This is a genomic window from Levilactobacillus lanxiensis, from assembly GCF_016861655.1.
Classification (GTDB): Bacteria; Bacillota; Bacilli; order Lactobacillales; family Lactobacillaceae; genus Levilactobacillus; species Levilactobacillus lanxiensis.
This window is the reverse complement of sequence record NZ_BOLN01000002.1, coordinates 57672-115342: the sequence shown is the minus strand read 5'-3', so window position 1 is coordinate 115342 and position 57671 is coordinate 57672. Positions and strand designations below refer to the sequence as shown.

The 57671-nt window shown below is 51.3% G+C and carries 53 protein-coding genes (1 of these 53 only partly in view); 34 read left to right on the top strand and 19 right to left on the bottom strand.

All coding sequences use genetic code 11. The features are described 5' to 3' along the window. Both JUF22_RS02550 and JUF22_RS02545 read left to right on the top strand, forming a co-directional pair. Window positions 1-79 carry the final stretch of a hypothetical protein gene (locus tag JUF22_RS02550; protein ID WP_203642974.1) on the top strand. 758 nt of this gene lie to the left of the window's left edge, so the window shows 79 of its 837 coding nt (coding positions 759-837); the start codon falls outside the window, past its left edge; its stop codon occupies window positions 77-79. Between the two features lie 335 nt (window positions 80-414). Beyond that, a complete protein-coding gene (locus JUF22_RS02545) occupies window positions 415-1521 on the top strand; it encodes an isopeptide-forming domain-containing fimbrial protein (RefSeq protein WP_203642972.1) in 1107 nt (368 codons plus the stop codon). Between the two features lie 300 nt (window positions 1522-1821). On the opposite strand, the gene JUF22_RS02540 is transcribed toward JUF22_RS02545, so the two are convergent. Then, window positions 1822-2193, bottom strand: coding sequence for a helix-turn-helix domain-containing protein (locus tag JUF22_RS02540; protein WP_203642970.1), 372 nt, complete (start codon window positions 2191-2193; stop codon window positions 1822-1824). Between the two features lie 480 nt (window positions 2194-2673). On the opposite strand from JUF22_RS02540, the gene JUF22_RS02535 reads away from it, so the two are divergent. From JUF22_RS02535 to JUF22_RS02525, 3 genes are all read left to right on the top strand, one after another. Further along, entirely contained in the window at window positions 2674-3438 is a 765-nt protein-coding gene (locus JUF22_RS02535; protein ID WP_203642968.1) for a hypothetical protein, read from the top strand. Window positions 3439-3731: 293 nt separating this feature from the next. After that, window positions 3732-4511, top strand: a complete 780-nt coding sequence (locus JUF22_RS02530) for a hypothetical protein (protein ID WP_203642967.1) — start codon at window positions 3732-3734, stop codon at window positions 4509-4511. Between the two features lie 14 nt (window positions 4512-4525). Beyond that, complete coding sequence (locus tag JUF22_RS02525; protein ID WP_203642965.1) at window positions 4526-5770, top strand: hypothetical protein; 1245 nt, start codon at window positions 4526-4528, stop codon at window positions 5768-5770. Between the two features lie 50 nt (window positions 5771-5820). Here JUF22_RS02525 and JUF22_RS02520 read toward each other — a convergent pair whose 3' ends face one another. Together JUF22_RS02520 and JUF22_RS02515 are read right to left on the bottom strand one after the other, a co-directional pair. Further along, entirely contained in the window at window positions 5821-6720 is a 900-nt protein-coding gene (locus tag JUF22_RS02520) for a rolling circle replication-associated protein (RefSeq protein ID WP_203642963.1), read from the bottom strand. Window positions 6721-7325: 605 nt separating this feature from the next. Then, a complete protein-coding gene (locus JUF22_RS02515; protein WP_203639983.1) occupies window positions 7326-7835 on the bottom strand; it encodes a C40 family peptidase in 510 nt (169 codons plus the stop codon). A gap of 208 nt (window positions 7836-8043) precedes the next feature. Between JUF22_RS02515 and JUF22_RS02510 the strand changes: the two genes are divergently transcribed. From JUF22_RS02510 to JUF22_RS02500, 3 genes are all read left to right on the top strand, one after another. After that, window positions 8044-8517: a MerR family transcriptional regulator gene (locus JUF22_RS02510; RefSeq protein ID WP_203642961.1), complete on the top strand. Its 474-nt coding sequence runs from the start codon at window positions 8044-8046 to the stop codon at window positions 8515-8517. A 157-nt stretch (window positions 8518-8674) separates the two neighbouring features. Continuing rightward, window positions 8675-9211 carry a PadR family transcriptional regulator gene (locus tag JUF22_RS02505; protein WP_203642960.1) on the top strand — a complete coding sequence of 179 codons (537 nt, stop codon included), beginning with the start codon at window positions 8675-8677 and terminating at the stop codon, window positions 9209-9211. Between the two features lie 2 nt (window positions 9212-9213). Then, window positions 9214-10650 (top strand): MFS transporter, encoded by a 1437-nt coding sequence (locus JUF22_RS02500; RefSeq protein WP_203642959.1) that lies wholly within the window; start codon window positions 9214-9216, stop codon window positions 10648-10650. A gap of 319 nt (window positions 10651-10969) precedes the next feature. Here JUF22_RS02500 and JUF22_RS02495 read toward each other — a convergent pair whose 3' ends face one another. Then, complete coding sequence (locus JUF22_RS02495; RefSeq protein WP_203642958.1) at window positions 10970-11773, bottom strand: SDR family oxidoreductase; 804 nt, start codon at window positions 11771-11773, stop codon at window positions 10970-10972. A gap of 450 nt (window positions 11774-12223) precedes the next feature. Continuing rightward, on the bottom strand, window positions 12224-15040 hold the full coding sequence (locus JUF22_RS02490) for an MMPL family transporter (protein ID WP_203642957.1): 2817 nt from the start codon (window positions 15038-15040) through the stop codon (window positions 12224-12226). Between the two features lie 202 nt (window positions 15041-15242). Here JUF22_RS02490 and JUF22_RS02485 point away from each other — a divergent pair, with 202 nt between their 5' ends. The 3 genes from JUF22_RS02485 (at window position 15243) to JUF22_RS02475 (ending at window position 18529) form a co-directional block, all read left to right on the top strand. After that, window positions 15243-15473, top strand: a complete 231-nt coding sequence (locus tag JUF22_RS02485; RefSeq protein WP_203642956.1) for a hypothetical protein — start codon at window positions 15243-15245, stop codon at window positions 15471-15473. A 605-nt stretch (window positions 15474-16078) separates the two neighbouring features. Further along, window positions 16079-16840 (top strand): acetoin reductase, encoded by a 762-nt coding sequence (locus tag JUF22_RS02480; RefSeq protein ID WP_125765910.1) that lies wholly within the window; start codon window positions 16079-16081, stop codon window positions 16838-16840. Between the two features lie 711 nt (window positions 16841-17551). Then, window positions 17552-18529, top strand: a complete 978-nt coding sequence (locus JUF22_RS02475) for a linear amide C-N hydrolase (protein ID WP_203637532.1) — start codon at window positions 17552-17554, stop codon at window positions 18527-18529. On the opposite strand, the gene JUF22_RS02470 is transcribed toward JUF22_RS02475, so the two are convergent. Continuing rightward, the gene (locus JUF22_RS02470; protein WP_203642955.1) at window positions 18521-19507 is read right to left on the bottom strand and encodes a YdcF family protein; all 987 of its coding nucleotides are present in this window, start codon (window positions 19505-19507) and stop codon (window positions 18521-18523) included. The two genes, JUF22_RS02475 and JUF22_RS02470, sit on opposite strands and share 9 nt — an antisense overlap. Before the next feature lie 114 nt (window positions 19508-19621). Here JUF22_RS02470 and JUF22_RS02465 point away from each other — a divergent pair, with 114 nt between their 5' ends. Continuing rightward, window positions 19622-20248 carry a glycoside hydrolase family 73 protein gene (locus JUF22_RS02465; RefSeq protein ID WP_203642953.1) on the top strand — a complete coding sequence of 209 codons (627 nt, stop codon included), beginning with the start codon at window positions 19622-19624 and terminating at the stop codon, window positions 20246-20248. Window positions 20249-21015: 767 nt separating this feature from the next. Here JUF22_RS02465 and JUF22_RS02460 read toward each other — a convergent pair. Then, window positions 21016-22362: a serine hydrolase domain-containing protein gene (locus JUF22_RS02460; RefSeq protein ID WP_236000692.1), complete on the bottom strand. Its 1347-nt coding sequence runs from the start codon at window positions 22360-22362 to the stop codon at window positions 21016-21018. A 205-nt stretch (window positions 22363-22567) separates the two neighbouring features. Here JUF22_RS02460 and JUF22_RS02455 point away from each other — a divergent pair, with 205 nt between their 5' ends. The 4 genes from JUF22_RS02455 (at window position 22568) to JUF22_RS02440 (ending at window position 26261) form a co-directional block, all read left to right on the top strand. Beyond that, complete coding sequence (locus JUF22_RS02455) at window positions 22568-23347, top strand: TerC family protein (RefSeq protein WP_203642951.1); 780 nt, start codon at window positions 22568-22570, stop codon at window positions 23345-23347. Window positions 23348-23913: 566 nt separating this feature from the next. Next, window positions 23914-24540: a MucBP domain-containing protein gene (locus JUF22_RS02450; RefSeq protein ID WP_203642949.1), complete on the top strand. Its 627-nt coding sequence runs from the start codon at window positions 23914-23916 to the stop codon at window positions 24538-24540. A 23-nt stretch (window positions 24541-24563) separates the two neighbouring features. Beyond that, the gene (locus tag JUF22_RS02445) at window positions 24564-25427 is read left to right on the top strand and encodes an NAD(P)-dependent oxidoreductase (protein ID WP_203642947.1); all 864 of its coding nucleotides are present in this window, start codon (window positions 24564-24566) and stop codon (window positions 25425-25427) included. Between the two features lie 426 nt (window positions 25428-25853). Continuing rightward, entirely contained in the window at window positions 25854-26261 is a 408-nt protein-coding gene (locus tag JUF22_RS02440) for a hypothetical protein (protein ID WP_203642946.1), read from the top strand. Window positions 26262-26426: 165 nt separating this feature from the next. Here the strand turns inward: JUF22_RS02440 and JUF22_RS02435 are convergent, their stop codons facing one another. From JUF22_RS02435 to JUF22_RS02425, 3 genes are all read right to left on the bottom strand, one after another. Then, the gene (locus JUF22_RS02435) at window positions 26427-26708 is read right to left on the bottom strand and encodes a type II toxin-antitoxin system YafQ family toxin (protein WP_125765918.1); all 282 of its coding nucleotides are present in this window, start codon (window positions 26706-26708) and stop codon (window positions 26427-26429) included. Next, window positions 26701-26943: a type II toxin-antitoxin system RelB/DinJ family antitoxin gene (locus JUF22_RS02430; RefSeq protein ID WP_125765919.1), complete on the bottom strand. Its 243-nt coding sequence runs from the start codon at window positions 26941-26943 to the stop codon at window positions 26701-26703. Before JUF22_RS02430 ends, JUF22_RS02435 begins: the two co-directional genes overlap by 8 nt. Window positions 26944-27153: 210 nt before the next feature. Then, on the bottom strand, window positions 27154-27486 hold the full coding sequence (locus tag JUF22_RS02425; protein ID WP_203642945.1) for a winged helix-turn-helix transcriptional regulator: 333 nt from the start codon (window positions 27484-27486) through the stop codon (window positions 27154-27156). A gap of 142 nt (window positions 27487-27628) precedes the next feature. Between JUF22_RS02425 and JUF22_RS02420 the strand changes: the two genes are divergently transcribed. Next, window positions 27629-28567, top strand: a complete 939-nt coding sequence (locus tag JUF22_RS02420) for an NADP-dependent oxidoreductase (protein WP_203642944.1) — start codon at window positions 27629-27631, stop codon at window positions 28565-28567. Between the two features lie 231 nt (window positions 28568-28798). Here the strand turns inward: JUF22_RS02420 and JUF22_RS02415 are convergent, their stop codons facing one another. Genes JUF22_RS02415 through trpX form a run of 4 tightly spaced genes read right to left on the bottom strand, consistent with a single transcriptional unit; the run spans window position 28799 to window position 31898 of the window. Next, a complete protein-coding gene (locus JUF22_RS02415; RefSeq protein ID WP_203642943.1) occupies window positions 28799-29230 on the bottom strand; it encodes a GNAT family N-acetyltransferase in 432 nt (143 codons plus the stop codon). Window positions 29231-29243: 13 nt separating this feature from the next. Then, window positions 29244-30014, bottom strand: a complete 771-nt coding sequence (locus tag JUF22_RS02410; protein WP_203642936.1) for an ABC transporter ATP-binding protein — start codon at window positions 30012-30014, stop codon at window positions 29244-29246. Continuing rightward, the gene (locus JUF22_RS02405; RefSeq protein WP_203642928.1) at window positions 30007-30906 is read right to left on the bottom strand and encodes an ABC transporter permease; all 900 of its coding nucleotides are present in this window, start codon (window positions 30904-30906) and stop codon (window positions 30007-30009) included. Before JUF22_RS02405 ends, JUF22_RS02410 begins: the two co-directional genes overlap by 8 nt. Beyond that, entirely contained in the window at window positions 30903-31898 is a 996-nt protein-coding gene (trpX, locus tag JUF22_RS02400) for a tryptophan ABC transporter substrate-binding protein (protein ID WP_203637523.1), read from the bottom strand. The genes JUF22_RS02405 and trpX overlap by 4 nt, the downstream gene beginning before the upstream one ends. A 776-nt stretch (window positions 31899-32674) precedes the next feature. Between trpX and JUF22_RS02395 the strand changes: the two genes are divergently transcribed. The 6 genes from JUF22_RS02395 (at window position 32675) to JUF22_RS02370 (ending at window position 38956) form a co-directional block, all read left to right on the top strand. Continuing rightward, window positions 32675-33577: a DegV family protein gene (locus tag JUF22_RS02395; RefSeq protein ID WP_203642927.1), complete on the top strand. Its 903-nt coding sequence runs from the start codon at window positions 32675-32677 to the stop codon at window positions 33575-33577. 1143 nt (window positions 33578-34720) lie between these two features. Continuing rightward, on the top strand, window positions 34721-35689 hold the full coding sequence (locus JUF22_RS02390) for an ABC transporter substrate-binding protein (RefSeq protein ID WP_203642926.1): 969 nt from the start codon (window positions 34721-34723) through the stop codon (window positions 35687-35689). 17 nt (window positions 35690-35706) lie between these two features. Then, entirely contained in the window at window positions 35707-36678 is a 972-nt protein-coding gene (locus tag JUF22_RS02385) for an ABC transporter permease (RefSeq protein ID WP_203642925.1), read from the top strand. Then, window positions 36605-37378, top strand: coding sequence for an ABC transporter ATP-binding protein (locus JUF22_RS02380; protein ID WP_203642924.1), 774 nt, complete (start codon window positions 36605-36607; stop codon window positions 37376-37378). Before JUF22_RS02385 ends, JUF22_RS02380 begins: the two co-directional genes overlap by 74 nt. A gap of 925 nt (window positions 37379-38303) precedes the next feature. Then, on the top strand, window positions 38304-38657 hold the full coding sequence (locus JUF22_RS02375; protein ID WP_203642921.1) for a type II toxin-antitoxin system RelE/ParE family toxin: 354 nt from the start codon (window positions 38304-38306) through the stop codon (window positions 38655-38657). Further along, window positions 38654-38956: a helix-turn-helix transcriptional regulator gene (locus tag JUF22_RS02370; protein WP_203637517.1), complete on the top strand. Its 303-nt coding sequence runs from the start codon at window positions 38654-38656 to the stop codon at window positions 38954-38956. The genes JUF22_RS02375 and JUF22_RS02370 overlap by 4 nt, the downstream gene beginning before the upstream one ends. Window positions 38957-39030: 74 nt before the next feature. Here the strand turns inward: JUF22_RS02370 and JUF22_RS02365 are convergent, their stop codons facing one another. Together JUF22_RS02365 and JUF22_RS02360 are read right to left on the bottom strand one after the other, a co-directional pair. Beyond that, window positions 39031-39732: a CPBP family intramembrane glutamic endopeptidase gene (locus JUF22_RS02365; RefSeq protein WP_203642920.1), complete on the bottom strand. Its 702-nt coding sequence runs from the start codon at window positions 39730-39732 to the stop codon at window positions 39031-39033. A gap of 16 nt (window positions 39733-39748) precedes the next feature. Then, window positions 39749-40132, bottom strand: coding sequence for a VOC family protein (locus tag JUF22_RS02360; protein WP_125765931.1), 384 nt, complete (start codon window positions 40130-40132; stop codon window positions 39749-39751). A gap of 860 nt (window positions 40133-40992) precedes the next feature. Here JUF22_RS02360 and JUF22_RS02355 point away from each other — a divergent pair. Further along, the gene (locus JUF22_RS02355; protein WP_203642919.1) at window positions 40993-42546 is read left to right on the top strand and encodes an ABC-F family ATP-binding cassette domain-containing protein; all 1554 of its coding nucleotides are present in this window, start codon (window positions 40993-40995) and stop codon (window positions 42544-42546) included. Window positions 42547-42645: 99 nt separating this feature from the next. Then, window positions 42646-43242, top strand: a complete 597-nt coding sequence (locus JUF22_RS02350; RefSeq protein WP_203642918.1) for a L,D-transpeptidase — start codon at window positions 42646-42648, stop codon at window positions 43240-43242. A gap of 118 nt (window positions 43243-43360) precedes the next feature. On the opposite strand, the gene JUF22_RS02345 is transcribed toward JUF22_RS02350, so the two are convergent. From JUF22_RS02345 to JUF22_RS02335, 3 genes are all read right to left on the bottom strand, one after another. Further along, entirely contained in the window at window positions 43361-44272 is a 912-nt protein-coding gene (locus tag JUF22_RS02345; protein ID WP_125765934.1) for a proline-specific peptidase family protein, read from the bottom strand. Between the two features lie 695 nt (window positions 44273-44967). Then, on the bottom strand, window positions 44968-47412 hold the full coding sequence (locus tag JUF22_RS02340) for a Xaa-Pro dipeptidyl-peptidase (protein ID WP_203642917.1): 2445 nt from the start codon (window positions 47410-47412) through the stop codon (window positions 44968-44970). Window positions 47413-48065: 653 nt separating this feature from the next. Further along, window positions 48066-49460, bottom strand: coding sequence for an APC family permease (locus JUF22_RS02335; protein WP_203642915.1), 1395 nt, complete (start codon window positions 49458-49460; stop codon window positions 48066-48068). A 662-nt stretch (window positions 49461-50122) separates the two neighbouring features. Here JUF22_RS02335 and JUF22_RS02330 point away from each other — a divergent pair. The 9 genes from JUF22_RS02330 (at window position 50123) to JUF22_RS02290 (ending at window position 57295) form a co-directional block, all read left to right on the top strand. Next, window positions 50123-50545: a bis(5'-nucleosyl)-tetraphosphatase gene (locus JUF22_RS02330; protein WP_203642914.1), complete on the top strand. Its 423-nt coding sequence runs from the start codon at window positions 50123-50125 to the stop codon at window positions 50543-50545. Then, complete coding sequence (locus JUF22_RS02325; RefSeq protein ID WP_203642913.1) at window positions 50535-51110, top strand: guanylate kinase; 576 nt, start codon at window positions 50535-50537, stop codon at window positions 51108-51110. The genes JUF22_RS02330 and JUF22_RS02325 overlap by 11 nt, the downstream gene beginning before the upstream one ends. 682 nt (window positions 51111-51792) lie before the next feature. Continuing rightward, window positions 51793-52251 carry a Fur family transcriptional regulator gene (locus tag JUF22_RS02320; RefSeq protein WP_203637509.1) on the top strand — a complete coding sequence of 153 codons (459 nt, stop codon included), beginning with the start codon at window positions 51793-51795 and terminating at the stop codon, window positions 52249-52251. A gap of 74 nt (window positions 52252-52325) precedes the next feature. Next, the gene (locus JUF22_RS02315; RefSeq protein WP_203642912.1) at window positions 52326-52847 is read left to right on the top strand and encodes a hypothetical protein; all 522 of its coding nucleotides are present in this window, start codon (window positions 52326-52328) and stop codon (window positions 52845-52847) included. A gap of 20 nt (window positions 52848-52867) precedes the next feature. Next, window positions 52868-53836: a DUF6681 family protein gene (locus JUF22_RS02310; protein WP_203642911.1), complete on the top strand. Its 969-nt coding sequence runs from the start codon at window positions 52868-52870 to the stop codon at window positions 53834-53836. Window positions 53837-54389: 553 nt separating this feature from the next. Continuing rightward, the gene (locus JUF22_RS02305; RefSeq protein ID WP_125580705.1) at window positions 54390-55130 is read left to right on the top strand and encodes an amino acid ABC transporter ATP-binding protein; all 741 of its coding nucleotides are present in this window, start codon (window positions 54390-54392) and stop codon (window positions 55128-55130) included. Between the two features lie 20 nt (window positions 55131-55150). Further along, window positions 55151-55987 carry a transporter substrate-binding domain-containing protein gene (locus JUF22_RS02300; RefSeq protein WP_203642910.1) on the top strand — a complete coding sequence of 279 codons (837 nt, stop codon included), beginning with the start codon at window positions 55151-55153 and terminating at the stop codon, window positions 55985-55987. Then, window positions 55984-56622 carry an amino acid ABC transporter permease gene (locus tag JUF22_RS02295; protein ID WP_203637505.1) on the top strand — a complete coding sequence of 213 codons (639 nt, stop codon included), beginning with the start codon at window positions 55984-55986 and terminating at the stop codon, window positions 56620-56622. Before JUF22_RS02300 ends, JUF22_RS02295 begins: the two co-directional genes overlap by 4 nt. A 16-nt stretch (window positions 56623-56638) precedes the next feature. After that, a complete protein-coding gene (locus tag JUF22_RS02290; protein ID WP_125765887.1) occupies window positions 56639-57295 on the top strand; it encodes an amino acid ABC transporter permease in 657 nt (218 codons plus the stop codon). Window positions 57296-57671: the final 376 nt, after the last annotated feature.

Genomic DNA, 57671 nt, shown 5'->3' with positions numbered 1-57671 from the left:
ACTCCTTGGCATTCTGGGCCTCGGGGGTACGGCATTAGCACTGTGGTTGCGTCAACGTAAACATGTAAATAACGAATAGGGGTGAACCTTAACATGAAATTATCTAAGAAATTTAAGTATGCAACATTAACTTTAGTTGCCTTAACTACTATGGGAGTAACGCTAAGTAAGGGAATGACTGCTAAAGCTATCGATGGGCATCAAGAGGATTTTCCCACGGTCACTTTTTCACCGAAGATTAACACAGGTAGCAGTAATGGTACTAAGCACACGACAGTGATTACAAAGGTTTCCGGTGGTTCACCTGTGACAAGTGGTCTAGGCGGCGACCCACATTTTTATAGTCGAAGCAGTCCTACCGTATTTAAGTACACCTATATCGGGGAAGACCAGAATACTGGTAAAGCGGTAGACATGAAAGTAAAACTGTACGACCTATCTTCCCGAATTACCATGGTTGGTTACAAGAAAGATCACGGTATTTCCATTAACATGAATGGTGGGGGTAGAGCCGGACGTACCATGAAAGTGCAGTTGTCTTTCTATTATCACGGCACAAATACTCAGGTTAAGTGGAATGACGATTCCATTGGGGTAGCCTTTTCAGATTTGGAACCTGAGAAGCTTGCTGCTGATGGCGTTATTCAACAGTCTTTTGGCCAGTATGTTAAGAAGATTTCAGACGTTGATAGCTGGAATCCGTACAGTGACCTTACTGGTAAACAAACGTTCTTAAACAACCATGATGCCAATCAAGGATACTTCCACATGGATAAAGACAGTGGTACATGGGATTTTCCAACTAAGGCTTATCTGGATAATAAGGATAAGAAGACAGGCAAGACGTGGGGGTATAATCCAAGTTCAGGAATTGAAATAGAACGACCTCAAGTTCATCAATACATCCACAGCTTTTGGACTTATCCTGCTGCTACTAATCGCGACCTTCGTGCAGGTTTGCATTATACTGGGGCAATTGCGGTTTACAAGGCAGCTTCTGGTGCCAAGACCATCTCTTTCTTAGTTGGTGGTCACTCTCAGGGAAACGATGAATTCATTCTTTCTGATGCCAATATTAAGGTCAGCAACAAGAAAAAGAAATCTACCATCTCCAAGTCCATTACCTATAACGGCAAGACCTCTACGGCCAACACGTTGAAAGATAAGAATGACACCATGGTTTACAACGTGAACGCCACGGTCTCCGCAAAGAAGGGGGCTTACATCACAGATACCCTTCCTAAGCGGTTTACGGTAACCAAGATTTCCGCTGTCACGAACTTCTCGCATAATTCAGTGGCTGACGTTAATTCGACGCACAAGTTTAAGGCTACCTTGAACAATAACAAGCTAGACGGCAAGAACAAGAAGATTACTTTCCACATTACCGGTAACATGGGGACTTGGATGGACAAACACCCAAGTATGGTGGCCAGCTTAAAATGGCCCGTAGTCAACACCGCTTACGGGTACCCAAAGAGCACGGGTAAGCTCAAGTCCTCCGGATCACGACACTACTAATTATGCGGATGGTTTTGTAGTGTCGTGATCCGGGGGACCTGACGTTGAAGTGTGAGCAGGGGATGTCACCGTCAGATTTGACAGCGGTGAGAAGTTTGATGTTAATCAAGTTAAGTAGAAGAGCGCTGATTTGACCGTGGTGGTCACGGGGACTGGCTTATCACAATACTAGACAGAAAGGGACCTTGAACAGCCATCGTTGCCCAAGGTCCCTTGCAATTGGAATAATTAATGATACTAAATGAGCCACCTCCTCAAGTGAATGGGGAGGTGGTGGGTGTGTGACTAACTCAAAACGATTTACTCAGATGGATTGGTGGGATCAAATTTGCCATCTTTCAGACGCTCTTGATAACGTGCGCGTTGGAATTTAGCGTAGCCGTCGATAGCAGCGCGATAGTAATAGGGCAGGTCGTCAACCTTTATGGTCGTTAGGTCATCCTTGATAAATTTCGGTTCAGTCATGTCATCTGTTCGTCCCAGAGCATAATCGGCGGGGATTTTAAAGAAATCGACAATCTTCAGGAACTCCTCGGTCGAGATTTTTCGAGTCCCCTTCTCGATACGACTCATACTTGATTTGTCCAAGTTGAGCTCGGTAGCTAGTTGTCCTTGGGTGATACCCTTGGCCTCTCGTAGATCAGTGATTCTTTCTGGCAATGTTTTACTCATAGTGGTTCCTCCATTCTCTATTTTCACAATGAATCATACATAATTATCTATTTAAAATACGGTATTATGTTGAAATAGAGAATCTGTGTGTTGATTTTGCTATTTTAGAGAAGTAAAATTAAGCTTGTGAACTACGATTGCTGGAATCTGTGAGATGTGGCAATTGTCTGTGACGTTATTTTTTTAGAAAAGGTAGATGTAGTACCTGTATTGGTGAAGACATTACATAAAGATAGGTTTCTGTTTTTTTGAAGTGAACGCTGAGTATATCAATTGCCGCAGGTTCTTCTCCGTGGCTCTAGTTTAAAAGCGCCGGAACGGCGCTTTTAAACTAGAGTTAAGCGAAACGACCAATTAGTCATGACTAACCATGGAACTGACGACAGTATACGTCAGAGAGCTTAAAACGCAACTGTACTCAGTTGTTCACCGAGACTAATCGATGTCGAAATGATTTTCTAGAATTTGGAGGAATTTATTATGCAAAAGACTCAGTTGATCAAAGCCATTTCTGCTTTGTCCGTCGCTTTGTTTGTGGGCGGTGCTGTCACGACGGTCGACGCGTCAGCCAAGGCCGTTAAGACTACGGGCGCTCGGGTAACTAAGATTACGAAGAACACTCACTACAAGAAGACTGCTTTCAAGAAGGCTCATCCCAAGCAAGGGGTCACGCTTTATTCCAGTCGTTATCTGACTAAGCACGTAACTTCTAAGAATACTAAGACCTTTTATTCGACTGAAAGTGTTCGTGTCAAGAAGTCTACTGGCAAGACGGCCACTTACCGTTATGTCAAGAACGTCAAAGGCTCAGTTAAAGGTTGGATTTGGGCAGGCAATTTAAAGGGCAAGCAGGGGAAAGTGACCAAGGTATCTAACAAGACGGTCATTGCACCAACGACTAACACAAAAATTGCAAGTAAGACTACTTATACAAAGATTAAAGGTAGTAATACTCAGGATAGTTTTAATTTGACCTCAGACGCAGTTTCTAATACCAATTATCGGGGAATGAAGAATGTAGGCAAGCTTCGTGATGCTTTAAATAAGTTAGCAACTATTTTAGCAAAACATCCCCATGCTTGGGACAAGAATATTGGTTACGAGTATGCTTTCGATTCTTATTCGGCTGCGGGGCAATTGTATGGGCAGATGAAGTCTGGCGACGTTAACGGATCTGGGTATAATAGTATCATTAAGGAACGAATTAAAAGTGTTAATAAAACCATTAGCAAAGCTGAATGCTAATAAAAGCTAAGACTATCTAAAAATGCCAATTCTCTTTTGAGGGGTGGCATTTTTATTGTATTTCTAATTATAGACTAAACGACCCTATATACTATCTTGAGACCCTTTATACATTATTCCTGTTAATCCCCTCGAGGTTCTGTAGACCAAGAAGTAATTTCTGTATGCAAGAATAATAACGAGTACATAACTCATATAGAAAGAGGTTGAAAGGTATGGCAGATACATGTAGGCGGAAATTTACCACGTTAGCCGTAGTTGGCTTAGCGTCTTTTTCACTTGGGGGTACGCTGATGGCTACTAACGCGGTGCATATACCCACGATTGCTTATGCGGCCAGTGAGACGGCTAAGCAGACTTTAGCAGGGTATATAGCGAAGGGTAAAATTATCTTGGCCAATAAGGACGTTACTGGCATCGCACGGGATGTTATTGTAAGTGACCAGTCTATGGCTACTGACGCTTATAACTCGGGTGACCAGGAATCTTATAAACAGGCTAACAAAGTTCTTAGTGAGGATTATGGTGTCTACGATTCAAAAGGCAGTCTAGTGGGTAAAAAGGATGAAAGTACTAGTGAATCTGACGCAGATGACATGGGAGACAATGTTGCCACCGCTGAAGAACCGGGTATTGGTTCGTCTAATTCTAATTCAAGTAGTTCCGATCCAATCAAAGATACCCAAGATGCCCACGAATACGAAGAATCCACAGCCCAAGACGAAAACAGTGGTAGCCATTCCACTGATAGCAACACTGATTCCAATGGTAACTCAGGTTCTTCCACTGTAAATTCATCTTCTACTAAACCCAACAGTCATAGTACCAGTGAGTTTAGTAAGGAATCAGTGAATGCCCCGGGTAATGCTGGTTCAATCACAGGTTCCAGTAATACATCTCGTACGACACCCGATGCAAAGTCCCAATCCAAGAAGGGTAACCTACCTGGTACCGGAGAAGACAGCAATCAAACGGTCTTACTCGCTACCATTGGACTCCTTGGCATCCTGGGTCTCGGGGGTACGGCATTAGTATTATGGTTGCGTCAACGTACACATGTAAATAACGAATAGGGGTGAACCTTAACATGAAAATATCTAAGAGTTTCAAATATTCTTTGCTATCATTTATGGCATTAACAACATTAGGGGTAACTCTAAACACTTCTTCTACCATTGCTCATGCAGCTACGTGGCAAGCAGCTGGTGATACTACATGGTCTCCGCATTGGAACGATGGAGTTAAGTCTTCTTACAGCGTATCTGGTCAAGGTGCTTCTTTAGGTTCAGCTTCTTGGGGTAAAGATGGCATGCACGCCTGGGTACCTAAAAATGGGATGACAATTAAATACGAAAAGCTAGGTGTATACCCTGGAACTAAGAAACAAATTGACATGTGGGTAAAAGTAAAAAGTCATAGTGGTTCTTCTGGCATGGGGTATAAATCTGAGCATGGGGTGTCTTTTAACATGTTTAGCGGTGGTAGTGAAACTGCTAATGTTGAAATTTCATTCCATTACCATTCTGGCGGGGTAGTTAAGTGGGACAATGATGTTATTGGTTTAGCTTATACTGATTTGGAACCAGCTAAACTGGGTAACACAGATTCTAAGCCAATTTTGGCAACTTCGTTTGACCAATCTATCAAATCTAATACGCATCCATCTTCTTGGCACCCTTGGACAGATACTCATCCGCGGTATTCTTGGATTGATACCGATAAAGCAGAGAATGATTTATTTCAGGTTAAAAACGGGTTAGCATTTCCTAGTAATCTTCAGCCCTCTACCAGTAAAATTGGGGGTAAAGGCTGGGATCCATTGGCAAAAAGACCCAATGGTGGCTATGGTATGGTAGTACCAGAAAAGAAGGGTACTGATTATCCTAACCACCTTCATACTATTTGGGCCGATGTAGGTAGTCGAGACCTTAACCCAGATATTCATTACTCTGGGGCAATTGTCGAATACAAGGCCGATGGCGCAAAAACGATTGACCTAACTATCAAGGGGCATGGCTCTGGAAATAACGAGTATGTTTTCACAGGTGCGAAGTCTTTTCCAAAGCCAAAATCTACCATCTCCAAGTCCATTATCTACAACGGCAAGACCTCTACGGCCAACACGTTGAAAGATAAGGACGATACCATGGTTTACAACGTTAACGCCACGGTCTCAGCGAAGAAGGGGGCTTACATCACAGATACCCTCCCTAAGCGGTTCACGGTAACCAAGATTTCCGCCGTCACGAACTTTTCGCATAATTCAGTAGCTGACGTTAATTCGACTCACCAGTTCAAGGGCCTTGCTGATCTGCCAGTTGGGGCAACCTAACGCAAAAACAGACTGTCAAGGGTTCTGACAATCTGCTAGTGGACCGGCGCTTAGTGGCGCCGGGCGTTGTACTCCTCCGTAATGACTTTGTTATGGAAATCACCGGATTCGATGACGACCTCGCTGGCACTGGTCAGCTTGCCTAGGGGCGTTTTCTTAGCCTCATCGTAGGCCATGTACTGACTGGTCGGGGCCTTGATTCCGCGGGATGAGCTGTAAAAATTCATGCCAGACGGGTAGTACTGAAGCCGGCCCCGCTTGACCAGTTGTTTGTCGTGACCGTTCACAGTCTTAGTCACGATGGGGAGGTTGCCAGTAAAGTCGGCGACACGACTGAGGTCTTTCAGTGGGATATCCGTCAGGTAACTGGTGAGGTAACGGCCAATGTCGTCCACGTCCTGGAGCGCCTTGCTCTTAACGTAGCCGTGACCCCAGAGTTCGGCCAGGTCAGTGGGGTCGAGGTAGGGGATACCCTTGAACAGGCAATGGTAATGCCAGACAGCCCGGCCTGACTTCAGGCGTCCCTGGGGTTCCGCAATCTTGATGTAATCGAAGGTCGCAAACCGCCGGCGGAGACGCTTGATAAAGCGGTCGAAGTCCTGGCTAATCTGCTTGGGGTCGGTCACGTCCGCTGCGTACGTCAGGGTCACGAAGAATTCGTCTGGTTCGCCGGAGAAATTGTTGTTGATGAGGCGACGCAGGCGTTTGAGACTGGCCTTGAGTGACGCCAGATTCTGGGCGCGGTTGTCGTTACGCACGTACGCTTTGAGTTCACCGGTACTGAGCACCACGTACTTGGTCTTGTTCAGCCGGCGAATGGTCGCACAGGTATTGCGGTGCTGGCTGTACTGAATCTCGGTGATCTGCTGCATGCGGGTGACCTTGACCCGGGCATGCGCGGCGATGGCTTCGACGGGATGAATGGCACGAATCGTCTTGGACTCAGTCAAGGTAGCCACCTCCCCAAGTTAGGGCACCGGTGGAAAGTTTGATGTTAATCAAGTCTAATGGAACGGTTGTTAGGTGTTGCTTTGTTAAGTCTGACATTCGTAAGACCTCCAGATATGAATTAGTAGCTAATTTGCTGCTTCTTCTTTTTTCCGGAGGATACCTTTGTCTGATGCCAAGGGGGCAGTTGAAAGGGGAAGAGAGTCGTGGTTCACTTATCTAGGGGTAAAAATTAGCCCTCACGTGTTTTGACGTGAAGGCCGAGGAATTTAGGGAGGTGGAAAGGGCATATAGGTTGGCAGTGCGTGTTGAGGGATTCAATTTCTACTATAGAGTAGGGGGAAAGCTGTTAATAAAGAAAAATGGCCCATGCTTCATCCCAAATGGATGAGAGCATGAGCCGGGAGTAAATCAAGATGATTCACCCCGAATGGCTGATATCATCTCGTAAGTGTTATGCCTATTTAATGAAGGAAAAGCAAGCAACACGGGGCAACTTAAAAACAAAAAACACGTTACCGCCGGCCAATTGCCAACGCGTAACGTGTCGAATTTAATTCGTTCAGTTGAATTCATGAGGAGAGTACTGAACGTTAGGTTTTAGGAATTAATCAGCATCAGTTGCACTAGAAGTAGCGTTGTTGCTGTTATCAGCAGTCGTTACCCGAGCGTAACCAACAGCGTGCCACCATGGAGCATGAACGGCTTCGCGAACGACACCGCGGTTTTGGGCATCGATCATCTTACCCTTACCAATGTACATCCCAACGTGGGAGATAGAGTAGGCACTACCACCAAAGAAGACCAAATCACCCTTCTTGATGTTCTTGTAGCTGACGTGCTTGTAAGCATTGTATTGGGCTTGTGCAGTCCGTGGCAATGTTACGCTAGCACCCTTCTTGTAAATGTAACCCGTAAAGCCAGAGCAATCAAAGGCAGTTGGGCCAGTGGCACCGTAAACGTAACTAGCACCTAAGTGAGCCTTGGCAACCTTGTAGATAGACGTGAAGTCGCTCTTAGTAGCGGCTGAAGCAGACGTCGTAGAACCGGCGTTAAAAGCAAAGAATCCAACGAAAACCAATGCGCTTGCTGCAATTGTTTTAATAAATTTCTTCATCCTAATAAACACCCCTCATGAATTTTACAAGTACAAGGATACCAATGTAATATGACAAACATGTAACAAGCCAGTTGCAGGGCTGTTAAATGTCTTAAACAAAACATTACTTTTAACCAGAAAGTTGTAATTGGGGTGCGGAATTTGCTATTATCTAACATAATTGGTAACTTAGTTTACATAAGCGTCAAGGGGAGGAGAAGCACACATGGCACAATTTACGAACGAAGCCCGGCATTTCTTTGATGTTCGTCGGTTAGTTTTCCGTATCGGGGAGTTGGCTTCAATGACGGACGTTTCTGCCCGGCAGCTCCGGTACTGGGAGAAGAAGGAACTGATCAGCTCACAGGAACGTACGGATGGCCAGCAGGCCCGGGTCTACACGTTTAAGACCTTCATTCAGGTGTCACTGATTAAGTATTTCATGGACGAGGGGTTCACGTTAGCGGCGGCAGCCCAGAAGGCTGATGCCCGCCAAAACCGAATGGCGTACATTCACCATTTCATTTCAAGCGGACTACAGGGGTTCGCCAAGGTCGATGACCAACTGGCCATTAATCTCGGAGCCTTTGATGCCGAGCAAACGCTGATGGCTCTAGTGCCGGATGGCGATGGGCCCATCACTTACAAGCTCTTACCGAACGCGGAGGCCCAGCAGATGACGCGGGCCGAAGCCGAGTAGCGTGGTGTCACAATTTTGTAACAGTAAGCAGGTCCAGGGCGGATTGCCTTGGGCCTTTTTAGGTGGTTAAGCGCTTTGTGACAGATTTGTCATAAACCACCGTTGAATGTATCTGCCAGATATACTATACTTAGTCAGCGGAAAGGAAGCGACCCCTTTGTACGAATTATTTGTGCTCGGCCAACTCATGGACCAAGAGATGGCGGGGTATCAACTACGTCAGGCGCTCAAGTCAGTGGTGGGGCAGGAACAGACCGTCAGCTATGGCGTCCTGTACCCCTTACTCGAGCGGCTCAGCCAGGCGGGGGACATCACCCTGACCACGGTGGAAACCAGTCAGCGACCCAAGAAAGTGGCGACCCTCACCTCGCAGGGCCGCAGCCATTTTCAAACATTGATCCTGGCACCGGTGACCGTCAACAAGCAGTCTCAGCTGGTCTTTCAAATCAAGTGCAATTTTTTACATTTATTAAGTGTGACCGATCAACGGACCGTGTTACAGGATTTTCAAAGCTTTACGCAGTTTCAATTAGATAACCTGCGAGAAATGAACGACTACCTGACGACACGACCGCGAATGGTGCCGACCGACGTGGCCGATGCACTTCAGGTCAATCAGCTACAAAAAGGACGCGCCCAGGCCCAGGCCGACTGGATCACCGCCCGCCTCGCGCGTTTAGATAAGGGAGAATGAACATGCAACCGAAAAACTTTGCGGACGACCCGCAGATTCAAGCACACCGCTGGTGGATTCTCGTCGCGGTCTGCCTCTTTACCTTCATGTCGACGCTGGACGGCAGTATCGTCAACATTGCCTTACCCGTCGTGAGCAAGGACCTACACATCCCGATGAACCAGGCGGAGTGGGTGGTGTCCATCTACCTGATTGCCATCTGTGCGCTCCTGCTGATCTTTGGCAAGCTCGGCGATACCCGGGGCAAGATTCGCATTTTTAAAATGGGTTCCGTCCTGTTTATCCTGGGGTCACTGTTGTGTGGCTTCAGTGCCGGGCTGACCTTTCTGCTGGTGGCCCGCGCGATTCAAGCGATTGGCGCGGCCATGACCATGGCGACCAACAACGGCATCATCACCGAAGTCTTCCCGTTCAGTGAACGGGGCCGGGCACTCGGGATGATTGGCTCGTTCGTCGCGCTGGGCAGTATTGCGGGGCCCGGCATCGGTGGCCTGATTCTGGCGCACCTCCACTGGGGCTACATCTTCTGGATCAACGTGCCCGTCGGCATTATCGCCTGGTTCATCGGCCAACGCATCCTGCCCAAGGACGTGACCGTGACCCACACGCCCATTGATAAGGCGGGGGGAAGCTTATTCGCCTTCATCATGGTCAGCCTGTTTGCCGGCGTCTTTATCGGCCAGGAGATTGGCTTTGCTCAACCGCTGATTCTCGGCCTGTTCGCGGTCGCCATCGTGGCCATCGTGGTCTTTGTTCGACTCGAACTGCGGGTAGCCGACCCGATTCTGGCCTTGAAATTATTTACCAATAAGCGTTTCAGCATCAGTATCCTCTGTGCCTTCCTCATCTTCGTAGCCAACTTCTTCTTCAACGTGATTTCGCCGTTCTACCTGGAAAATGCCCGGGGATTGGCCGCCAACTACGCGGGGTACGCGCTGATGACGTTCCCCATCGTGCAGGTCGTCGTCGCGCCGATTGCCGGGGCCGTCTCGGATAAAATCGGCCCGGAGCTGTTAACGTTTATCGGTCTGGTTCTGATTTCCATCAGCCAGGTCGGGTACATGCTGGCGACTCTTCGGACACCGTTGTGGATCTTCATGTTCTTCATCGGTCTGGTGGGACTGGGTAACGGGATTTTCATGTCGCCCAACAACTCAATCGTCATGAGTTCTGTGCCGGTACAAAACCTGGGAATCGCCGGGGGCATCAACGCTTTAGCCAGAGAGCTCGGGATGATCATCGGTATCTCCATCGCCACGACCGTCCTGTTCTCAGCGATGGGCCACTACGCCGGTCACCACGTCACGGCCTACCTGCCAGCCCATCCGGAAATCTTTATCGATGGGATGCGCGTCGCCTTCATGGTCTCGCTGGCCATTTGTTTGGTGGCGACGGTCATCACCGGGGTTCGTCTCTTCCATCGTCCCGCCAAAGCTTAAACGTCCTAAACCATGACGTCTGCGGCCTCTGGGGACGCCGCCACCTGTGGGGAACGCTTGCGGCCTGAGGGGCGGTCCGCAAGCTCGGTTTGAAGCCGGGAAGGGCACCGTCTCCAAACACGTCCCATGCTGTAAGTCCGGGGAAAATCGCCCGGTCTAACACCATCGACACAGGTGGCTCTGTCCCCAGCTGCCCCCCGGCTCACGATTTGCGGTGGGTGTTTAAGTTTGGTGGTAGTGGGTTCGTTAACTAAATTGAACAAATAAATAGTCCGTTCGACAACTGTTTCTGGTAGTTGTCGAGCGGACTATTTTCATACTAAGCGTGAAGCAGTTTGTGTTTCTTCAAGAAGGCGGTCATGGTTTGTTGGCCCCAGATGTGGGTCACTTGCCGGGGGACCAGGTGCATTGAGACGCGCATGAATTTGGTAAAGCCGGCGTCGATTTGTGGTTTGTTTTTCTGCATGCCCTTGATGCCCGCGTTGACTAATTGTGTAGTGGTGGAGCTGGCAAATTTATCCAGGAAGGTCTTGTCGTATTGCTGGGTCAGGTTCGTGCCCGTCACCAGGGGTGGCAGGAGCTCAACGATGTGGATGTTGACGTGGTTGGCCTTGACCTGTTCGCGCAGGGCGTCCGTGTACATGTGAATCCCCGCCTTGGTTGCGGAGTAGATGGGTGAGTCGGCCGCGGACACCAGCGACAGCAGGGAACTGATGTTGACGAGCATGGCCTCAGGTTGCCGACTGAGCAGGGGGAGTAACGATTTCGTTACATAGATAATCCCGTTCAGATTAGTCGTGACCTCGGACGTGAGGTCGGTCAAAGCAATTTCTGGGTCAAATAAGTCATACTGCCGCATAATACCAGCGGAGTTGATGATCAGATTCAAATCGGGGTAGTCCCGTTCAAGTTGATTCGTTAGCGCCGTTACATCAGCTGTCTGACTAATATCGGCCCGAATGGCTTCTAGCCCAGGGTGCAGGGAGAGCACATTATCGATCTTAGCCTGGTTCCGCCCGACAACGATGACGCGATTGCCCATGTCCAAGAGCCGGAGCGCAAAGGCCAAGCCAATTCCAGAAGTCCCACCAGTAATCATAATTGTATTGTTTGTTAATTTCATATTTTTGCCAACCTTATTTGTTTTATTTTGTAAGATGAGTATAGATGAAGAAGTTACAAAAATCAAATAAAGTTACTTAACTTTAGAAATTGGTCACAGATTAGGTGGTGACATGGATCATTAATGGAAGTGTCTACGAACGGAACAGAGAGGAAGAATAGGCAGGAATCAACAACCTAAGTACTGGTTGGGATACAACGTTAGCCGGAGGAGGACAGAGATGGAGGTAGCTGTGTCGACGGTGTTAGCTGAGTGTTTTCTCAGCTTACAGCGTGGGACGTGTTTGGAGACCGGTGGGTTCTCGGGCTTCAAACCGAGCCGGAGGACCGTTTCTCAGGCCGCAGGCGTTCCCCACAGACGCCGGAATCTCTGGCAGCCGCAGGCGAATGATGATAGCCCAACCAAAAAAGCCACCGACCTGTTTGGGGTTGGTGGCTTGCATGTATCTAATTAATCTTTCTTCGAATCGTCAGGCGTTGTCGTTGGCTTGGCATCTGCCTTGCTAGACTTGGCTGACTTCATTGGCCGGTCCGCCCGCTTTTGCCGCTTCTTGCGGTGTGGCGCGTGGAACTCGTGTGGCTTCTGTGCTGGGAGAATCACGGACAACTTCCCGAAGGAGGATGCCATGATTGGCAGCGTCAGGTTGAAGATGATTGCCGTTAAGATGGTAATCAAGGTCACAGCGGTCAACGTTTGTGATTCAGCGACCAACAGGCCTAAGACCCCGGCAATGATGATGAACAGGGAGTGGCGCATGGTTTGGCCGACTTCGTTAATGCCTGGGAGTAACCAGTCAAGCAGTGGGGCGTCGTTTAGCCGGTAGCTCAAGGCTAACTGGGTCAATTCAACGACGGCCAATACGGTGACGGGCACGAAGGCTAACAGTGGCACTTGCCAGTTGAAATCGCCGTCGCCAGTCAACCACTTCATTAAGAGGTGGGTCAACTGGTAACTAGCAGCGGTCGAGGCCAGGAAGGTCAAGAACCAGTAAGTGGCTTGCAGGATGGACCGACTGAAGATGATCAGGAGTAATAACGTAATCCCGAAGACCAGGAGTAAGACCCGTGGTAAGTCGTGTTGGTACTGGTTTTGAATCGTGGCGGTCGTGGCTGGTTGGCCAGCGAAGGTCAACGTGGACCCTTCCATAATCGTGCCGCGTAATTGGGCGGTAGCGACTTGCTTCAGTTGGGTCAACGTCTTGGCCGTATCGTTGGCGTTTGGCGCGTTTTTCAAGGTAATGGTCAGGTAAGTGGCTTTGACCTTTTCATCGGTGAAGTTGGTCAAGGATTGTTGGAAGTCACCACTAGAGATTTGAGTAGGGGACAGGTACAAGGCCTTGGCTGCTTCGGATGATTGCAGGCCACTCAGGTACAGGTACATCTTGTTTAAGGACTTCTGCATGGTGATGACTTGCTTACGCGAATCATTCAGGCTGGTGTTGACGGCCTTGATGGTTTCGGCGTAGTTACTCATGTTGGAGTGAGCGGCACTGGCGTCCGTGTTGGTGGTGCTGACGTCACTGGACAGCGTGCTTAAGGTAGCAATCGCTGAGTTCAGTTGCGAGTTCACGGCGTTCAATTGGTTGATGTAGCGGGTAACCTTCTTGGACGTGCTGCTGGTGCTACTTGCGCTCGACTTGCTTTGGGCAGCTTGCAGGGAACTTTGCAGCGCGCTGCTGTCGCTGACTAAGCTAGTGGTTTGCGTTGAGAGTTGTTGCAGGCGTTTGATTTCAGCCTTCAACGTCTTCTGTTTCAGGTTGGCACTGTCTGATTTCAAATCGTTGCGGACAGTCCCGAGTTGACCAACCACGCCGGTCAATTCGTTGGTTAACGAGTTGAGTTGGGTTGACGCATAGTACTGCGTGATGGGTTGACCACCTGGTTGGGTAACGGACGTGACGCTGGCGACACCCGGTTGGGCCCGCAGCTTCTTCGTTAAGTTATCCAGCTGGAAGAGTTGGTTTTGGTTATCAAGACGTTTGTTCGTTTGAACATAGAGGGTCAATGGGGTTGCTTTCCCTTGACCAAAGTGGGCACTTAAGACCCGAGCACCCTGCACGGCTTGGTTATTTGGAATATCCGTTGAATTATCATAGTTGAGTTGGTTGCGGTAGCTGTAAGCAAATGGACCGACCAAGTAGAGGACGACCAAAATGGCAATCCATGGCTGCCAGAGGCCGAAACGGGCGAGGCTGTGCCATAACTTGTGATCCTTGAGCTTTGGCCGCGTCTTCTTTGGCCAGAAGAGGCTGGTTCCCAGCATACCGGCGAAGACGGGAATCAAGGTGACGCTGGCAATCCCGGTGATGGCAAAGCCAATCCCGAGGAGGCCGTACGCCCGAATGGTGGAGAAGTCAAAGAGCATGAGGCTACCAAAGGCCAATGTCAGGCTCAGGGTACTGATAAGAATCCGGTAACCCAGGTCCTGAATGACTTTGCTAGTGGCTTCTTGACTCTCCATGCCGTCATCCACGTGGTTGCGCAGTTCCCGGAAGAACCAGAAGCTGGTCAGCAAGGTGAAGAGGCTGATTCCCAGTAAGAGGAAGATCGGTGTGTACTCGGAGTACGCGAAATTCCAGTGATAAGCCAGGTTAGTCGCCAAACTAAGCGTTGAAATATAACTGATTAAAATGGCTAGGAACGTAATGATTGGGGCGATGATGGATGCGAATAAAATCCCCATGGCGACTAAGGCAATCAGTAACGTCATTAAAATCACGATTAACGTGAAGGACGAAATGTGCTCGTTCGCGGCGTCACTAACGATTTCCGGGCTGGTCACATACGTGTTGAGGCCGAGCGTAGAAATTTGACTGGTGAGTTGCCCAGTAATTTGACGAACTGTTCCTTGGTTGTGGCTGACCGCGAGTTGAACAACCTCGGTCGACTTATCCTTGGAATACAGTTGCGGTTTGCTGGTTGGCGTGTTGGTCATTGTGGTGATCTTTTGAATCCCATAATAACTTGACCGTTTTTGCAAATTGGCTACGGTCTTATTGACCGCTGCTAATTGCTTATTGGTGAGCGCGCCGCCCGGGTTGTTGAAAACCGCGTTGACGGTGTACGTCCCGTTTAAGTTGCGCCCCCAAGTATTTTGAATCTGGGTTGCTTTAACGGGTTGACTCGTATTCGCCAATTGTGGTTGACCATCATATTGAATAATGGTATTGACATTCGGCAAGGTGACAATGGCCGCAAAAACCACGATTAACCAGAATACGAGTGCAAAAATTCGGTTGTGGTGAAGCTTTCTAATCCGTTCTTGCATAAGTAGTCTGAGTCCTCTCTATGTATCCAATCTCCCGCCGTGCAAGCAGGGTATAATCCATACTCAATTTTACCATAATGACCGGGCTTCGGGCCTTTTTAAGACGGATTTAACAAAGTTTAAGAAACTCTTTAGTTGCTTTAAATTCTTAAAGGGGTAAGGTTAGAAACACTTGTATCACCCAATAAGGGAGGGAACTTCAATGGCTAAGCATCATCGGGCCTACCAAAGCCCATTTGCAAAAATGTTAACTGACCAACGTTACCCGTTTGCGACGGAATTAGCCGCGCAGGCCGGGTTAGATCCTAGTCAAGTCATGTTCGCCTATCTGAAAATTACGGCGAGTGTGGCGGATAGTTTGGGGAGTGAGGCGCGGTTGAAGGAAATTGATCGGCGCTTCCAGTCCTTCCTAACCGACGCTTCGCAAGCCTAAGCGGGTGTTTCTTAGCCCGCCACCTGCGGTAGAGGGGTACTTCACCCCTGTGGGGAACGCCTGCAGCCTGGGAAGCGGGCTTCCGGCTCGCCTTTGAGCCTCGAAAAGCACGAGTCTCAAAGGTCGTCCCGTTTCGTAAGCCGGGAAGGAACCCCGACTAACGAAACCGACACAGGGGTTCCGTACCCCTCTACCTCCGGTTCTGGGCGTCAACAGCCGCTAGGGCTTGCTGCTATGTTTTCCGTTGTGTGGTTATGTCTAGTGAGGCAGTCGGTTTATTTCGGTTGAACGTTTGCTATTCAATGGAGATACTGATGGCAAGAATTTACGCTTGTGAGTTTGTGGTTGGTAAGTAAAAATGGCTATTCCTTCATGCAATTATTTGTCATCAATGAGGGGATATGCTTGATATGGCGGTGGTTGTTGGTCGATTCGTGACTGAGACCGCCGCTTTTGTTTGTGAAATAAATTGAAGCGCTTACATTTATATGCTTTAATTAAGATGTTCGGAAAACAATTAGTCTTTAATTTAACGTCGTCCGGGAGGCGGGGCTGGATTCGCTGGTTATTTTCGAAAAAATCAGATTAGAAGGAGTGTTTTGCGTATGACAAGAGTTGCGATTGTTACCGGTGGTGGCCAAGGTATTGGTGAAGGTATCGTTAAACAATTAGTTGCCGATGGCTTACAAGTTGCCGTGGCTGATTTGAACAAGGAACATGCTGAAGCCGTTGCCGCTGAAGTGGGCAATGGTGCCAAGGGCTACTTCGTTGACGTTTCCAAGAAGCAAGCCATGTTTGACCTGGTTAAGAACGTCGTTGCCGACATGGGCCACCTGGACGTGATGGTCAACAACGCTGGGATTGCCAAGATCGACCCCGTCATTGAAACCTCTGAAGAAGATTTGGACCAAATTTTAGACGTGAACATCAAGGGTGCTTTCTTTGGGATTCAAGCCGCTGCTGAACAATTCAAGGCCCAAGGAACTGGCGGGAAGATCATCAGTGCTTCCTCAATCGCCGGCCATGAAGGCTTTGAAATGTTGGGTGCTTACTCCGCAACGAAATTCGCTGTTCGTGGCTTGACGCAAGCCGCTGCCAAGGAATTGGCGAAGGACCAAATCACGGTCAACGCTTACTGCCCTGGTATCGTGCTCACCCCAATGTGGGATGAAATCGACCAACGCATGGCAAAAATCTACAACGTTCCTGAAGGCGAAACCTTACAGAAGAACATTGATAGCATTGCCTTAGGCCGTGGCGAACAACCAGCCGATGTCGCTAACCTGGTTTCCTTCTTAGCCGACAAGAAGTCCGATTACATTACCGGCCAAGCCATTATTGTTGATGGTGGGATTAATTTCGCTTAAAATAGAATAACTGCATAAAGCTATCGGTCATCGCTAATTGCGGTGGCCGATTTTTGTTTTTGGCTTGGTCGTTGGGTGGTCGCTCCCGGCGGCAATCCTTGCTCCCGCTGCTGTGGAGACCGACTGCGGCCTGAGGGGCGGTCCTCCGTCTCGCCTTGAAGCTGAAAAGTCCATCTTCAAGGTCGTCCCATGGCCTAGGCCGGCAAAGAACGCCGGCCAACGCCATCGACACAGCTGCGTCCGCAAGGTTGCCTCTGGTCGCTGACAACGGCCAAGCCAAACCGACTGGCTGTGTGCCGGTGTTAATGGCAGTTAGCAGATGTCGTTGCGGGTATGAAGCGGACAACGTAAAGTCCACCAGACCGGGTGAGCACGTGCAGTTGAGAGTTTTACAGCAACAAGTTTAGACAATTAATTAACCAAAGCAAAAACGCGTGCGGTACCTCATAGGTATCGGCACGCGATAAAATTTCAGTTGGATTTCCCGGTTGGAACCGGAGGTAGACTGGTACGGAACCCCTGTGACAGTGGCGTTAGCTGAGTGATTTTTCTCAGCTTACACCACGGGACGTCTTTGAGACTCGTGATCTTCGAGGCTCAAAGGCGAGCCGGAAGACCGCTTTCCAGGCTGGAGGCGGTGGAGCTACCAGACTACCGCAGGCGGAAACCGGGAAAACCAACCCCAGACAATTTTTAAGGAGGCTGACACCTGTGTGTACCAGCATATTACAGATTGCGAAAGACGGCAGCCACATCCTAGCCCGCACCATGGATTGGCACGCCCTATACGTCCAACCCCTGTTCGTGCCCCGCAATTTCCAGTGGCAGGGCCTATACGACAACGAAGTTCACACCAACCGCTACGCCATGATCGGCGGTGGGGGCGCGCACGACCATGAAATTGACGTGTCCGATGGCGTCAATGAAATGGGCTTGAGCGTACAAAAATTGACGTTTGCCAACGGGTCACACCTCGTGGAAACGCCAACGCCGGGCCAGGTTCATCTGGCTCCGTATGAATTTTCATTTTATTTATTGGGGCACTACGCCTCGGTCGCCGATATTGAAGCCCACATCGACGAGATTCAATTGATGACGAATCGCTTTGCCGTGAACGACATTGGCGACTCCGAATTACATTTTGCTGTGGTCGACCGCACCGGCCGGACCGTGGTCATCGAACCCACGCATTTTCCCATGAAGGTGCGCGAGAATCCCTTGGGCGTCGTCACCAACAGCAAGGACTTCGAGCTTCAGCTGGAACGGTTGGGCCAATACGTGAACTATACCGACGACTTTGACGCCGGCACCGTCCCATTGAACGCGCCCCGAGTGACGACCGGCCGCTTCTCCGGTAAGCCCGTGCCGAGTGGATCCTTCACACCGGGTGGCCGCTTCGTGCGCGCCGCTTACTACAAGGAACGCGCCGATTTGCCGGACAACGAGGACGAGGCCATTATCAGCGCCTGGCACTTGCTGGACAGCGTGACCGTGCCGCGCAGCTCCAAGTATCGGCCGACGTACTCGGTCTACCGCGCCGCCACCGTTTGCGAATCGCTGACGTACTACTTCCAGCCGTATAACCGCTTGGACACGGTTCAGTTGCGCTTGACGCCGGAAATGTTGACGTGGACCAAGCCCAAGTATTACAACGTGCCCAATCAGCTCAGCGTGACCGCGTTAAATTAGGAACCACAGAATATTGGCCGCAACCATGCCAATCAAGACGCCACGGTGGAGGCGGGGATGCAGCATGATAATCGCCAGAAATTCTCGCGCCCACGCCGCTGGCAAATAGCCCCACCGGGTCGGGGCCGGGTAACCGCCACACCGAATGCCGAGCTGACTAGCCAGGTGTTCGGCCCTGAACAGGTGATAGTTGTTGGTCACGATGACGACGCGGCCGCCTTGCTGGGGCAGCTTCGTCCATAATCGTTGACTATAAAGCAGATTGGTAAAGGTACTCGTGGCCCGCGTTTCCTGAACAATCTGGTCGCTGGGCCAATCGTGGGCCTCTAAATAGGCCGCCATCGCTGCGGCTTCCGAAATTGTTTCGTCCGGTCCCTGGCCTCCGCTAACTAGGAGGGTCACGGGGCCTTTTTGGCGTCTAGCAAGGGCTAGGGCCGTATCCAATCGACTGCCCAACACGCGGCCAATTTCATGGCCGTTGCGCAGGCCCGCGCCGAGAATCAGAATCGTATCCGCTCGCCGGGCCCGCCAAACGTTTGCCCGCAGGTTGCCGACTAGACTGGCACCGTAGAGCACGCCCAGGTAAGCGCTGAAGGCGGGGATGAAGGTCACCCACGGCCACCAGCTTTCACCAAAGTGGCCACTGGCCAGCCGGAAGCCCCAGCCCACGCCGAGAATCAGACAGAGCCAAATGCCAGCTAGGAGCCCGTAAGTCAGGCGTTCCTTTTTGCGAACGACTAGGTGGGGCGCATTTAGAATCAGTAATAAACTGAAGAGACCGACCACGCCGATGATGGTGATCAGACCCCAACCGAGGTGGGCGACCAGCTGCCAGCCGGGATGGTGAGAGAAGCTGGCGAAGAGAATAATCAGCCCGCCGCTGATGCAGGTCATCACCGCGGAACTGAGGCCGTGGGGTTGCCAGAAGGTTAGTAAGACGGCTAATAAAATTAAAATGACACTCACAGTAAGCAGCATCCGCGCGGCTCCTTTCGTAAAGGTTAAGTTTTTTTGAGACTTTCTGAATTTAGCAGTTCCTTAAACTTTTCTCGGTATAATTGAGTCTATTATAACGGAAACGAGGGGATTCTGGTGGCAAAACGACGGAGAAAAAAACGAAAATCAACGACTAACCCCGCCATGGCTACCTGGATCTTTGTCCTGATCCTGTTGGTGCTGGGTGGCGGCCTGTTAATGCGGGGTAAAATCAAGACGGTCATGCAGGCGACGCACGTCGAGCAGACCAGCTACAGTGCCGGCAACACCGGTGAAACGGCGACGCAACAGAAATTCATCAAGAAGATTGCAGCCCCGGCCGTACGCGTGTACCAGCAAAATGGTCAGGTCTTGCCCAGCATCGTGATTGCCCAGGCCATTCTGGAATCGAGCTGGGGGACGTCCGCGCTGTTTGTCCAGGCCAACAACCCGTTTGGGGTGAAGGGCAGTTATCAGGGCAAGACCAAGTCGTTTCCCACGACCGAATATGTTAATGGTAAAAAGATCAAGATCCACGCTGATTTCCGGGACTATCCTAGTTTGACCGCGGCGATTCTGGATCATGATGCCTTGTTGAAGGAGAGTTATTTCAAGCAGACTGTGACGGATTACCGGACGGCGGCGAAGTTGCTGCAGAGCAACGGGTACGCCACGGATCCGGATTACGCCAAGAAACTCGACAATGTCATCGCCACCTACAACCTGAATCAGTACGACACTTAACGGGCTTGGTTGGTTGTGTTGTTGCCGCGCCTCCGGGCTGGTGAAAACTGGGCCTGGTCGCGTCCGTTCCCGACGGCGCGCTCAAGGTGCCCTGCTGTGGGACCGGTTCCAGCCTGAGAAGCGGGCTTCCACCTCAACTTTGAGCCTGGGGAGCGGTCTCAAAGGTTGTCCCATGGGCTAGGCTGGGAAAATACCCCAGCCAAGACCATCGACACAGCCGGTCACCTTGGCGCGCCTCTGGTCACTCCCACGACCGGCCCAATTTTCCCAGCCCTGCGGCTAAGACTGGTTTAGCCCATTAGGTGTGTGCTGGCTCTGTTGTGGTGGGCTGACTTGTCGGCTGGCTGGCATAGTCGTTCCTGACGGCGTTGATTGTCGTGATAGAGACAGTCGATTTGACTCTTAGTGAGCTATCCTCGAATCTGAACATAACTGAATAAAAGATTGAAAAAAATCCCCGCCACCAACGTCCAAGTAGGACTGCTGATGACGGGGATTCTTAGTACAGTCAAACAGATACAGTTTAGTCGTGACCACGAAACTCACGTGGTTGTTGCCTAACGGATCCGGAGGTAATCAAGACCGAACCCTGTGTCGGTGGTGTTAGTCGTCGCTTTTGACGGCTTACAGCACGGGACGAGCTTGGAAACTCGCGGTCTTGGCGAGGTTTCAAGTCGAGGCGGAAGCCAGAACCTCAGGCTGGAGCCGGTCCCCACAGGGTGAAGGGCTTGAATTACCGCAGGCGCAGTGTCAGCGACCGAACCAAGTTAGTTTTCGTTGTAGTAACGCGCGAGATCGTAGAGGGTCTTGGCCAACGTATCGATGGACTTGGTTGGCTTCTGGTTGGCGAATAAGACGACACCCTTCTTGTTCCCCTCGGAGCCGTAGTAAATGGTTTCGTAACCGGAACCGGTCAGGGCACCACGGACGCGCTTGATGCCGCCATTATAGTGGTAAAGCCCGCCGGCGTAGTTTAGTTTGTAATCGTTAGCTAAGTCGTAGTATTGGTTCTTGGTCAAAATTTTACCGTTACGCAGGCCCTTTTGGATCTTGTAGTAATCCGATGGGGTCGAGTAGTAGTTACCGGCTCCCAACAGCGAGGACATCAGCTTTTGTGAGACGCCATTGGCGACGCTGTTGCCATTACTATAGCTGTAACCGTTGGCCACGACACTGTCTTTAGGCAGGCTGTCCCAGGCGTAGGTGTGCTGCAGGTTCAGTGGCTTGATGATCCGGCTTTGCACCAGGTTATCGTAACTTTGGCCGGTGACCTTGGACGCAATCGCTGCGAGCAGGGTGTAGTTGGCGTTGGTGTAGTTGAAGTTTTGTCCACCGGTACTCTTGAGCTGGCTGAGCGTGTAGTTCAGTTCGGCTGCCTGGGTGCTCAACACGCTGTCGGGCGTGCTTTCGTCCATGTCGATGCCGGAACGGTGGTTCAGCAGTTGCCGGAGGGTAATGCTACCGCTACCGGAAACGCTGGGGTAGTATTTGCTGAGTTTATCGGTTAAGGAAAGCTTGTTGCTGGCCGCCAATTGTTCAATGATGGCCCCCGTCATGACCTTTTGTAGCGAGGCGATGGGAAAGAGGGTCGTTGCGCTGTTGGCGGACTTGCTGGTGGTATCGGCGTTACCGACACTGACCAGGCTGGCCCCGGTCGCGTAGTGGTTGAACAGCATGGCACTTCCTTGGAAGTGGGCGTTGTTTAGTAACGCGGCCGCATTTTGCGAACGGCTGTACTTTTGCAGGGCGTTTTGATTGACCCAGCCAATCGTTTTGCCATACCAAGCGAATTTCACGTAGGTCGTCCCGTTCGAGAGCTTGGCCGTCTGTGTGACCTTGACGAAGCGGTGTTGCCAATTCTTTCCGCTAGCGTCGCGGGTCTTAGCCGAGCGCTGCGTGTAGTACGGTGCGTAATAATAAATGCCGTCGTTGCGGCTCGCCTGATTCGTGAACCGCGCGTTGTAGCTGACATTTTGTTTGCTAGTGATTTGCAGGTAGCTTTTGGCATCCGCCGAAGTGGCAGGTAACAAAGCCCCAACAACCAAAAGCGTCCCCAAGATTAACCATAATTTCTTCACAATCATCATCCATTTCCCCTTAGTTGTAAGTCCCATGGTACCGCTGGATAGTTGCGAAGAGGTAACAAGATTGTCACTTTTCAGTAACATTTTCAACGATTTATTTTATAAACAGGTTAAGATACTTAACCAAGGCATTAAAAGAGTATGGGGTGAAGCAACTTAATGGGTCGCAACTTTTAGGGGAGTGTGGTAAACTTAGCCCCAATATAAAATTAGTTATGAGGAGCTGAACCCAGCATTGTTACATTTTCTTGGCCAACTCTATGGGCCATTCTTTGATTTACACAACTGGGAAACGGTGATTACGTCCGGCAACGACTGGCTGATCATCTTTTCACTGGTCTTAATTGAATGTCTATTGTCGGTGGATAACGCAGTCGTGTTAGCCGCCCAAACGCAGTCACTGCCCACCCGTGAACAACAGGAAAAGTCGTTATTTTACGGGATCTGGGGCGCGTACCTCTTCCGGTTCATCATCATTGGACTAGGAACGTACCTGATTAATTTCTGGGAAATCAAGGTCATCGGGGCACTCTACTTGGTCTTTCTGGTGTTTCAATACTTCAGTAAAACCCGGGTTAAACATACCCGCAAACTGGTCAAGGACAAGAAACGCCGCTTCCTACCGTTATTCTGGTCGGTGGTCATGCAGATTGAAATGATGGATATTATTTTCTCCGTGGACTCCGTGCTGGCGTCCTTAGCCATTTCCAACAACCCAGTCATTGTCTTGATTGGGGGACTGATTGGCATTCTGGCCATGCGGGGTGTCGCCGAAGTTATCATGAAATTAATGCGGCGGATTCCCGAGCTGGAGCCAATGGCGTACATCCTGATTGGGATTATTGCCCTGAAGCTGTTCGTCTCGATTCCCGCTATCGACATTGAAATTCCCGCCACGCTGTTTGGGATTGTCGTGCTGGGAGCCATCGTGATTACGTTGTTGATTCACGTGATCCGCAAGCGGCGTCAACCACGAGCCAAGACTGAAAAAGCCTCAAAACAAACTGAATCTTAATGCCAAGGCCGCGGACAGAAAATGTTCGCGGCCTTTTTGTAGTGCCCAGCTGGAGAAATGGGTATACTAAAGATATGTTTAGTTCTTGTTCAATTGAAGGTTAGGTTCTTTAGGGGGATGGGATAATTCTGTTTACCGATTGTAGGTTCAGCTGTTAGTGAAGACTGTGTGGTTGGTCGTTTTAGCATGGCTAGTCAGTAGAAGCTGAATCAATAAAAGAAAACAGAATAGTGAACGAAATATCATTACGGGTTAAATCACTGTCAGCCGCAGGGCTGGTGAAAATGAACAATGTGGTCAATGTAAGTGACCAGAGGCGGGCCAAAGCGCCCAGCTGTGTCGATGGTCTTAACTGAGTGATTTTCTCAGTTTAGAGCATGGGGCAACCTTTGAGACCGTTCCTCAGGCTCAAAGTTGAGGTGGAAGCCCGCTTCACAGGCTGGAACCGACCCCACAGCAGGGCACTTTGAGCCCGCCGTCGGGAACGAACGACACCACGTTCTGGCTCATTTTCACCCAGCCCGGAGGCGTAAACAGAGTCGAACTCGTAAAATGGAGATGAAGGTATGCGGACCTGGTGGCAGCGTTTCAATTGGTTAATCCTAGTGAGTATCCTGCTAGGCGTCGGCGGCACAATGACCCGTGCGCAGGCGGCAACAACGACGGGCAAGGTGCTCGTCACGTATAAGGTGGCGGACGGCACTATTTTGGCGCGAAAAACCTTGACGGGGCCGGTGGGACAGCACTACCGGACAACGTATAAGAATGCGCAAATAGATTCCCGGCAGTATTCGTGGAACAAAAAGCAACCGAAAAAGTTTCAGGGTAAATTTACCAAAAAGACGATTCACGTGCAGTACAAGTTTCTATCGGCACTGGCTTTCTTTCGGCTATGGGGCAAAAACTCGCTTCAGTTAACCAATATTCAGATGAACGGGAACCATCAGATTTTTGATGTGTCCACCAGCCTGAAGGGGTCCGGATACATTCAGGCGATTAACTTTTCTAAGGGGAAGGTCACGGTCAATGGCCGGCGCCTGACGCGGGGTAAAACCTATCACGGCAAGATTGGTGGGACGACGTTTAAAACGTTGCTAGTGTCTCGCAAACAGGTGCGCGCCACATATTTGGTAAAGAACAAGCTGCACACTTTTCAGTTCACGGCGAGCTCGTGGAAATGGATTAATCAGTAAGTGACAATCAGGAGGTAACGCTTATGCAAATTGGGTTTATTGGGACCGGCGTCATGGGCACCGGCATTATCTTGAATCTCTTGAAAGCGGGGCAAACGGTCGTGGTCTACAATCGGACCAAGGCGCACGCCGAAACCGTCTTGACTGCTGGGGCCACCTGGGCCGAGACACCCGAAGACGTGGCGGCACAATCGCAGCTGGTCATGACCATGGTCGGCTATCCCAGCGACGTCGAAGAGGTGTACACTGGTGAGCACGGCATCTTTGCTGGCATCCAAGCCGGTAGTACGGTCGTGGACATGACGACCAGTACCCCAGCGCTGGCGGTAAAACTAACGCAGCTGGCGCACGACCACGACGTTCAAGCGTTAGACGCCCCCGTTTCCGGTGGGGATGTTGGGGCCAAGAACGCCACGCTGACGGTGATGGTCGGTGGCGATAAGGCCGCGTATGATCAGGTCTTGCCGGTCTTTCAACAATTAGGCCAACGGGTCAACTACTTCGGCGGTGCCGGTAAGGGTCAGCACACCAAGATGGCCAACCAAATCATGATTGCCGGTACCATGACCGGACTGACGGAAATGTTGGTCTACGCCAAGGCCGCCGAGCTGGACTTGCCGCAGGTCTTGGCCACGCTGAGCAGTGGTGGCGCCGACAACTGGAGCATGGACAATTACGTGCCCCGTATTTTGAAGGGTGACTACACGCCGGGGTTCTTCGCCAAGCATTTCTTGAAGGATCTGCGGATTGCCTTGCAGGAAGCGGACCGGATGGGGCTGGACTTGCCGGCTACCACGCAGGCTAAGCTGTTGTATGAGGCGATGGTGGACGACTTCGGCTTAGGCAACGACGGCACCCAGGGCTTAATCAAGACTTACGAGAAATAAGGGTTGAACTTGTGTGCTTGGCAGCGCCTCCGGGCTGGTGAAAATGGGCCGTGGCGCTGTGGGCGCACGTCTGGAGCCGAAAGGCGGTCTCCAGACTTACTTTGAGCCTCATAGACCGAGTCTCAAAGATAGCAGTTGCCTAGGCGGGAAACCCGCTAAGGCAACTCCCACGGCTGAGCCCATTTTCACCAGCCCTGCGGCTGACACAGGTTTAGCCCTAATTCCGTCGTTGACTGGGGATTGTGCCCTGTAAGCCGGTGAGGGTTGGTGGTTGTCTACTTAGTTAGTCGCCCTGACAGCTGGTTAACTTCAATAAAATAATGAATCGAGGTCGCCGTCATTGGCGGCCTTTTTGCGGTCATGGATTGTCCAGCTGGCCGTCCGGTGGTATCTTTAAGCTATATAGAAATAGAGGAGAAATAGTTGATGGTTAAATCATATTTAAAGGGAATTGTTCCCTGTCTCTTTTGGTTCGTCCTGTTTAGTGTGCCGGTCACCCATGGAGCTCCGCATCTCACTTTTTCGTGGTGGACCGTGTATGCGGTTCTGAGCTATGGCGTCTGTTTTCCGCATGCTTACCGCATCATGAAGCAGTTTTCTCGCAAGAATAAGGGACCACAGATTCAGCGGCCGCGGGGCGATGCTGAAGAGGAGGCCTTACGTGATGGGGCTAGTTATGCCAACACCGGGCGTTTTGGCACGGCCCGCGTTGGGGATGCCGCTGGCAAGGAGAGCTGGCTGACCAGCTGGGGGACGGATTTTGTATTGCGGTTGTTTGTGATTGTTGCGGCACCGGTGATTGTTGCGGTTGAAGCGATGTGGCAACGCAAGTAACGAGATTTCACTGAAATTGAAAAGGCCGTGTGACAGGAATTTCGTCACATGGCCTTTTGGGTTTAATCTTTTAGCAATATTGATCAGCACACAGCAACTACCTTACCACGAAAACCAGTCTGATATTCTGTAAAGTAGGATTCACGTACTTTACGTGGAGCGTTTTTACTTGAACAGATCTGCGTGACTCCCAGTATCGATGAAGCGGATAAAGCTACCATCATATTTATAAATAAGTAGCCAGTCGGGTTTGATGTGCAATTCCCGTTCAGGTTTACGATTGACTAGAGGGTGGTCGTTATAACGTGGTTCTAATACGTCATCATTAATTAATGCATAGAAAACATTTTCGAAATCGGGTTTGTGGTAACGACCGCCCCGAAGCAGATTTTGATAGTGCTTTTTGAATTTTTTCTCAAAGGCTGGTTTATACGGCTGTTTAGTCATTTAACCAATCCAGCCCTTTCTTTGGATCATCAAATTCAATGTAATCTTGACTGTTTATTGCTTCTGTCAGACGTGGAGTGGGTTGGGCGACCTCAAAAGGAATACCGCCAACTTCAATCGACTTTTTTGCAAAGATACGAAATGCTTCAGCGGGAGTCAACCCCACTCGATGCATGACGGCTTCTAAGTCTTCCTTGTCCTTTTTATCCATTCGAAAATGTACTTGGGAAGTCATTTTATCACCTCTGGTTGGATGGTACCATCTAGTACCAAAGATAACAACTGATTTGCACAGTAATTTACAAAAAAAATGGCCCAGCTGGTTGGGTGCCTCGGCATTCATTCCAGCTAGACCGATTTAGTTAAGTTACAGCGTCTTCTTCAACGTCACCACTAATTATTGTTGCCGGTTAACCAGTCTAGTCCTTCTTGAGAGCCAGCGAATTTACTGGAGCTCTTGATAGTCTGTCGTCCACTTCTCCAGTGCAGTCAACACCGGAATAAATCCTTGGCCAACTTCAGTTAGAGAATATTCTACTTTAGGTGGAACTTGTTTGTAGACTTCCCGATGGACAATCTTGTATTCTTCCAGCAAACGCAACTGCTTAGTGAGTGAGGCCTGCGTTACGTTTGGTAATTTTCGTTGTAGTTCGCCAAAGCGCAAGACCCCTTGACTGAGAAAATATAGGATGACCAAAGTCCATTTGCCACGAAGAATTTTTTGTGACGGTGCTATGGGACACTGTGCAAGGGTGGCTGCTTCATTTTCAACTTTCATCGTTGTTCTCCTTAGGATACTTTTTGATAGTATCTATTCTTTTATTGCGTACTTGTTTTAACTAGGGTACATCTTATAATAAGCATATTGAAATTGAAAGCGCAATGGAACTGATTTTTAATCAAGTGAGGAGTGGCGAGTAATGAAAGAAATACTTTTGCGTGAATATGGCTCTGTCGATGGTTTGTTTGAAGTCGATACTGCTATGCCAACGATTGCAGCAGATGAGGTGCTGGTCAAGTTAGTTGCCACCGGCGTTAATGATGTGGATGTGGTTATCCGTAAGAATGGTTTCCCGGCAACGGTGCAAAACCAAGCCGCCTTGCCACATTCTTTGGGTACTGATTTTTCAGGAATCATCACGCAGACGGGCAGTCAGGTCACCAAGTTTGTGGTCGGGGACCACGTCGTTGGATTGAACACATTGGCTACCTACGCTGAATATGTTGCTATTAATGAAAATGCGCTGATTAGTAAAGTACCACAAGACCTGGATCTGGTGCCACTAGGTGGCTTGCTAGGAACGGCACTTCCTGCTTGGAGCGCTGTGGTGCTTGAAGGTAAGGTGCAGGCCAACCAAAAGGTACTGATTCATGGTGGTGCTGGTGGCGTCGGTAGTATGGCGATTCAGTTTGCTAAGGCCGCCGGTGCCTACGTGATTACGACGGCAGCGGCTAAGGATGAAGACTATGTGACAGCTTTAGGGGCAGACCAGTTTATTGATTATCGGCATGAAGATTTTGGGAAAATTGTCAAGGATGTCGATTTGGTAGTCCACCTCGTTGATAAGGCAACTCAAGATAGAAGTTATTCGGTCATTAAGCCAGGTGGAAAGCTACTGTCGCCAGCCGTGGTCCCTGATCAAGAACTGGCCAAGAAATATAACGTGGAGGCCAAGTTTATTTGGGGAGATGTCAGCGAAGAAACACGTTCGTCGGTTGTTGATCTGTATGCGCATAATCAGCTAGACATCCACGTGAATCAAATCTATCCATTCACGTTGGCAGGCGTTAAGATAGCACAGAGCGATTTTGAAAAGGGACCCAATCGTGGCAAACGAATCATCAAGTTTAGTGATTAATTAACTGGTGAAAAGTTCTGGGAAAGTCTAAAAATGCGTTATGTAATAGAATCAAATAGGAGAAACCACTAAAAGATAAGTGGTTTCTCCTATTTGGATTGAAAGCTGACTTAAATGATAATTGGTCGTTATCTGTTGGGAATAAGCATACGATAATTTGTCTATTTAATATTAGTCCCCACAGCAGGTCAGCTTGAGCCCACCGCCGGGAACGAACGGCAAACGTACAGGTTACAGCGTCTTCTTCAACGTTACCACTGGGGCGCCGTCCTCTTCGAAGGGCTCACCGACCACGTGGTAGCCGCAACGTTCGTAGAAACTTTTGGCGGTGAGCTCGCCGTCAATCAGACCGCTGGTGAAGCCGTGGGCCTTGGCCCAATTCTCACCGGCCTGCAGGACCTGGCTACCGATGCCTTGGCCGCGCAATGCCTGACTGGTGCAGACCCGACCGAAGCGCATTTCTGTTGTCGATTGGGGTTCCAGCCGCAACGTGCCGACCGGCAGTTCTGGCCGTTGGTAGGCAACCACGTAGAGTCGGTCCGGCGTGTCGCGGTCGTCAAACTCGACGTCGCGGGGAATGCCGCGTTCGGTGACGAAGGTGGCTTGCCGCAAGGACAGGGCAGCGGCGCGGTTGAAGGGTGCATTTGAAATGACGATTTCCATAAAAGGGGACCTCCTATTCAATCTCGGCGAAGAAGCTGTAGAGCTTTTCACTGGTCAGGGCTTGCTTATCGGCGCCGGCTACGTCGTAGGTGACCTTGCCGTGGTGCAGGACAATCAAGCGGTTGCCGTACGTCAGGGCGTCTTCCATATGGTGGGTGATCATCAAGCAGGTCAACTTATCCTGGGAGACCCGTTCATTGGTTAAATGCATTAAATCCTGACCGGTCCGGGGATCGAGAGCCGCCGTGTGTTCGTCCAGCAGTAAGATTTCCGGGCGTTTTAGCGTGGCCATCAGGAAACTAAGCGCTTGGCGTTGCCCACCGGAGAGGTTCCCGGTCGCCGTGGTCAGGCGGTCGTCCAGGCCGTTGTGCATGGTGACCGTCAATTCCTTGTAGTGGGCCATGTGGTGGTTCAGCCCCCGGGGCAACAAGCCGCGGCGTTGTCCGCGCCGTTCGGCCAGTAACAGGTTTTCGGCGACCGTCATCCGGGGAGCAGTCCCCAGCTTAGGATCTTGGAAAACGCGGGCCAGGAAGCGGGTCCGTTTTTCCACGGATTCGTGGGCGATGTCCTTACCGTTCAGGAGAATCTGACCGCTATCGATACTGAGGTCGCCCCCAATAGCGTTGAACAGGGTGGATTTCCCCGCCCCGTTGGAGCCCAACACCGTGATAAAATCGCCGGCGTTGATGGTCAGGTTGAGCTTATTTAAAATCGTGATTTCTTCGGGCGTGTTGCGATTGACTTTTAACACGACATCCTTTAATTCCAGTAATGGTTTAGTCATTGGTATCCAACCCCCGTTTCACAAGGTGCTTGAAGTTCAACACGTTGTTGAAGACCGGCAGCATCATGCAGAGTGCCAGGATGATGGCGGAAATCAGGTTCAGGTCGTTGGCGCTGAAGCCCAACTTGAGGACCAGCAACAGGACGAACCGGTAGAGGATACTGCCGAGTGTGACCGCGACTAGCCGTTGGTTCAGGGTCAAATCGCCAAAGGCCACTTCCCCAATGATGATGGAGGCCAGCGCGATAACGATGATGCCGATCCCCATGTTGACGTCGGCGTACCCGTTGTTTTGGGCGACCAGCGCGCCGCCAAAGGCAATCAAGCCGTTGGAGACCATCAGGCCCATGATTTTCATGTTGTCGGTATTGATGCCGAGTGAGCGCGCCATGGTTTGGTTATCCCCGGTGGCGATGAACCCTTGGCCCAGATCCGTTTGCAGGAAGTAGATGACGATGGTCGTGATGATCACCATGATCAGGGTGCCCAGTACCACGCTGTCAAAGTATTGGGGCAGGGAGGCTAAGAAATGGTTCTTAAATAAGGTGGCCTTCCCCAGAAGGGAAACGTTGGCCCGGCCCATGATCCGCAGGTTAACGGAGTAACAGGCCGTCATGACCAGAATCCCGGCTAACAGAATGGGGATGTGCCCCTTGGTGTAGAGCAGCCCGGTGATCAGGCCGGCGAGGGCACCGATGACGAAAGCTAGCAACGTGGCGAGTAACGGGTTCATCCCGTTGGCAATGGCAGCGACGGCGGTGGCGGCACCCAGTGGGAACGTGCCTTCAACCGTCATATCAGCGAAATCTAAGATTCTAAAGGTCAGGAATAACCCGACCCCGAGGACGGCCCAGAGGAGGCCTTGTCCAATTGCGGAAACTGCTAAACTCATTTAAAAACCTCCCCGTGTGCTTTGGCTTCTTTAACAACGTCGGCGGGCAACGTGATGCCCAGCTTCTTGGCTTGTTTCAGGTTGACGGTCATTTCACCTTTTTTCTCGAAGTGAATGGGCGTGTCGGCCGGGTTCTTACCGTTTAAAATGGCGGCGGTCATCTTCCCGGTTTCAACCCCGAGCTTGTACTGGTTGATACTCAACGTGGCGAGCCCACCAGCCTTGACCATGGTATCGACGGCTGGGAAAACGGGGACCTTCTTGGCGTTGGCCGTGGAGACCAGCGTTTGCATGGCACTGGCCACCGTGTTGTCGGTCGGCACGTAAATGGCGTCGACCTGGCTGACCATCTGTTCAGCGACCTGGTTCAAATCGTTGGTGCTGGCGATGGAGTAGGCCTTGAGTTGGACGTGTTCCTTTTTGCAAAGAGCCTTGAATTGGTGATACTGGGCGGTAGCGGAGTCATCGGAGGAAGTGTAGATGATGCCCAGTGTCTTCATCTTAGGCATGATGCGTTGAATCAATTTGAGCTGGGCCTTCAGCGGTGCTTGGTCGGACACCCCGGTGACGTTGTTGCCAGGATGCGTGTTGCTCTTGACCAGGTCGGCGCCCATCGGATCGGTGATGGCCCCCAGCACGACGGGAATGTTCGAGCTGGCGTTGGCCAAGGCCTGTGCGGATGGCGTGGCAATCCCAATCATGGCGGCCGCCTTTTCGTTCACGAAGCGGGCACTCATGGTCTTCAGATTACTCTGATCATTTTGGGCGTTTTGAAAATCAATTTTGACGTTCTTGCCCACGGTGTAGCCTTCTTCGGCGAGCCCGTGGATGATGCCTTTGTGAATAGCGTCGAGGGCCGGGTGAGAAAGCAACTGGAGAATCCCAACCGTTGGGACTTCCTTCTTAGCAGCAGATTCGGGCTTGCTCTCCTGAACGAAGGCAAAGCCGAGAAAAATAAGTAAAATGGCAATGAGTCCATATAGACGTTTCATTTGGTTAACCTCACTTTAATGGTGGTTGGCAACGGTCGATTATACAAAAAAGAGCACCCAGACCGGCTGGGTACCCAAATAAAAAGGCCCGCAAAACCGGAATGATACATCCGTGCGGGCTTTTGCATAGAAAAGTTAGCCGGCGCAGATGCGAGAATCGCTCTGGGAGCTCAAGTCGCATCAACACTGATGACGACTTGATTACCGGCTTTGCCAACGTCCATTAAGTTTTGTGTTAGACATTTGCATTAACTTTTCCTTCTTTCCGTTGTTTGAATAATTTTAGTTTACGGCAACGCTTAAAAGGCGTCAACCTTAATTTTCATTTTTTTACAAATTGGTTTGGACCAACAGGCCGACCGTCGTTCCCGGCGGCGAATTCAAGTATCCCTGCTGTGGGGTCGGTGCCAGCCTGAGGGGCGGTCTGCCACCTCGACTTTTAGCCAAAGAGCGGTCTCAAAGGTCGCCCCATGTTCTAAGCTGAGAGTAGCCCGCTCAGCTAAGAACATCGACACAGCCGGGAAACTTGATTCGCCTCTGGTCACTGAGGTTGGCCGTGTTGGTTGTCACATCTTTTTCTGATGAGGGACTATAGGATTTAGATACGGTCATAAGTTGTTCAGCGTAAAGAGAGGTGTGTAAGAGACAGGTAGAAGAATCATTGCCCGGAAATCACAAACTTTGGCGTTGGGTGGCGCTGATTTTTGGTATACTGGACGATAACAGTTGCGGGGGATGCATACCCTCGAATGAAACGACACAAGGAGGCTGCATCAATGAAAATTGCAGTTCTAACGGATACGTCTGCCGGCATGGACTTTGACGAGGCGGCGGAGCGCCAGGTGACGCTCTTGGCCGCGCCAATTATGTTTGGCAACCGGCAGTACCACGAGTATCAAGACCTGAGCACGGCCGATTACTACCGCTTGATGCGGCTGGCCAAATCGAAAAAAATGGTGCCGACCGCGCCGCAGGTTTCCATGAAGACCGTGAAGGCGACCTGTGATGCCTTGGCTGAAACGGGCGTGACCGACGTCATCGTGATTGGACCCTCACTCGGGATTTCCGGGCTGGTGAACACGTTAGCCGCTTACGTTGAAAATATTACCAGTGTCCACGTTTGGCCGTGGGACTCTCGCGGCATCCTCACGACGATGGGGGACCAGGTGCGCCTGGCCGCTGAACTGGTCGCGAAGGGGTACGCAGTCAAGGAAGTCTTCGCCCAGCTCACCAAGCTGCGGGCAACCGCGCACAGTGTGTTTGTGGTGGATTCCATCAAGCCGCTGTTACGCACGGGGGAAGTCAATCCCAGCCACAGTCCCGGCAGTACGCCCTTGTTGGCGGGCAAGCCCATCCTGATTTTTGATCCATCCGGTAAAATGCGGGTGGCAGGGAGTGCCTTGCGGTTGAAGGGCGCCATGGCAGACTTCCTGGACGACCTGGCCGCTGACTTGGCGGGGGCCGACCCGGTTAAGGCGACGGTGTTAAATGCCGACCAACCGGAAGCCACGCAACGCTGGCTCGCTGGTGCGCAGAAGCGGTTCCCGACGGTTAAATTTGATGTGGCCTTGATTGGGCCTAGTTTTGGGGTGCATGTTGGGGATGGGGCGATGGGCTTGGCTTGGTGCCAGGACTACCGCAGCCTCCTCACCCTCGAACCAAACGTCAGCGAACTTTAGGGTTAAACTTGTGTTTTTGTTTGCGCCTCCGGGCTGGTGAAAACTGGGCCTGGTCGCTTCCGTTCCCGGCGGCGGATTCAAAGTGCCCGGCTATGGGGCCGGTTACAGCCAAAGGGCGGGCTTCCACCTCAACTTTGAGCCAGAGTGCGGTCTCAAAGGTTGTCCCATGGGCTAAGCTGAGTGGGAAACCTCAGCTAAGACCATCGACACAGCCGGTCACTTTGATCTGCCTCTGGTCACTTCCACGACCGGCCCAGTTTTCCCAGCCCTGCGGCTAACACTGGTTTAGCCCTACAGTTGCGGTGGACGTTTGTGTTGGTTGGCGTTCTGTCGTGATTGATGGTCAGTTTCTTTTTGGCCGTCAATGTTATAGAGAGAGTCGTCCTATTTCAATTACAGATTGGACAAGTTTGACCAGTAAAACCTATTCCACACACACTCACAGAATGACCAGGCCACCAACTTAGTAATTGTCAGAAATCTCATTTTCGGGTTGAACGTTGTTTAGCCGCAGGGAGACTGCCAATGGACTCAGCATCCCAGAGACCGCCTTTTGGCTCTGGGTGTCCGCCCACAGCGTCACGGTCCATTGGCAGTCTCCCGGAGGGCGAGGGCAACGACTACACAATCCGAAAATGAGAATTAAATTAAAATTCAGGGTTGACAGTCTTATTTTTTCATGGTTAACTGAGAGAGTAAATTGATAAATGAAAGGGATTTTGCCATTATGAAACTCAATAGCCTAACTCATTTAAATAACCAATTTGCCTTTAGCTTTTTCTTTAGATAGCGTTTGTATTCACCTCGTTGGATACGAACGCGCCGCTCAATTGCGTTTGTATCTATCGAATAGCTAAAGTTTTTCAGCATGAACTTAGCGCCAGATAGATACGGGTATAATCTATCTGGAGAAAATATATCGGGCCCGATATCACCAGGTAGATTCTACTCAGAATCTATCTGGTGTTTTTTGTTTTCCCGGAGGTCTTTTTCCGAGAAACGGTGACATCCCTGGACGCAGGGCGTGTCATCTTGCTGGCAGATTGGTTAAATTTACCAATTAAAGGATCAGTCAATCGTTGACCGGTGACAGTTATACCGGCCCGAAAATAAAAGCACCATCATACCTTGGAGGAATCGATTATGAAGAAATTATTAGTTAGCAGTTTAGCTTTAATGGGATTGGGTCTCGTCTTAGCCGGGTGCTCCAGCAAGTCCAGTGCCGACAAGAGCAGCTTGAACGTCGGGATTTTACAGGTCGTGCAACATGGTTCGCTGGATGAGGCGCGGCAAGGCTTCAAGGCCGGCCTGAAGGCAGAACTCAAGGCCCACGGCAAATCAACCAAGGTGACCTACCACTACTTAAACGCGCAGGGTGACCAATCGAACCTGAACACCATGAGCCAACAATTGGTTCAACAAAAGAATGACTTACTGTTGGGCATCGCAACGCCAGCCGCTCAGGCTTTAGCCAAGAAGACCACGACTACGCCAACGTTGGTGACCGCCGTGACCGATTTGAAAGCCGCTGGGTTGGTCAAATCCGACGATAAGCCGCAGACCAATGTCAGTGGGACCAGCGATTTGACCCCAGTTGGCCTCCAGCTGAAATTGTTGGCTAGCATGACCAAGGGCAACCAACCGCTCGGCATCATGTACAACTCATCCGAAGAAAATTCCGTGCTCCAGGTCAAGTTGGCTAAGGCTTACGCTAAGAAGCACAATTTGAAATTAAAGATCGTCAGTGCTACCAGCACCAACGATGTTTCCAGCGTCCTGGCAGGGCTGACCGGCAAGATTTCCGGCCTGTACTTACCAACCGACAACCTGATGGCCAGCGCCATGAAGACCATCGGTGCCAAGGCCAAGGCGGCCAAGTTGCCCGTTGTTACCGGCTCAATTGAAATGGCCGAAGATGGCGGCACCGCGACTTACGGCCTGAACTACTACGACTTGGGCAAGCAGACTGGGAAGATGGCCTACAACGTTTTGGAAAAGAACCAAAAGCCCCAGAACATGGCCGTTCAAACCGCGAAGAAGCTGCACCTGTACGTCAATAAAGCCAACACGAAAGCCATTGGCCTACAAACTAGTCAAATCAAAGAACCTTAAGAAAGGGGCAACCAGTTATGTTAATCACCAGTATTGGACAGGGACTATTGTGGGCACCACTCGTTATCGGGGTGTTCTTAACGTTCCGGATTCTCGATATCCCCGATTTAACCACGGAAGGCAGCTTCCCACTGGGGGCCGCCGTGACCGTTAGCGCCATGATCAGCGGGCAATCCGCCGTGGTCGCTAGCTTACTGGGCTTCCTCGCCGGCTGTGTGGCCGGTTGGGTCACCGGGGTGCTCGACACCAAGCTCCACATGCCATCCCTGCTCGCTGGGATTTTAACCATGACCGGCCTGTACTCCGTGAACATGCACGTGATGGGCAAGTCGAACGTGCCGTTGTTAAATCAAAAAGTGTTGACCAACTATCTGCCAGCCACGTGGTCGGTCGACCTGCAGACGATTATCGTTGGGGCGGTCGTGACCGGTGTCGTGATTGCCGTGCTCATTTGGCTCTTCAAGACGCGGCTGGGCCTATCACTGATGGCGACCGGGGATAATCCCGCCATGAGTGCGGCCAACGGCATTTACACCGACCGGATGGTGATTCTGGGTTACATGGTCTCCAACGGCTGCATCGCATTGTCCGGGGCCCTGATCGCCCAGAGCAACGGCTATGCCGACATTGGCATGGGAATCGGGACCATCGTGATTGGCCTGGCGTCCGTTCTGGTGGGGGAAATCTTCCTCCACGGGCGGCAGATGTGGGTCCGTTTGACGGGCATGGTCCTCGGCGCCATCATCTACCGGTTCCTCTTAACGGTCGCGATGGGCCTGGGCTTCCCGGTCGACGATTTGAAAATTCTCTCCGCAGGCATCTTGGTCGTGGTCATTTGCCTGCCCATCCTGCGGACCAAGTACCGGACGCGTCAACAGTTGAAACGTTACCTCAAACAGATTGGAGCCGATGAACATGAAGCAGAATCAACCAGCAGTCTTAACCGTCAAGCATCTCCAGAAGGTCTTCTTTCCCGGGACAGCAAATGAACGTCACGTCCTGAAAAATGTCAGCCTGACGATTGAACCGGGCGATTTCGTCGCTGTCATCGGGAACAACGGGGCAGGGAAGTCGACGCTGCTCAACACGATTGCCGGAACGTTACCTGCCGATGCCGGGGAGTTGACCCTGGCCGGCCACAACGTGACTAAGAAATCCGTGGCGTACCGGGCTAAATGGCTGTCACGGGTTTTCCAGGACCCCAAGTTGGGCACGGCGGGGGAACTGAGCGTGGCCCAGAACCTGACGCTGGCGCAACAACACACCGGCAGTATGAGTCTCGGTCGGTATCGCAAGGCCAGTCAAGAAGCCACGTATCGCGAGCTGTTACAGTCCCTGAATATGGGACTCGAGGACCGCTTGACGACGCAGGTCAAATACTTATCGGGTGGGCAACGGCAAGCGCTGTCGCTGTTGATGGCCACGTTGAGTCACCCAGATTTACTGTTGCTAGACGAACACACGGCGGCCCTGGATCCCCAGACTAGTAAAAAGGTGATGGACCTGACCCAAACGATTGTTGAAACCAACCACTTGACCACGATGATGATCACCCATAAAATGAGTGACGCCTTGACCTATGGCAATCGGTTGGTCATGGTCCAGGATGGGCAGATCAAGCTGGATGTTCGCGGGGCGGCTAAGGACGGGCTGCGGCAGGAGGAGCTCATGTCCCTCTTCGCCGACTAGCTGGCGGTCCGTGCCAGCGCCTTGTCAGCGCTCCCGACGGCAATCTTCGCTACCGCTGCTGTGGGGACCGACTGCGGCCTGAGAGGCGGTCCTCCGTCTCGCCTTGAAACCTCGCCAAAACCGCGAGTTTCCAAGGTCGTCCCATGGTGTAGGTCGAGAAAGAACCTCGACCAACGCCATCGACACAGCTGCGTCCGCAAAGTTGCCTCTGGTCGCTGACAACGGCCGCTGCACGTGGTTGTGATTATTTCGACTACACGGACGACGCCAGTTAGCTGCTGTTTAGTGGGCTTCGATTGGTGGAGGCCAGCGCTCCCGGCGGCAATCTTCGCTACCGCTGCTGTGGGGACTGACTGCGGCCTGTGGAGCGGTCCTCCGTCTCGCCTTGAAACCTCGCTGAGAAGCGCGAGTTTCCAAGGTCGTCCCATGGTGTAGGCTGAGAAAGAACCTCAGCCAACGCCATCGACACAGCTGCGTCCGCAAAGTTGCCTCTGGTCGCTGACAACGACCGCCGCATGTGGTTATGATTATTTCGACTACACGGACGACACCAGCCAGCTGCTGTTTAGTGGGCTTCAATTGGCTAGGACGATGTTCACGTGACAAGGGAACTGTGCTTAACAGATGGTGATAGTGGATAACTTGGGCAGATTTTAGGAGTTATCCACCGTTCCAAACGATTTTCTACGTGAATGATTCTTAAAAATAACGAGTTATCCCCCAAGGGGTGCGTAACTCGGTGTATAAGTAAGGCCGCTGTTGATAACTTTTCCTGGTGTAGGGGAGTTATTGACAGCGGCTTTTTATTAAAACGGACGTTCGCTTTTACAAATACAGGGAGATGGTATGCTGATGATTCAGACAGTTTTGTTTAGAGTAGGGAAAATGGGGTGTAAAATAATAGCATCAATGCTATTATACAGTTATGGGGAGTGTAAAGTTTAAGTACTATGATCAGTCGGAGTTTGCGGAATATTTAGCAGCTTTACCTAAGGGGGATGCTCAAAAGCTAGTACAAACCATTTTGCTAATCGAAAAATATGGGCTAGAAACGGCTAAACGTATGCAATGGGTTAAAAAGCTGGAGCGTAATCTTTATGAAATTCGTTCAAAGTTTGGCAGTAATATTCAACGAGCTATCTATTTTAAGGCTTATGAAGATGGGTTTATTATCACGCATGGATTTACTAAGAAAACCGATAGAACGCCAGAACGGGAAAAGCGTCGAGGCCGGCAGTTAAGAAAATTCTACTTAGAACATGGAGATGATCAGAAATGAAGTTAAAATCAATCGATGACTATGCTGATGACTTACGGCAGGAAGATCCGAACTTTGATGCGAAGCTGGCTGACGCAGAAATGAACTTGAAAATTGCGATGGGGGTTAAGAATCTGCGGGCTGAACTTGGGTTGACCCAAAAGCAGTTTGCCGAGCTGGTTGGCAAATCCACTTCGACGATTGCTCGGATTGAGACGGGCTTTGATAAGGCGAGTTCGCAGACGTTAATTGATATTGCCATCAAAACACATCGGACGTTGAATGTGCAATTTGACAAAATTGATGTTTCAATGAATTAAGAAACATTTCTAAAAAGGCTTCGACGACACACCTAGATGGGTGTGCAGTCGAAGCCTTTTCGCATAGAATTGTTTTAAATAAATGACAACAACGACAACGCATTATTTAAGAAGTGCAACGTCACGTTGTAGCGCAAGTCGCGGAATTTCAGGTACGTGTAGCCCAGCACCCAACCTAAGGCCGAGTACATGAGGAGCGTGAACGAGAAGCTCATGACGTGCATCATGCCAAAAATCAGACCGGACATGAAGACGCCAAGAAAGTTCATCACCCGGGAATTTTCGCGGAAGAAGTAGTTTAAAAAGATACCACGGAAAATCATTTCTTCGACGAATGGGGCTAACAGAATCGCGTAGGCCAAGTTCCAGAATGGTAACTGCAGGATCTGCGTGTTGAGCGCCGTTTGGTTGGCGGGACTACTCAAGACGTGGCTGTTGATCAGGAAGGTCCAGCCGAACTGAATGACCAGCATCAGGAGAAAGAGGCCAGCCAATTGCCACGAGCGTTTGGCCGTGAACGGCGTCTTGCCGATGTGGCGGGGGTTATTTTTCTTTAGCTGTTGCCAGTAGCGCCAGGTCAGAAAGGCCAGAAGGAACGCCGAGTAGATCAGCATGATGCCAATCAAGCGCGTTGCCACCTGGGGATGACTGGCCTTGCTGGTGGCCGCCTGCAGAATGAGCGAATCGGCCAGGTAAATCACGAGAAAGCCAATCCATTTTAGACTGCGAATCAGCCAACTGCCAGCGGCCGTCAGGAGTTGATTTAATTTGTTCATGAACTACGGGGACCTCCTACTTGTCGTACTTGCCGATTTCAATCAAGTTTTCGTCAGGGTCGCGGACGTAGACCGAGGTCATGGGGCCCAGGGCGCCTTCCTTGGGGAGCGGGCCGTCGACAATTTCAACGGCGTAGTTGGTCAGGTGTGAGAGGATGTTGGCCAGCGGGTCGGTCGCAATGATGGCGAAGTCGGCGCTTCCGGCCAGGGGATGCTTAGCGACTGGCAAATGAGGGGCATCGCTCTGTTGGAAATTGATTTTTTGTTTGCCAAGTTTAACGCCGCGTCGACCATTGTCAAATTCAATGATAGGCAGGTCAAAGACTTCGTGGTACCAGCGAACGGAACGTTCCTCGTCGCTAACGGTTAAGGTGATGTGATCAATGTTACGGATATTCATTCAGAGTCAGTCCTTTTTTGGTTTTTATGATTGGTTTTGTGTTTGGTGCGGAGATAGGTGTTTGCTTTCGCCTCTGGGCGGGTGAAAATAAGCCGTGACGCTGTGGGCGCCGCCCGGAGCCGAAGGGCGGTCTCCGGACTTACTTTGAGCCGAAAGTCACGTCTCAAAGATAGCAGTGGTCTAAGCGGTAAACCGCTAAGGCCACTCCCACGGCTGAGCTTATTTTCACCCGCCCTGCGGCTTACATAGATGTGACTGGCAACGAAGCGCGTCACCATAAAAGCAACTGCCTGATTGGGTGACACTCCTGTGGATGTATTTGGCAACAAGCCTGTGAATGGGAAAAGCAATCGTCCGCTCATCCAGCGGGTTGGTTAACTGGGATGTCAGCCAGCAATTGCGTGTTGGCGTTAACCACACAGCAGTCACCAGAATTGGCCTAGCAAACATCACGTGAATTCAACCACAGTCAGTGACCAGAGGCGGGTCAAATTGACCAGCTGTGTCGATGGTCTTAATAGAGTGTTTTTCTCTATTTAGAGCATGGGACAATCTTTGAGACCGAACTTTGGCTCAAAGTTGAGGTGGAAGCCCGGTTCACAGGCTGGAACCGGCCCCACAGCAGGGCAGTTTGAACCCGCCGTCGGGAACGGTCCGCCTCGACCAATTTACGAGTTAGACCCCACGCCAATTCGGGTGAATTTCACCTATTATAGCATAGAATGCGGGGGCAATCCCAGGTGGGGAAGTTGACGAACCCGGGCGTTTCGTGGTAAATTACTACCTAATATATGTTTACGATACGGCCTTGACGTTGTCGGGGCCTTTTCTGCGTGAGAGAAGAAGGGAAGGGACTACAAGTGCCATTATTAGAAGTCGACGACCTGAGCATGAGCTTCGCCGACAAGAAACTTTACGAGAACGCCAGCTTCACCTTAAACAAGGGTGAACACATGGGTGTTGTCGGGCAAAATGGTGTGGGAAAGTCCACACTGATTAAAATTATTACGGAACAAGAGCTGCCATTGACGGGCTCTGTGAAATGGCAAAAGAAAACCCACATCGGTTATTTGGACCAATACGCAGATATTCCTGAAGGTATGCAGCTGATTGATTTCCTCCATACGGCCTACGCTGACCTGTACGAAAAGAACGACCGGATGACGGCGTTGTACACGGAATACGCCGAAACCATGGAGGACAAGCTGCTCGAACGGGCCGGCCGGCTCCAAGAAGAATTGGATGCGCGAAACTTCTACGACATCGAAACCGAAATCGAACGGGTCATCTCCGGGTTAGGCCTGGACGACATTGGCCGGGACCATGAAGTGGCGAAGATGTCTGGGGGCCAACGGTCAAAGATTATCTTGGCAAAATTACTGCTGGAAAATCCCGACGTGATTCTCTTGGACGAACCGACCAACTACCTGGACGTTGCCCACATTGCGTGGTTGGAAGACTACCTGAACAACTTTGATGGGGCCGCTTTGATTGTGTCCCATGATTACGATTTCCTGCAAAACGTGACGAACTGTATCATTAACGTGGCGTTTGGACAGATCACCAAGTACCGGGGCAATTTCAAGCAAGCCATGCGCCAGCGTGACGAACGTGAAAAGGCCCAACAACGGGAATTTGACAAGCAACAGGTCGTTATCGAAAAGGCCGAACGCTTTATCCGTAAGAACAAGGCGGGGTCCAAGTCGACCATGGCCAAGTCACGGGAAAAGATGCTTAACCGGTTGGACCGGGTCGATCCACCTTCGACCAATGTGCAAGCCCACTTTGATTTCCCTTACCAGGAAACCGGGTCGCAAAACGCGCTGGTGGTGGACCAACTGTCCGTCGGTTACGACCGGCCACTGTTAAAGCCCGTCACGTTCTCCGTCACGACTGACCAAAAGGTTGGGTTGACTGGGTTTAACGGGGTCGGGAAGTCCACTCTGATCAAGTCGATTCTGGGCATCATCAAGGCCAAGGGTGGCGAGGCTCATTTCTCACCATCCGCCCGTATCAGCTACTTCAGCCAGGACCTGGTCTGGGACAACGACCAACAGACGCCGTTACAGATCATCCAAGCCAAGTACGAAAAGCTGCCACAAAAGGCCATCCGGACCAAGCTGTCCAAGTGTGGGCTGGACTCCGCTAACGCGATGAAGCCCATCGGTGAGCTATCTGGTGGGGAACAAACCAAGGTCAAGCTGGCCTTGATGGAATTTGAACCCGCTAACTTCCTGATTATGGACGAACCCACGAACCATTTGGATGACGAGACCAAGCAAGCCTTGAAGCAAGCCATCTTGAACTTCCAAGGCAATGCAATCATCGTCAGCCATGAGGCCAGTTTTTACACCGGGCTCGTCGACAAGATTTTGAACGTGGAGAAGCTGAGTTTAAAGAATTCTGCAAACTAAGTTGCATGTAGATTACGTTTTGGTAAAAGGCGTTCCTTTTTTCTGAAAAATCCGTTACAGTAGTCGTAGTTAGGAAAAATTCGAAAAGGACGGCAGAGTATGAGACGTTTTAGACAGTTACTCGTGGTTGTCGCGCTGATCATCGTTGCGGCACTTGGGGTCAACCGGGTCTTTCAGAAGATGACCGCGACTTCGCACCCGAGTCAGCAGACGACCCAGACGACGGCAAAGAAGACGGCCAAGGCCGATACCATTAATTGGCGTAAGCCGTCGGAAAGCAAGCCTTATCCCAATTTAGATAAACATCCCAACGCGTGGCTGGACGTGAATACCAGTCGGCAACGGGTGTACATTCGCGACGGCAATAACCGGGTGCTTTACACCATGTATTGCTCAACCGGGACGGGCAAGGAAAACAAGACGCCACACGGCACGTACGCCATTCAGGGGGAACGGGGGAAGTTCTTCTTTAACCAGAGTTCTGGTGAAGGAGCCAAGTACTGGGTCTCCTGGAAGGACCACGGCATCTACTTGTTCCACAGTGTGCCAACCGACCAGAACGGCAATTACATCAAGAGTGAAGCCGAGGAGTTAGGTAAGACCGCCGCTTCACACGGATGTGTCCGCCTGTCCGTGGCCGATGCCAAATGGGTCTACAATCACGTGCCTTACGGGATGAAAGTTGTTATCCACTAAGCACAAACAATATATTTCAGAGCAGTGACTCGTCAGAAATGACTGGTCACTGCTTTTTTGTCGTCGCACACAAAAATCCCGCCTAATCAGTGATTAGAGCGGGATTTTTTTATCAAACTTAAGCGTTAAAGTTATCGGATTCCACGTCGCGGATGAACGTTGCCAAGTGATCGTAGTAAACGGGTGCGTTGTCGATCATGTGGTGATGGCCACCTTCAGGCGTTGTCACGAAGCGAGAGTGGGGGATGAGTTCCGCCATCTTCTTACCCGTGGCAATTGGCATGGTTTCGTGTTCTCCAAAGGTCAACAGGGTTGGGACCTTGATTTCCTTCAAATGTTCACGGAAGTTCCATTCCTTCAGCTTACCCTTAATGACAAATTCGTTGTCACCTTGGAAGGCACCGTAAACGTCGGTTGCCATGGTGCTGATCAGGTGAGAAATGGCAGCGGGCTTCTTGCGGTCCACGTAGCCGTCGTTTAAGATGTCGACGTAGCTTTGGTACTTGGCGTCGTCGTAGTTCCCATCTTTTTCAACTTGCTTCATGTAGGCCACTTGGTCAGCCGTCAAAACTGTTTCCCGGATATGGTTGATGCTTTCAACGTATTCGTCGATGTTATCAACCATGGAGGAAATGATGGCGCCCTTTAAATGTTGGCCATACTTAGCAGCGTACATTTGAACCAAGGCGCCACCCCATGATTGGCCAATCAGGTAGAACTTGTCGATGCCCAGCTTTTGCCGAACTTCTTCAACTTCATCCAAGAAGTAATCGTAGGTCAGATACTTCTTAGCCGTTTCGGGGTCGCTATAGTCGGGTTGATCGGAGTACCAAGAACCCAATTGGTCGTACATGTGGACCTGAACGTTCAGGCCTTGAGCGGCTAATTGCTTGGCAGTGTCTTCCCAGTATTCATGGTTGCCACCAGGGCCACCGTGTAAGGCGAGCAGGTGGATGTCACCAGTGCCTTGGGTGTTGGTCCAAAGGTGGTAACCGTTGTCTAAGGTGATAATCGTGGTGCCTTGTTTCATGAGAGATTCCCCCGTTTCTAATGAGTTATTAATAGTTTATCACTAACGGTGTCATTTCTAAACACCCAACCTTCTTTGCTGGTTAAACTTGGGTGTTGATTACGCCTCCGGGCTGGTGAAAACTGGGCCGTGGCGCTGTGGGCGCGCGTCTGGAGCCGAAAGGCGGTCTCCAGACTTACTTTGAGCCTCTGAGAAGCGAGTCTCAAAGATAGCAGTTGCCTAAGCGGGGGACCCGCTAAGGCAACTCCCACGGCTGAGCCCATTTTCACCAGCCCTGCGGCTGACACGAGTTTAACCAGTATTCTGCTGGTACTGCCGGCGGGGGATGTATTTTGGTGATGCTTCCCATATATCTCCAGGTGACCTAAAAAGAGCTAACGTCATTGGCGTTAGCTCTTTAGCATTATAGATAATTTGATGGATAAGTTAATGTGAACATGAGCAACCACATCCAACATCCCATCCATACCAGCACCAACGGCCAGTGTGAGTGACCAGAGGTGGGGCAACTTGCCCAGCTGTGTCGGTGGTCTTGGCTGAAGTTTCTCATTCAGCCTAGCCCACGGGGCGAGCTTGGAAACTCGCGAACCTTAGCGAGGTTTCAAGTCGAGCTGGAAGCCCGTTCCTCAGGCTGGAACCGGCCTCACAGCAGGGCAGGTTGAACCCACCGTCGGGAACGCGCGTTACACACTAACCTAGTTTTCTGGTAAGAACGGGAGGTGCAGGGCGGAATTGCCGAGCTGGATGGAGTACTGCAAGTCCTGATTCCCGCGCACGGTCATGCCGAAGTCAGTCGCGTAGATGACCAGGCCCAGTTGGTGGCCCGCCAGCAGCCGGTAGTGCGTTGGTTGCAGCGTCACGCTGAGGTCGTAGAACTCGTTGGCCTTCAGTTCGTCGACGTGGTAGGCGTTGGTCCGATTTTGCAGGTTACGGTGGCCCTTGGTGATCATCTTAAACGGCGTGGTTGCGGCCGGTTTGAACTCACGCAGGTCGTCTTCACGCCAACGGTAACCTTCGTCCAGGGCCTTGCGCGCCAGGATAGTTGGTGAGACACCGAGGCGTTTGGCATCCCCGTAGTCGACCAGCTGGAAGCTCAGCATCCCGACCGGCTGGTTCACGGCCACGCGCAGGTCGACGGTGGGCTTCCCATCTAACAGGAGGTCGTCCGTCAAGACAGCTGATTTAAAGATTAACCGGTGATTGAACATGTCGTTGTGCTTGTCACCCAGCAAATCAGTTTGCCACTGATCGATATGGTGGGTGTATTTGTTAAATTGTTCAACGGGTAATTGGTCGTTGAAACTCGTGGCGTAGGCCAGAGGCTCGTGGGTACTTTGATCGACCAACTCATCGGCCTGCAGGTTAAAGCTGCGGGTCGGGTTGGTTGGCGCATCCCAGTCCTCGTAGGCGTGCCACGTTTCCGGCTGAACGTTGTCCTGAATGATGACGTTTGGCAACAGCGTTTCCGCTTGGTTGTCGACGCCCAGGAGCTCATGGGTCAGCCAAAGATTGACGATGTCCGTGTAGTCGATGGAACGAAAGGCATTGATGTAAATGTGTTGGCCTTGGTGCAGGATCAACTTCTTGGTGACGGGCAGGTCGCGCACGGCGTTCCACAAATTGTTGACGTTCCGTGGCTTAACGTTCCAGTCATTCAGACCGTGGACCAACAGGAGGTCCGCCTTGATATTCTTGGCGTTCTTCAGGTAGTTCCGCGCGTCCCAGAAAGAATTGTAGTTCCCGGTCGACCGGTCTTGGCCGTGGGTAATGGCGGCCAGGTCGGCTTGCCATTTGGCCTGAATCCGGTGATAGTCCCCGGCCTGAAGCTGACGGCTAAACGTTTCCTCGGCCAGCACGTCGGCGTCCTCACCTGGGAAGCCACCGGGCGCGATGACCAGCCCGCCATCACGGTAGTAGTCGTACCAGTTGGAAATGGCGGCTTCGGAAATGACCGTCTTGAGGCCTTCAACACCAGTGGTCGCGGCGGCCGTGGCCAGCGTCCCCAAGTAAGAACGGCCGGTCATGGCAACGGCGTGATTGCTCCACCAAGCGGGAATGGCCTGCGTAGCAGTGCGGCTGGTAAAGGCCGTCCGGTTACCGGCCAACCACTCGATGATGGCAATGGTCGAGGTCGTTTCCTCGGGGTCACCGGTCGTGCGGACGCCATCGGAATCCAGTGTCCCGATACCAGCGGCGTAGACCACGGCGAACCCGCGGGCCAGGAAGTAGTCGTTTAATGTGTAGGATTGTTCCCGTGCAAAGGTCTGCGCGGCTTCCTTGGTCGTAGCGGTTACGGCGCGGGGGGCGGGCAGTGGCGTGTCGTCCGGTTGGGCGGTCACGTCAGCCAGCGTGAAGTCGTTGGGCTGCTTCGGTTGCAGCGGGACGTTCACGTTGTGCATCATTTGGTCACCGGCTTCGTCGTTGGTACCTTGGTTGTAAGGACTGGCGGTGTAGAGCACGGGAACCTTGAGGCCGGCTTCCGTTTCGGCTGGGCGAATGACCTCAGCCTTTAACAGGTCGCGCTTGCCGTCGTGGTCGGTGTCCTGGGGACTTTCCACGTAAACGACTTCGCGAATCAGTTTGGTCGTATCAAAGACGGCTTGGGACTTCCCGTTAAAAATCAGGGGCTTGTCGACGTGGGCATCGTGAACGAAGGGGTCAAAGTAGCCCTTCGTGGTCAGGTGATCCAGGAAGCTCTGCCCGTTCTTGGTGTGCGTCGTTAGGAGCAGGTACCAGGCCTGCTTGAGCTCATCCAAGGTGAAGTCCGCACCGGCGTGGTCGGCCACGGGCAGTTGCATCTTGGCCATGGCAGCTAAGGGGTCGCTCAGCTTAAAGTCGAGGTCGACGGCAAATTCCAGCCGTTGTAGGGCCAGGTTGTAGAAGACCGTGACGGGGACGTTGTCGTGGTTACTGAGAAAGTCCAAGCCATCGGTGTCGGGCGTCGCCATCAGGTTACTGAGCTGTTGGGAAACCGTATCAGGCGTGGTAAATTCGGGCCAGCTCCGGTCATAGAAGTTGCAGAGCAGTTGGCTCGGGGTGGTGAGTTTTTCCGTGTGTTCGTCTAAGAAATGAATTCGTTGAAGTTCGTCTAGGGCCTGAGCGGGTGCTGTGGGCCGAATGGCAAATTGTTGGTTACGCATAAATATCGCCTACCTTATCAATTTTAAAAATCAACGCTTGCGTTGGTACTTACAACGGTGTGTTGTCAGCGCCTCCGGGCTGGTGAAAATGGGCCGCGTCGCGTTCGTTCCCGGCGGCGAGCTCAAGGTGCCCTGCTGTGGGGCCGGTTACAGCCTGTGAAGCGGGCTTCCACCTCAACTTTGAGCCGAAGTGCGGTCTCAAAGGTTGTCCCATGGGCTAGGCTGGGAAAATACCCCAGCCAAGGCCATCGACACAGCCGGGCACCTTGGCTCGCCTCTGGTCACTGCCACGACTGGCCCATTTTCACCAGCCCTGCGGCTCACACTGGTTTTAAGTGCCAACGAGTGATGGATAAAATGGTTAATGTTGGTGCTCAAGGGTTACATTGGTTTAGCTGTCCTGACTTCTTGGCTGGCACATGATTTATAGGATGCGTGCAACTAGAAGTTGAGATGAAACAGTTGTCTTGTGGTAAGTGTAACGCAAAGATTAATTGTTGGAACAATAAATAATTGAAGAAACCAATCAGTGGGTTAAACAGGTATAAGCCGCAAGGATGTTGAAAACTGGCCTACCAGTCCCGAGACCGTTCTTTGGCTCGGGGCGTCCGCCCATCGCCAAACCGGCCTGTTTTCAGCATCCTGGAGGCGAGTTACTCCTCTTCGTTCAATCGACTGTGACGGATGCCGTAGCTGAAGTAGATAATCAGGCCCAGTGCGAACCAGATCGATGAAGCAATCCAGGTTTCTGCGGGGAGTTGGAGCATCATGTAGAAGCACAGCAGGCCCGAGATGATGGGCAGTACCGGGTAGAAGGGCACCTTGAAGCCCGTGTTGTGGGGCATTTCTGGCAAATGACGCAGCCGGAGAATCCCAAACGAGACAAACAGGAAGGCGACCAGAGTCCCGATGTTAACCAGGTTGGTCAGCTGCGCCAGGGGCACGAAGCCACCTAACAACGCAATCACGACGGTAATCACGGCCAGACTGTGTTTGGGCGTGCCCGTCTTGTCGTCGATTTTGCCTAAGAATTTTGGCAACAGGCCGTCGCGTCCGACCGAGTAGATCAGCCGCGAGGAACTGTAGATCATAGTGACCATCATGGTAAACATCCCCGCCAGCGCACCCAGTGAAATGATACCGGACGTCCAGTTTTGGTGGACCAACGTGAGCGCAAAGGCTACGGGGTCCGCAACGTTTAGCTTGGTGTAGTGGACCATCCCGGTCAGCACGATGGCGACCAACATGTAGAGCACGGTGGCCACGATGAGCGTGCCGATAATCCCAATGGGCATGTTCTTCTTGGGGTTCTTCACTTCCGCAGCCGAGGCGGAAACCACGTCAAAGCCCAGGTAGGCAAAGAACACGGTCGAGGCCCCCCGCAGGATCCCTTTGGAGCCGAATGGTGCGAACGGTTGCCAGTTGCTAGGCTTCACGTAAAAGACACCGACGACCACAAATAAAATAATGATGGCAATTTTCACGATGACAATCGTGTTGTTGATCCGCATGGACTCGCGCATCCCCCGATTTAACAGCCAGCTGATGAAGAAGACCACCAGGATGGCAATCAGGTTGCCGTACGTGCCCCCGGCCGGATTGTAGGGGCCACTGATGGCGTTGGGCAAGTTGAGCCCGAAGCCGGCCAAGAAGGATTTGAAATAGGCCCCAAAGGCGTTGGCCACGGCGGCCACGGCCAGGACGTATTCCAAAATCAAAGCCCAGCCCAGAATCCAGCCGATGATTTCGCCGAAGACCAGGTTGCCGTAAGAATAGGCGGACCCGGCAACCGGCAAGACGGAAGCAAATTCGGCGTAGCACATGGCGGCCGTGGAACAGACGATGGCGGCAATCAGAAAGGATAAAACGATGCCAGGTCCACTGTACTGTGCGGCGATGGTGCCGGGGAGAATGAAGATCCCGGTCCCAATCACCGCCCCAATGCCGAGTGACATCAGATCCTTTGCCGTCATTGTTTTGGCAAAGTGTTGGTCACTCTTTAAGTAATTATCTAAGCGTTCGCGACGAAATATTCGCGCAAGTCCCATAAAAAGCCTCCTTATGTCGTTGAAACTGTTTGGTTTAGGTGGTCTTCTGACTCGCCTTACCGGTCAGAGAAAATGGGCCGGGACGCTGTGGGCGCACGGCCGAAGCCTGAGAGGCGGTCTTCAGCCTTACTTTGAGCCGAAGTCCACGTCTCAAAGATAGCAGTTACCTAAACGGGGAACCCGTTAAGGTAACTCCCACGGCTGAGCCCATTTTCTCTGACCTCACGGCTGACGTTGGCGGTAAAGCTAAACCGTCCGAGCTGCCTGGCCAATGCAACTGGCAGACTGGTTGGACAATTAGACTGTTGTGAATGCGGCGTCAGCAAGATTGCGCGGGTGCAGTGAGTCATGTGATTGTCTGCTAGCTGATTCATCAAAAGCTAATGTCATTTAGCCCAACTAGCGGAAACCACCTAAACCAAAACTTTCCTTATATAATGATGATACACATTGTCGCGCGCAGTTTCAGCCTTTTTTGTGATTAATTTGGGAGGCTGAGGCTGGTAGTCGCGATGATGTCTTGGATAGTGTACCGTGGTATTAAATTAAAAGTCAATGAGAGTAAGCGGTTGCTTTTGAGAAAGTCGGGTTTATTTTACCCATTCTGAGTGGTTTCGATTTAAAATAGAAGGAGTTTATTTAATTCGAGGGGGCAATGCAACATGATTACCGAAAATGCTAGCGGCGCGGTCGTTTACCGGCTCGTCGACAATCAAATCCAATATTTACTGTTAAAGAGTGCCACCAGTCACTTCTGGGGTTTTCCCAAGGGCCACGTCGAGGGGGATGAAACGGATCTCCAGACGGCCGTTCGTGAAATTAAAGAAGAGACTAGTTTAGTCGTCGCCATCAATCCCGAGTTTCACGCCGACTTGGACTACGACATGAAGAACGGCCATCACAAGCACGTGGTCCTGTACACGTCGCTGGTGCCAGCCGACAGTGAGATTAAGCGGCAGGTTGAAGAAATCAGTGAGTTCGGCTGGTTCGACTACAAGATTGCCCGCGAACGCCTGAGCTATGACAACTTAAAGGGCTTGTTAGACCAAGCCAATACGTACTTGGAGGATCAGCATGCCGAATAAAGTTTTGGTGATCACCGGCGCGACGGGGACCGGCAAGACCACGGTCCAAGATTATCTGGTGGCGCACTATCCCGTGACCAAGGTCATCACCCACACGACGCGGCCACCGCGCCAGGGTGAAGTCGATGGCGTCGATTACTATTTTGAAACGGAAGCCAGCTTCCCCAAGAATCATTACCTGGAATCCGTGACGTACGCCGGCTACCACTATGGGTCTTCACGCGAGGGCTTGGCCCGTGGCTTTGAACGCGCACCATTTGACGCCATCGTGTTAGATAGCAAGGGCGCCATCACCTACGCCGAAGAGCTAGGCGACCAGGCCGTCATCATTTTCCTCACGGTTAGCGAGTCTACCAAGCTGGCCCATCGGCTGAGCAAACGGGGCGACGATGAAGAAATGATGGCCCAGCGCTTAGCCAGTCCAGAGTATCGTCGCGACCTGACCATGCCGCTGGCACTGCGGGGCAAAGCGATTCAGCTAAACAACGACGACTGGGAACAGACCCAGGTGAAGCTGGATGAATTGATGACGCAGTTGCGACAGGGAGAGACGGCTGATAGTTGAGTTTCCCAGTAAATATGATAAACTAACAGGGAATTCGGGTTTAAACAGGTTGGGGTCGCCTTACCGGACGAGAAAAACTGACCGGAACGCTGTGGGCAGGACGCTCCGAGCCAAGGAGCGGTCTCGAAGCTCGCTTTGAACCTCAAAGGGCGAGTTTCAAAGTCGCCATTTCTAACGCGAACCGCGTTAGAAATCCCACGGCTGAGTCCATTTTGCCCACCCTCACGGCTGACACTGGTTTAAACCGAATTGGGTGTTAGGCTTATCGGTGGGTTGGTTGGCCGGTGAGTTTAAAGTGAACCTGTTTAGTTCGTGAATCAATCGCGAATGAATTAGATTAAATTGAAATATAGAAATGGTCGATGGGTAACCTCGTAGTGGGGCTAAGCGGCTAGTGAAAATCACCGCACCCTATCAGTGACCAGAGGCGGGCCAACCTGACCAGCTGTGTCGGTGGCCTTGGCTGAGGTCCTTTCTCAGCCTAGTCCACGGGACGACCTTGGAAACTCGCGAACCTCAGCGAGGTTTCAAGTCGAGCTGAAAGCCCGCCCCGCAGGCTGAAAGCGACCCCACAGCAGGGCAGGTTGAGCCCGCCGCCGGGAACGACCAGCATCATCAATACCCGTTTATTTTCACTGGCCTATGAACCAGTTAAGACAGAGAAAGAAGGAGGTTGGGCACTATGGCAGAATCGTTAACCACCGCCGTCGCAATTTTAAAGAAGAACAAACTGAAGATGACCAAGCAACGGCATGCTCTCTTGGAGTTTCTGCTGACGAACCAAGCCCACTACACCGACGTGGTGACCGTGGATGCTTACATGCGGACCGAGTTTCCGGGGATGAGCCACAACACGGTTTACCGTAACCTCAAGGAATTTGAAGAGGTTGGCATCGTTGAGCAAAACACGGAACAGGAACGGGCGCGGGTCAAGTATCAGTGTGACCTGCATCACCAACACCATCATCATTTTGTGTGTCAAAATTGTGGTAAGGTGATTGAATTACAGATGTGCCCGATGGACTTTTTCACAGATCAATTACCGGGTTGTGAAATTGCTGGGCACAGCTTCGAACTGTACGGCCTCTGCGCTGACTGCAAGGCGGCCGGCGTTCAGGAAGCAGACTTAGTGAAAAATTAAGATAAATTTGAAAGATTTTTGAGTTTCCTATGCGACAATAGTCGTAATTAGGCAAAACGAAGGAGGAATGACGCATGGGGTATCGCACACCACCCTTGATTACGCCGTTCGCAATTGTCTCAATGGCTCTGGCCTTGGGGGCAACTAACGTGGTGACGAACACGGTGACGAAGACCAACGAAGGCGCCACGCGGGTGTCAAACACCAGCTCATCACTGGTCAACAATATGTCGTCGAGTGATTCGAAGAAAAAGGCTAGCGACGACAGTAAGAAGAAGGATTCTGACTCTTCTAAGAGCAGTTCCGATAGCAGTGATTCCTCATCGAAGGACGAGTCATCCACGGACACGGAAAGTTCCTCGGCCAAGAAGACCTCTACGACCGAGTCTAGTACCGCGGAGAACACTACTGGCAAGACGACGACTGGAACGACTAATTCTAAAAAGAAGAAGACTTCATCGAGCGCCGTTAGCTCTTCAGCGACTACGGAAGAAAGTTCAACGGACAACGCCGATACGGCAAATGACACGACCGACAATACCGACACGGGTGGCCAAACGACAACTGGCACAACCAATGACGGCACAAATCAATAACGAAGGAAGGGGGACCGATAATGCTTAGTTTCCTTGATATGGTCAACCATTATTTAGGCTACATCAACGTCAACGCTAAAATTAAAAACCGCATCTACGTGATCATTGGTGCGTTGGGTGACCTCTACCTGTTCTACATCGCGGTTCGTTACCTGCAAAACGGCCATCCATTCTGGGGCTTACTGATCTTACTGGTAGCCATCATTCTCTTGTACTTTGTCTACCTGAACACCATCTATTATTTTACCGAGAAGAAGGCCCCGTTCGACATCTCGCCTAAGATCGAAAAGATGCTACACATGAAGCCCAAGGAAGCCGAAGAGGACGCTGCCAAGACGGCGGTCCGTGGCGGGCGAAACATTCCGGCCAACGGCTACTTTGATGAAAAGAAGATTCTCCCCGGGAAGCTGACCATGAGCGGGATGGATGCGCGCAACGTGCAAAACCTCGCCACGCAACTCCAACAGAATCAGCTCTTACAGCTGGATTACTCCGGGTTGGGCGACCGTGAAATCATGGAACAGACACGCCAGAACGGCAAGCCCGTTTACGCGTCTGGCCCTGGCACCCTGATTCCCTACTTTGATATGCAAACGGAAGGCAACCAACTGGTCGTCTACGCTGGCATCAACCAAGCAGAGAAGCAACGGGTCGGGGTGGTCAGCACGGTCGGTCTACAAAATGTGGCCGATGTGCGTGATCAGTTCGAACTGTATTTAGCCAACGCCACGCTGGTCGGCGGACCCTTCAAGGTCTTAGGCCGCACGTCACTGATCGAGCAACCGGGTGACTTCCAAGTGGCGGTCCAACTGGCCTACAAGCACAGTGACCAATCTACGACGAACACCTACGACCGGGGCTACGGTCAAACCACCACGACGCCAACACAGACGACCACCAGTCGCCGCGCCCGTTATGACAATGACCAGCCGACGGCGACTAACAACGACGATGAACCAATGACCAGAACGTCCCGGTACCATCATTAAGTTAGGTGACCGGCAAAACTAAAAATGACTCAGAAAAAATCAACCACCCAGACAGGGCAGGTTGATTTTTTTGTGTGGTGAGCAAAGTGACACAGGCGTGGCAACTACGGAAGGGATAATCAGGATAGTGTTAGCCAGAGCAGTGAGCAATTGGTTAAAATGATTAAGCCATGTTAGTGACCAGAGGTGGGCCAAGCAGGCCAGCTTGAGCCCACCGCCGGGAACGAAAACCAAGGCGCGCTCCTCATTTTCACCAATCTGGCTAGGTGACAGGGGATGTCATGAACCGAGCCCGAAAACGCTCTCGCCGCTTCCTCATGGGAATCACAAGCGTGAAATATTTTTGAAAGCAGACTGGACCCGTGGTACATCTAATCTTTGAACCCCCAAACGGTCAGTAGGGGTGGGTAACCTGGAGTGGTTTACTTTGACCGGGTAAATTTTTTGGTTTAAACTTTACATTAGACACTGTAAAAATCTGGTCTCAAGGGATTGGATGAGGCGCTAGTCCGCCGCAAGCACGGCAAACAAATCACTAGTGGAGGGAATACTTATGTCAATGATCGAATTTCACAACGTGGAAAAGTACTACGGCGATTTTCACGCGCTGCATAACATTAATTTAACGATTGAAGCCGGGGAAACGGTTGTTTTAATCGGGCCTTCTGGTTCCGGGAAATCAACCCTGATTCGGACCGTCAATGGGCTGGAACAGATTCGCGATGGCCAATTGATCGTTAACGGCCAAGATTTGGCCAATCCGAAGACGGATATGAACCGGATTCGAAAGAACGTGGGGATGGTGTTCCAACACTTTAACCTCTACGCCAACAAGACGATTCTGGAAAACATCATGTTGTCACCCCGAATCGTGTTACACCGGGGCGAAGAGGAAAACAAGAAGGTCGCCATGGAAATGCTCGACCGCGTTGGGTTAGCCGACCAAGCACCCAAGATGCCATCCCAACTTTCTGGGGGGCAACAACAACGAATCGCCATTGCGCGGTCGTTAGCCATGAAGCCGAAGTGCCTCTTGTTTGACGAACCAACCAGTGCCTTGGACCCTGAAATGATCGACGATGTGCTGAACGTTATGAAGACCATCGCCCGGGACTCCAGTATGACGTCGCTAGTCGTGACCCACGAAATGGGCTTCGCGCGTGAAGTGGCCAACCGGGTAATCTTCATGGCTGACGGCCGGATTTTGGAAGACGACTCTAAGGAAACCTTCTTCGACGGCCAACCAACCAACGAACGGGCTCGCCAATTCTTAAGCAAGATTTTGACACACTAAAACGGGGAGGAACGCTCACTATGAAAAAATTAATTCGCAGTTTGGGCCTGCTGTTCTCCCTGGTTGCCTTGACGGTCGTGATTAGTGCGTGTGGCAGCAAGCCGTTGTCCGCACGGAACGTGTACAAGACCGACCAACAATCCAAGACGATTACTTGGGGTGTCAAGGCGGATACCCGGTTGTTCGGGTTGCTAGATACCAAAGACGGGAAGATCAAAGGGTTCGAAGTGGACCTGGCGACGGCACTGACCAAGCAGATGCTTGGCAAGGATGCCAAGGCCAAGTTCATTCAAGTGACGAGTTCAACGCGGATGCCCATGTTAAAGAACGGGAACATCGACGCCATCATCGCCACCATGACCAACACGCCAGAACGGCGCAAGCAAGTCACCTTTTCTAACACGTACTTTTTTGCCGGTCAATCGTTACTGGTCAAGAAGGGCAGTTCCATTAAAAACGTTAAAGATTTAAACAAGCAAAAGGGCACGGTCCTCGGGGTCGTTGGTTCTGACTCCGTGGAAAACGTGGCCAAGGTCGCGCCTGACGCGAAGGTCTTGCAATTGACCGACTACGCCCAAGCCATGACGGCATTGAAGTCCGGTCAAGGCCAAGCGCTGACCACCGATAACGGTATTTTATACGGGATGTCGGTTCAAAACCCGGGTTATGAAGTCACCGGGGGAACGTTCGTGTCCGAACCTTACGGGATCGCCATGGACAAGGGCCAGATGCCGTTTAGAAACGCCACGAACCAGGCTTTGACCGAGTTACGGGCCAATGGCACTTATAACAAACTCCTGCACAAGTGGTTCCACAACGTGAAGGGCTTTGACTACAAGGAGGCGGCTAAAGAATGATTCATATCTTTGCAAATTACGGAGGCACCCTCCTGTACGGGTTAGGGCAGACGTTGCTGTGCAGTGTGCTCGCCTTGATCTTCAGTTTGATTTTGGGAACGCTCTTCGCTTTACTAGAAGAATCACCAAGTAAGTTTGCCCGCGGCGTGGCCCGGGTCTACATCGAAATTTTCCGGAACATTCCTTTGCTGGTTATCACCATGTTCTTCTACGTGGTCTTTCCGCTGTACGTCGTCAAGATGAACGGGTTTACCGCCGGGACGATTGGGTTGACGCTCTACACGTCCGCCTTTATCGCCGAAACGGTACGGGCTGGGATTCAGTCCGTTGACCCTGGCCAAATGGAAGGGGCCCGTGCGAACGGATTATCCTTCTGGCAGGCCATGCGGTTCATCATCTTGCCCCAAGCCTTTCGGTACGTCATTCCGCCACTGGGCAACCAATTCGTGAACCTGGTCAAGAACTCCTCAACGTTAGCCTTCGTGGGTGGCTTTGACCTGATGTACCAAGGGAACGTCATCGCGTCCAGTTCACTGGAAACCATTGCGGCTTACTCCGCGGTCGGGGTTCTCTACCTGGTCATCACGATGCCAATCAGTTACTACATGCGTTACTTAGAAAAACGGTTAGCTTAGGGGAGGAGAATAAATTATGTTACAAAACTTTATTGACGCCTACTCCCCAGATAACTTACGCTACCTGTTTGGTGGACTGGGAATCACGATTCTGGTTTCCGTGGTGTCCATCATTGGGAGTTTCATTATTGGCTCGATTCTTGGGATCATCCGCTACGTAAAAATTAAGTATTTTTCAGCTATCGTCGGCTTTATCATCGATATCATTCGGAATTTACCGTTGATCTTAATTCTGTTCTTCACCTACTTCGGGTTACCTAACCTGGGGGTCAAGCCAGAAATTATTCCAGCGGCCATTCTCGCCATGACCATCTTTGAATCCACCATGCTGGCAGAAATTGTCCGCTCCGGGATTCAAGCGGTCGACCCCGGCCAGATGGAAGGGGCCCGCGCCAACGGGTTAACCTACTGGCAAGGGCTGTGGCACATTGTCTTGCCCCAAGCCATGGTCAAGATGATTCCCGCCATCGTGAGTCAATTTATCTCACTGGTCAAGGACACGTCACTGGCAACCATCATTCTCTTGCCGGAAATGCTGTACCGGTCACAGATTATTTATGGGCAAAACACCAACTACATCATTCCGATGTTCGTGGCGATTGCTTTGATGTACTTTGTGGTCTGCTACTGCCTTTCCGTCCTCGCTCGTTACCTGGAAAAACGCCAAGCTTAGTCTTTTGGGCTAAACTTGTGTGTTGTTGCAGCGCCTCCGGGCTGGTGAAAATGGGCCGTGGCGCTGTGGGCGCACGTCTGGAGCCGAAAGGCGGTCTCCAGACTTACTTTGAGCCTCAAGAACCGAGTCTCAAAGATAGCAGTTGCCTAAGCGGGAAACCCGCTAAGGCAACTCCCACGGCTGAGCCCATTTTCACCAGCCCTGCGGCTGACACTTGTTTAGCCCGGACTACGCTGGTCGTTTGTTCAGGTGGCCGTTGTCTGTGCTTAGGTATTTGGTTGTGTGAATTTGTAAGATGGTTAAGTCCATCGACACAGCCGGGCACCTTGGCTCGCCTCTGGTCACTCCCACGACCGGCCCAGTTTTCCCAGCCCTG

Bases quoted from the DNA above. Each gene is read 5' to 3' on its own strand.
- JUF22_RS02370 (WP_203637517.1), top strand. From the start codon at position 38,654: ATGAAGTTAAAATCAATCGATGACTATGCTGATGACTTACGGCAGGAA.
- JUF22_RS02395 (WP_203642927.1), top strand. From the start codon at position 32,675: ATGAAAATTGCAGTTCTAACGGATACGTCTGCCGGCATGGACTTTGAC.
- JUF22_RS02535 (WP_203642968.1), top strand. From the start codon at position 2,674: ATGCAAAAGACTCAGTTGATCAAAGCCATTTCTGCTTTGTCCGTCGCT.
- JUF22_RS02540 (WP_203642970.1), bottom strand. From the start codon at position 2,193: ATGAGTAAAACATTGCCAGAAAGAATCACTGATCTACGAGAGGCCAAG.
- trpX (WP_203637523.1), bottom strand. From the start codon at position 31,898: ATGAAACGTCTATATGGACTCATTGCCATTTTACTTATTTTTCTCGGC.
- JUF22_RS02530 (WP_203642967.1), top strand. From the start codon at position 3,732: ATGGCTACTAACGCGGTGCATATACCCACGATTGCTTATGCGGCCAGT.
- JUF22_RS02290 (WP_125765887.1), top strand. From the start codon at position 56,639: ATGTTACAAAACTTTATTGACGCCTACTCCCCAGATAACTTACGCTAC.
- JUF22_RS02330 (WP_203642914.1), top strand. From the start codon at position 50,123: ATGATTACCGAAAATGCTAGCGGCGCGGTCGTTTACCGGCTCGTCGAC.
- JUF22_RS02345 (WP_125765934.1), bottom strand. From the start codon at position 44,272: ATGAAACAAGGCACCACGATTATCACCTTAGACAACGGTTACCACCTT.
- JUF22_RS02310 (WP_203642911.1), top strand. From the start codon at position 52,868: ATGCTTAGTTTCCTTGATATGGTCAACCATTATTTAGGCTACATCAAC.
- JUF22_RS02525 (WP_203642965.1), top strand. From the start codon at position 4,526: ATGAAAATATCTAAGAGTTTCAAATATTCTTTGCTATCATTTATGGCA.
- JUF22_RS02440 (WP_203642946.1), top strand. From the start codon at position 25,854: ATGGTTAAATCATATTTAAAGGGAATTGTTCCCTGTCTCTTTTGGTTC.
- JUF22_RS02510 (WP_203642961.1), top strand. From the start codon at position 8,044: ATGGCACAATTTACGAACGAAGCCCGGCATTTCTTTGATGTTCGTCGG.
- JUF22_RS02545 (WP_203642972.1), top strand. From the start codon at position 415: ATGAAAGTAAAACTGTACGACCTATCTTCCCGAATTACCATGGTTGGT.
- JUF22_RS02300 (WP_203642910.1), top strand. From the start codon at position 55,151: ATGAAAAAATTAATTCGCAGTTTGGGCCTGCTGTTCTCCCTGGTTGCC.
- JUF22_RS02480 (WP_125765910.1), top strand. From the start codon at position 16,079: ATGACAAGAGTTGCGATTGTTACCGGTGGTGGCCAAGGTATTGGTGAA.
- JUF22_RS02365 (WP_203642920.1), bottom strand. From the start codon at position 39,732: ATGAACAAATTAAATCAACTCCTGACGGCCGCTGGCAGTTGGCTGATT.
- JUF22_RS02325 (WP_203642913.1), top strand. From the start codon at position 50,535: ATGCCGAATAAAGTTTTGGTGATCACCGGCGCGACGGGGACCGGCAAG.
- JUF22_RS02450 (WP_203642949.1), top strand. From the start codon at position 23,914: ATGCGGACCTGGTGGCAGCGTTTCAATTGGTTAATCCTAGTGAGTATC.
- JUF22_RS02390 (WP_203642926.1), top strand. From the start codon at position 34,721: ATGAAGAAATTATTAGTTAGCAGTTTAGCTTTAATGGGATTGGGTCTC.
- JUF22_RS02340 (WP_203642917.1), bottom strand. From the start codon at position 47,412: ATGCGTAACCAACAATTTGCCATTCGGCCCACAGCACCCGCTCAGGCC.
- JUF22_RS02495 (WP_203642958.1), bottom strand. From the start codon at position 11,773: ATGAAATTAACAAACAATACAATTATGATTACTGGTGGGACTTCTGGA.
- JUF22_RS02350 (WP_203642918.1), top strand. From the start codon at position 42,646: ATGAGACGTTTTAGACAGTTACTCGTGGTTGTCGCGCTGATCATCGTT.
- JUF22_RS02385 (WP_203642925.1), top strand. From the start codon at position 35,707: ATGTTAATCACCAGTATTGGACAGGGACTATTGTGGGCACCACTCGTT.
- JUF22_RS02500 (WP_203642959.1), top strand. From the start codon at position 9,214: ATGCAACCGAAAAACTTTGCGGACGACCCGCAGATTCAAGCACACCGC.
- JUF22_RS02335 (WP_203642915.1), bottom strand. From the start codon at position 49,460: ATGGGACTTGCGCGAATATTTCGTCGCGAACGCTTAGATAATTACTTA.
- JUF22_RS02445 (WP_203642947.1), top strand. From the start codon at position 24,564: ATGCAAATTGGGTTTATTGGGACCGGCGTCATGGGCACCGGCATTATC.
- JUF22_RS02490 (WP_203642957.1), bottom strand. From the start codon at position 15,040: ATGCAAGAACGGATTAGAAAGCTTCACCACAACCGAATTTTTGCACTC.
- JUF22_RS02405 (WP_203642928.1), bottom strand. From the start codon at position 30,906: ATGAGTTTAGCAGTTTCCGCAATTGGACAAGGCCTCCTCTGGGCCGTC.
- JUF22_RS02375 (WP_203642921.1), top strand. From the start codon at position 38,304: ATGGGGAGTGTAAAGTTTAAGTACTATGATCAGTCGGAGTTTGCGGAA.
- JUF22_RS02430 (WP_125765919.1), bottom strand. From the start codon at position 26,943: ATGACTTCCCAAGTACATTTTCGAATGGATAAAAAGGACAAGGAAGAC.
- JUF22_RS02420 (WP_203642944.1), top strand. From the start codon at position 27,629: ATGAAAGAAATACTTTTGCGTGAATATGGCTCTGTCGATGGTTTGTTT.
- JUF22_RS02470 (WP_203642955.1), bottom strand. From the start codon at position 19,507: ATGCTGCTTACTGTGAGTGTCATTTTAATTTTATTAGCCGTCTTACTA.
- JUF22_RS02460 (WP_236000692.1), bottom strand. From the start codon at position 22,362: ATGGGACTTACAACTAAGGGGAAATGGATGATGATTGTGAAGAAATTA.
- JUF22_RS02320 (WP_203637509.1), top strand. From the start codon at position 51,793: ATGGCAGAATCGTTAACCACCGCCGTCGCAATTTTAAAGAAGAACAAA.
- JUF22_RS02425 (WP_203642945.1), bottom strand. From the start codon at position 27,486: ATGAAAGTTGAAAATGAAGCAGCCACCCTTGCACAGTGTCCCATAGCA.
- JUF22_RS02315 (WP_203642912.1), top strand. From the start codon at position 52,326: ATGGGGTATCGCACACCACCCTTGATTACGCCGTTCGCAATTGTCTCA.
- JUF22_RS02435 (WP_125765918.1), bottom strand. From the start codon at position 26,708: ATGACTAAACAGCCGTATAAACCAGCCTTTGAGAAAAAATTCAAAAAG.
- JUF22_RS02410 (WP_203642936.1), bottom strand. From the start codon at position 30,014: ATGACTAAACCATTACTGGAATTAAAGGATGTCGTGTTAAAAGTCAAT.
- JUF22_RS02295 (WP_203637505.1), top strand. From the start codon at position 55,984: ATGATTCATATCTTTGCAAATTACGGAGGCACCCTCCTGTACGGGTTA.
- JUF22_RS02360 (WP_125765931.1), bottom strand. From the start codon at position 40,132: ATGAATATCCGTAACATTGATCACATCACCTTAACCGTTAGCGACGAG.
- JUF22_RS02380 (WP_203642924.1), top strand. From the start codon at position 36,605: ATGAAGCAGAATCAACCAGCAGTCTTAACCGTCAAGCATCTCCAGAAG.
- JUF22_RS02415 (WP_203642943.1), bottom strand. From the start codon at position 29,230: ATGGAAATCGTCATTTCAAATGCACCCTTCAACCGCGCCGCTGCCCTG.
- JUF22_RS02515 (WP_203639983.1), bottom strand. From the start codon at position 7,835: ATGAAGAAATTTATTAAAACAATTGCAGCAAGCGCATTGGTTTTCGTT.
- JUF22_RS02485 (WP_203642956.1), top strand. From the start codon at position 15,243: ATGGCTAAGCATCATCGGGCCTACCAAAGCCCATTTGCAAAAATGTTA.
- JUF22_RS02305 (WP_125580705.1), top strand. From the start codon at position 54,390: ATGTCAATGATCGAATTTCACAACGTGGAAAAGTACTACGGCGATTTT.